Consider the following 56,691-nt stretch of genomic DNA (forward strand, 5'->3'; position numbering starts at 1 on the left):
GTATACCAGTAAAACTATTCATTCGCGGAATCTGTTAATAAAGCTCGAATTGTGATGACGATCACACATGTTAAAACCTATAATTAATTGCTACTAAAATATTAATGAATTGAAATGGTGTCTCTTTATGGCAATTAACAATACAGGCTCGCGACGATTACTCGTCACGCTAACAGCCCTTTTTGCAGCGCTTTGCGGGCTGTATCTACTCATTGGCGGAGGCTGGCTGGTCGCGATTGGCGGCTCCTGGTACTACCCTATCGCTGGTCTTGTGATGCTCGGCGTCGCCTGGATGCTGTGGCGCAGTAAACGTGCCGCGCTTTGGCTGTACGCAGCCCTGCTGCTCGGCACCATGATTTGGGGCGTCTGGGAAGTTGGTTTCGACTTCTGGGCGCTGACTCCGCGCAGCGACATTCTGGTCTTCTTCGGCATCTGGCTGATCCTGCCGTTTGTCTGGCGTCGCCTGGTCATTCCTGCCAGCGGCGCAGTTGCCGCACTGGTGGTGGCACTGCTGATTAGCGGTGGTATCCTGACCTGGGCCGGATTTAACGATCCGCAGGAAATCAACGGCACCTTAAGCGCCAATGCCACACCTGCGGAAGCTATCTCACCCGTTGCCGATCAGGACTGGCCTGCCTATGGTCGCAATCAGGAAGGTCAACGCTTTTCACCTCTGAAACAAATTAACGCCGATAACGTCCATAATCTGAAAGAAGCCTGGGTGTTCCGTACTGGCGATGTGAAGCAGCCGAACGATCCGGGCGAAATCACCAATGAAGTGACGCCGATTAAAGTGGGCGACACCCTTTACCTGTGTACCGCTCACCAGCGCCTGTTTGCGCTCGATGCCGCCAGCGGCAAAGAGAAATGGCATTACGATCCTGAGCTGAAAACTAACGAGTCTTTCCAGCACGTAACCTGCCGTGGCGTCTCTTATCATGAAGCCAAAGCAGAAACGGCTTCGCCGGAAGTGATGGCGGATTGCCCGCGTCGTATCATTCTTCCGGTCAATGATGGTCGACTGATTGCGATTAACGCTGAAAACGGCAAACTGTGCGAAACCTTCGCCAATAAAGGCGTGCTCAATCTGCAAAGCAATATGCCAGACACCAAACCGGGTCTGTATGAACCGACTTCGCCACCGATTATCACCGATAAAACCATCGTGATGGCCGGTTCAGTTACCGATAACTTCTCAACCCGCGAAACGTCTGGCGTGATCCGTGGTTTTGATGTCAACACCGGGGAGCTGCTGTGGGCTTTTGATCCCGGCGCGAAAGATCCGAACGCAATCCCGTCTGACGAACACACCTTTACCTTTAACTCGCCAAACTCCTGGGCACCAGCGGCCTATGACGCGAAGCTGGATCTGGTCTATCTGCCGATGGGCGTGACCACGCCGGATATCTGGGGCGGTAACCGCACACCGGAACAGGAACGTTATGCCAGCTCGATTCTGGCGCTGAATGCCACTACCGGGAAACTGGCGTGGAGCTACCAGACCGTTCACCACGACCTGTGGGACATGGATCTTCCGGCACAGCCGACGCTGGCGGACATCACCGTTAATGGTCAGAAAGTGCCAGTTATTTACGCTCCGGCGAAAACCGGCAACATTTTTGTGCTCGATCGTCGCAATGGCGAACTGGTGGTTCCGGCCCCGGAAAAACCGGTGCCGCAAGGTGCTGCGAAAGGCGATTACGTTACTCCGACCCAGCCGTTCTCTGAACTGAGCTTCCGTCCGAAGAAAGATTTGAGCGGTGCGGATATGTGGGGAGCCACCATGTTTGACCAACTGGTGTGCCGCGTGATGTTCCACCAGTTGCGCTATGAAGGCATTTTCACGCCGCCATCTGAACAGGGCACGCTGGTCTTCCCGGGTAACCTGGGAATGTTTGAATGGGGCGGGATTTCCGTTGATCCAAATCGTGAAGTGGCAATTGCCAACCCAATGGCACTGCCGTTTGTTTCGAAACTGATCCCACGCGGTCCGGGTAACCCGATGGAGCAGCCGAAAGATGCCAAAGGCACGGGTACGGAATCCGGCATTCAGCCACAGTACGGTGTACCGTATGGTGTCACGCTCAACCCGTTCCTCTCACCGTTTGGTCTGCCGTGTAAACAGCCAGCATGGGGTTATATCTCGGCGCTGGACCTGAAAACCAATGAAGTGGTGTGGAAGAAACGTATTGGTACGCCGCAGGACAGTATGCCGTTCCCGATGCCTGTACCGGTGCCGTTCAATATGGGTATGCCGATGCTGGGCGGGCCAATCTCCACGGCGGGTAACGTGCTGTTTATCGCCGCTACGGCAGATAACTACCTGCGCGCTTACAACATGAGCAACGGTGAAAAACTGTGGCAGGGTCGTTTACCAGCGGGTGGTCAGGCTACGCCAATGACCTATGAAGTGAATGGTAAGCAGTATGTGGTGATCTCCGCAGGCGGTCACGGTTCATTTGGTACGAAGATGGGCGACTATATTGTGGCTTATGCGCTGCCGGATGATGTGAAGTAACCATAATGCCCGGAGAAATCCGGGCATATTTCCGAATACGGTCTTTTTATACCGTAAACCCTAACATCATCCCCGTATCTTCATGCTCCAGCAGATGGCAGTGCGCCATATAAGCATGTTCTTTCGGTGCGTCGTGATTAAACTTCACCAGCACTTCACTGACATTGCCTTCTACCTTAACGGTATCTTTCCAGCCCGCGCGATGAGCCGCTGGCGGTTTGCCATTTTCTGACAAGATACGGAACTGGGTGCCGTGAATATGGAACGGATGCAGCATCATGTCGCCCACGCCAGAGATAACCCAACGTTCGTACTGCCCTTTCGCCGCCGCAAACATCGGCTTATTCATATCAAACGCCTGACCGTTGATTTTATTGGCATGGTGGAAATCGAACTTCCCGCCGTGGTTCATATGATTCATATTACCGTGCCCCATATGGCCCATCATCTGGCTGTGATCCATTCCAGCCATCGCCTGATCGCCATATTTCTCCATTAGCATCTGCATACCCATCATATCGAGCATCGGGTCCATAGAAAGTTGCAGCTTGCGTACCGTCAGCCCTTCCAGCGAAGGTAACGCAGGCAGGCTACTTAATGTGTCTGGCAAAGCACCGGAGGCACTAATAGCAATCGGCTGAATCCGCATTACCGGATGCGGCTTGTCAAACGGCGCAATCGCCATCCCCATCTGGCTGACCGGTAGCGTCACCAGGTCAAAGGGTTTGTTGTCGTTAACCTCCACCAGCACTTCAAAACGCTCGCCCATCAGCACCGGCAGCTCGCTCACCTTCACCGGTTCAGGTAGCAGACCACCGTCGCTGGCAATCACATACAGCGGGCGATTGTCGCTGGTGGCGAAATTGAGCGAGCGGGCATTACAGCCATTGAGCAAACGCAGGCGCAGCCAACCACGCGGGGCAGCGTGTTGTGGGTAGATTGCACCGTTGGTCAGCAGCGTATCGCCAAACCAGCCCACGGCGGCGGTCATCACATCCAGTTGATAATCAATCTGCCCATCAGCGTTAAATTTTTTATCCTGAACAATCACCGGAACATCATCGATACCCCACTGTTTTGGCAGCATTAATTTCAGGATCTCGTCATCTTCAATTACCACCAGCCCAGCCAACCCCATCGCCACCTGTCGCCCGGTCTTGCCATGTTGATGTGGATGGAACCAGCAAGTAGCGGCAGGTTGATCAACGTTCAACGTCACCGAGCGCTTGCCACCTGGCAGAATAATTCCCTGCGGGCCGCCGTCGACTTCACCCGGTACTTCCAGCCCGTGCCAGTGCAACGTCGTCTCTTCCGTCAGTTGGTTATAGATATCAACCGTTACCGCTTTGCCGCGCTGTAATTTCACCGCCGGCCCCAGCAGATTGCCGTTATAGCCCCAGGTAGTTGCAGTTTTCTCGCCAAAGGTAGACTGACCTGCGCCAATAGTTAACTGAATGCGATTACGGGCATCGGTCGTGAGCAAATCAGGGATCGGTAACGTTGGGCGTTCCGCCGCAAAGACTGCGCGGCTCCACAGCGGCAAGGCTGAAGCCACACCCAGCGCGACGGAATATTTTAAGAAATCACGACGTTGCATAGTTATTTCCTTATTCTTAAGCAGGCGAAACAAAATCAAACGTTGAGCATAGTCCTTCCCCTTACGGGAAGGTCAAGCCGCAGACACAATTTAATCGACAATAATGGTCGTCGCCTCGCTCGCAGTGTGCTAACGTTTATCTTCTTTAAGCCCCTGGTAGAAGCAATGAAGACGTTTTTCAGAACAGTGTTATTCGGCAGCCTGATGGCCGTTTGCGCAAACAGTTACGCGCTCAGCGAGTCTGAAGCCGAAGATATGGCCGATTTAACGGCAGTTTTTGTCTTTCTGAAGAACGATTGTGGTTACCAGAACTTACCTAACGGGCAAATTCGTCGCGCACTGGTCTTTTTCGCCCAGCAAAACCAGTGGGATCTCAGTAATTACGACACCTTCGACATGAAAGCCCTCGGTGAAGACAGCTACCGCGATCTCAGCGGCATTGGCATTCCCGTCGCTAAAAAGTGCAAAGCCCTGGCCCGCGATTCCTTAAGCCTGCTTGCCTACGTCAAATAATCCCTGATACCTTTTTGTAGAAATATTGACCGTGCATCCGCGGTCAATGTTAGCTATTATGTTGCGCCCTTTTTTTACGGGTGTTAACAAAGGAGGTATCAACCCATGGCCGAAAAAAAACAGTGGCATGAAACGCTACACGACCAGTTTGGGCAGTACTTTGCGGTAGATAACGTTCTGTATCATGAAAAGACCGATCACCAAGATCTGATCATTTTTGAGAACGCTGCATTTGGTCGCGTAATGGCGCTGGATGGCGTAGTACAAACCACCGAGCGCGACGAGTTTATCTATCATGAGATGATGACCCATGTTCCGCTACTGGCCCACGGTCACGCGAAACATGTGCTGATTATCGGCGGCGGCGACGGTGCCATGCTGCGTGAAGTAACCCGACATAAAAACGTTGAGTCAATCACGATGGTGGAAATCGATGCGGGTGTCGTGTCGTTCTGCCGTCAGTATCTGCCCAACCATAACGCCGGTAGCTACGACGATCCGCGCTTTAAGCTGGTGATCGACGATGGCGTCAATTTCGTTAATCAAACCAGCCAGACCTTTGATGTCATTATCTCCGACTGCACCGATCCTATCGGTCCCGGCGAAAGTCTGTTCACCTCAGCATTTTATGAAGGCTGCAAACGTTGCCTGAATCCTGGCGGTATCTTCGTCGCACAAAACGGCGTCTGCTTTTTACAGCAGGAAGAAGCCATCGACAGCCATCGCAAACTCAGCCATTACTTCAGCGACGTTGGCTTTTATCAGGCGGCGATCCCGACCTATTACGGCGGTATCATGACTTTTGCATGGGCGACAGATAACGACGCCTTACGCCATCTCTCAACCGAAATTATTCAGGCGCGTTTTCTCGCTTCTGGCCTGAAATGCCGTTATTACAATCCGGCAATCCATACGGCAGCTTTTGCCTTACCTCAGTATCTGCAAGACGCACTGGCTTCACAGCCGTCCTAAGGAGAAGATAAGAAATTGAAAAAACTGAAACTGCATGGCTTTAATAATCTGACCAAAAGTCTGAGTTTTTGTATTTACGATATCTGCTACGCCAAAACTGCCGAAGAGCGCGACGGTTATATTGCTTATATCGATGAACTCTATAATGCCAACCGTCTGACCGAAATCCTGTCAGAAACCTGTTCCATTATCGGGGCCAATATTCTTAACATCGCCCGCCAGGATTACGAACCACAGGGTGCCAGCGTCACTATTCTGGTGAGTGAAGAACCGGTTGACCCGAAACTCATCGACAAAACAGAACACCCCGGCCCACTGCCAGAAACGGTGGTTGCCCATCTCGATAAAAGTCATATTTGCGTACATACCTACCCGGAAAGTCATCCTGAAGGCGGTTTATGTACCTTCCGCGCCGATATTGAAGTCTCTACCTGCGGCGTGATTTCTCCGCTGAAGGCGCTGAATTACCTGATCCACCAGCTTGAGTCCGATATCGTAACCATTGATTATCGCGTGCGCGGTTTTACTCGCGACATTAACGGTATGAAGCACTTTATCGACCATGAGATTAATTCGATTCAGAACTTTATGTCTGACGATATGAAGGCGCTGTATGACATGGTGGATGTGAACGTCTATCAGGAAAATATCTTCCATACCAAGATGTTGCTTAAAGAGTTCGACCTTAAGCACTACATGTTCCACACCAAACCGGAAGACTTAACCGACAGCGAGCGCCAGGAAATTACCGCTGCGCTGTGGAAAGAGATGCGCGAGATTTATTACGGGCGCAATATGCCAGCTGTTTAACGGCTCTGGCGGAGCTCCCAGGCTCCGCCAGATTTATTTACTTCTGCTGCACGAAATTACGGTAAGCCGCCACGACCTGCAGAAAATCCTCAACGCCGCATAGCGACAGGCTTTCTTCGTCGTAGTAGTTCATCCCCTCTTCCATTTCATCGCCAGCGAATTCCAGTTGATTGGCGCGAACCATCACCTCTTCACCGTCCATCCACAGGGTGTATTCATGCCCTGCCCGTTGCCAGGACCGTTCGCTACCTTTCAGTGCGTGCGCTGCTTGTTCCACTTCATCAAGCAAGGCCAGGTTTTCTTTCACCTCTTCATTAAACCAGTGCCCGACCACTTCATGCCCCATGGACATACGCACCTTTACCACTCCGGTAATATCGCGCAGAAATTCGTAATCCATAGTGTGTTCCTCTGCTCCCGGCAATGCGCCGAAATCGCATTGCGCCATTGATGTAATTATCGCAGCCTTACCGGAGAAAAACAGCGGAACGGCGATGGTTTAGAGATAAAAAAATGCCCGGGAATCTCATTCACCGGGCATTGTGTCGTTTATGCGCAGCGCGTGCGCTTACTTATTAAACCGCAGTCTGGAAAATCACACCATCGGCTTTTTCAGTGTACTGAGAAAGCTGGTTGAAGTTCAGGTAACGGTAAGTATCAACGGCAGTTTTATCCACCTGCGCCACGTAGGTCTGGTACTCTTCCGGCGTCGGTAGTTTGCCAATCAGCGCCGCAACAGCAGCCAGTTCCGCAGAAGCCAGGAAGACATTCGCGCCAGTCCCCAGACGGTTCGGGAAGTTACGGGTCGAGGTGGAAACCACCGTCGCGCCGTCTGCCACACGCGCCTGGTTACCCATACACAGGGAACAGCCAGGGATCTCGATACGCGCACCACTCTTACCGAAGACGCTGTAGTAGCCTTCTTCAGTCAACTGCGCGGCGTCCATACGGGTTGGCGGTGCCACCCACAGGCGGGTCGGCAGTTGGCCTTTGTGCGCATCCAGCAGTTTACCCGCAGCACGGAAGTGACCGATGTTGGTCATGCAGGAACCGATAAATACTTCGTCGATCTTCTCACCCTGTACCGCAGACAGCGGACGCGCGTCATCCGGGTCGTTCGGTGCACAGAGGATTGGCTCTTTAATATCCGCCAGATCGATGTCGATCACTGCCGCGTATTCAGCATCTGCATCGGCTTCCAGCAGCTCAGGATTCGCCAGCCATTTTTCCATGCCCTGAATACGACGTTCCAGGGTGCGACGATCGCCGTAACCTTCCGCGATCATCCACTTCAGCAGGACGATGTTAGAGTTCAGGTATTCGATGATCGGTTCTTTGTTCAGCTTGATGGTACAACCAGCGGCAGAACGCTCGGCGGACGCATCGGTCAGTTCAAATGCCTGCTCAACTTTCAGATCCGGCAGACCTTCAATTTCCAGGATGCGGCCAGAGAAGATGTTTTTCTTGCCTTTCTTCTCAACGGTCAGCAGACCTTGTTTGATCGCATACAGCGGAATGGCATGTACCAGATCGCGCAGGGTGATGCCCGGCTGCATTTTGCCTTTGAAGCGCACCAGAACGGATTCCGGCATATCCAGCGGCATTACGCCTGTTGCGGCTGCAAATGCCACCAGACCAGAACCCGCCGGGAAAGAGATACCGATCGGGAAACGGGTATGGGAATCACCACCGGTACCGACGGTATCCGGCAGCAGCATACGGTTCAGCCAGGAGTGAATGACGCCGTCACCCGGACGCAGCGACACACCGCCACGGTTCATAATGAAGTCAGGCAGCGTGTGGTGCGTGTTCACGTCAACTGGCTTCGGATACGCCGCGGTGTGGCAGAAAGACTGCATCACCAGGTCAGCCGAGAAGCCCAGGCACGCCAGGTCTTTCAGTTCATCACGGGTCATCGGGCCGGTGGTGTCCTGGGAACCTACAGAAGTCATTTTCGGTTCACAGTACGCGCCCGGACGAATGCCTTTCACGCCACAGGCACGGCCTACCATTTTTTGCGCCAGCGAGAAGCCGCGATCGCTCTCAGCGACATCTTTCGCCTGACGGAACACATCACTGTGCGGCAGACCAAGTGCTTCACGCGCTTTGGTGGTCAGGCCACGCCCGATAATCAGCGGAATACGGCCACCAGCACGCACTTCATCAATCAGCACGTCGGTTTTCAGTTCGAAGGTCGCCAGCAGTTCGCCGGTTTCGTGGTTACGCACTTCACCTTTGTACGGGTAAACGTCAATCACGTCGCCCATGTTCAGGTTAGAGACGTCGACTTCGATTGGCAGTGCACCCGCGTCTTCCATCGTGTTAAAGAAGATGGGTGCAATTTTACCGCCGAGGCACAAACCACCGCCGCGTTTGTTCGGCACATGTGGAATATCATCGCCCATAAACCACAGAACGGAGTTAGTGGCGGATTTACGCGAAGAACCCGTACCCACAACGTCACCGACGTACGCCAGCGGGAAACCTTTCTGTTGCAGAGCTTCGATTTGCTTGATCGGACCAACAACACCAGGCTGGTCTGGCTCAATACCTTCACGGGCGTTTTTCAGCATCGCCAGCGCGTGCAGTGGGATATCCGGGCGTGACCACGCATCCGGTGCCGGAGAAAGGTCATCGGTGTTAGTTTCGCCAGTGACTTTGAAGACGGTAACGGTCAGTTTTTCAGCCAGCGCCGGGCGATTCAGGAACCATTCGGCATCCGCCCAGGACTGCATAACCTGCTTCGCATATTCGTTGCCTGCTTTCGCTTTCTCTTCTACGTCATAGAAGTTATCGAACATCAGCAGCGTGTGAGAAAGTGCTTTGGCAGCAATAGGTGCCAGTTTGGCATCATCCAGCGCGTCGATCAGCGGATGAATGTTGTAACCACCCTGCATGGTGCCCAGCAGTTCGATGGCTTTTTCCGGAGTCAGCAGAGGGGATTTGGCTTCGCCTTTCGCGATAGCAGCCAGGAAGCCTGCTTTGACATAGGCGGCTTCATCGACGCCTGGGGGAACACGGTTGGTTAACAGATCTAACAGGAATTCTTCTTCGCCCGCGGGCGGGTTTTTCAGCAGCTCTACAAGTGCGGCCATTTGGTTTGCATCCAGGGGTTTGGGCGCAATCCCCTCAGCGGCACGCTCAGCTACGTGCTTACGGTATTCTTCTAGCACGACGGTTCTCCTCGCTCTCATTGTCATAGTGCGGCAGGCGATTCTCTTCACGCTCCTGTGAGACAGCAGTTTGTAGGGTAAATGCCCAGTACCGCAACGGGCAGAATAGCAGGATTTTGACGATGTGTTAATCTGTTTACAAAAAAGCAACATAAAAAAGTGGCTGAATCGTTAAGGATGGTCTAGAGATTGTTTCCCTCCGTAAAAACTTCGTTAATTCGCATGGTGATAATCACCTTTCTCAACGAATCCCAAGATTAGTCAAAATTTAAACTACCGCCTCTTTATACTCGGATTCACAGCACCTGCGGGTGGCAGTTCGCCGACCATTGCGATTTCCTTGAGATCCGAATTATGAAAATGACTTTGCCGTTTAAACCCCATGTGCTGGCGCTAATTTGCAGTGCCGGGCTTTGTGCCGCCTCTACCGGGCTATATATAAAAAGCCGCACAGTGGAAGCGCCTGTGGAACCGCAATCGACACAACAGACTGCGCCTGACATCACCGCAGTTACGCTTCCTGCAACGGTTTCCGCACCGCCCGTAACGCCCGCCGTCGTCAAATCCGCATTCAGCACTGCACAAATCGATCAATGGGTTGCGCCTGTCGCGCTGTACCCCGATTCTCTGCTTTCACAAGTGTTAATGGCATCAACCTATCCGGCAAACGTTGCTCAAGCAGTGCAATGGTCGCACGATAATCCACTTAAACAAGGCGATGCTGCTATTCAGGCGGTATCTGACCAGCCGTGGGACGCCAGCGTTAAATCACTGGTGGCCTTTCCACAATTGATGGCATTGATGGGCGAAAACCCGCAATGGGTGCAAAACCTGGGCGATGCTTTTCTGGCGCAGCCGCAGGACGTGATGGACTCGGTACAGCGATTGCGGCAACTGGCGCAACAAACCGGTTCGCTGAAGTCATCAACCGAACAAAAAGTTATTACCACAACGAAGAAAGCTGTACCGGTAAAACAGACAGTCACGGCACCCGTCATACCATCCAATACCGTTTTAACTGCCAGCCCCGTCATTACAGAGCCTGCAACAACCGTCATTTCCATTGAGCCCGCCAATCCTGATGTGGTCTATATTCCCAACTACAACCCAACCGTGGTTTACGGGAACTGGGCCAATACTGCGTATCCGCCGGTTTATCTGCCACCACCAGCCGGAGAACCGTTTATTGACAGCTTTGTGCGCGGATTCGGCTATAGCATGGGTGTTGCTACCACGTACGCACTATTCAGCAGCATCGACTGGGATGACGACGATCATGACCATCATCATCATGACGATGATGATTATCATCACCACGATGGCGGTCATCGTGACGGTAATGGCTGGCAACACAACGGCTACAACATCAATATCGACGTCAACAATTTCAACCGTATCACCGGTGAGCATCTTACTGATAAGAATATGGCATGGCGGCACAATCCAAACTACCGTAATGGTGTGCCCTATCATGATCAGGATATGGCAAAGCGGTTTCATCAAACCGATGTCAACGGCGGAATGAGCGCCACGCAGCTACCTGCTCCAACACGCGACAGCCAGCGTCAGGCGGCAGCAAGTCAGTTTCAGCAACGAACACACGCCGCCCCCGTCATTACACGAGATACCCAACGTCAGGCAGCGGCACAGCGGTTTAATGAAGCTGAAAACTATGGGAGCTATGACGACTTCCGCGACTTCAGCCGTCGCCAACCACTGACCCAGCAACAAAAGGACGCCGCTCGTCAGCGTTATCAGTCGGCCTCGCCTGAGCAGCGCCAGGCAGTCCGCGAGAAAATGCAGACTAACCCACAGATCCAGCAGCGAAGAGACGCAGCGCGTGAGCGTATTCAGTCAGCCTCGCCTGAGCAGCGCCAGGTGTTTAAGGAAAAAGTACAGCAGCGCCCACTGAACCAACAGCAACGTGATAACGCCCGCCAGCGTGTTCAATCAGCATCACCTGAACAACGTCAGGTTTTTCGGGAAAAAGTTCAGGAGAGCCGCCCACAACGTCTAAACGACAGTAACCATACTGTCAGGCTGAATAACGAGCAACGGTCAGCAGTACGCGAACGTCTCTCTGAGCGCGGAGCAAGGCGACAGGAAAGGTAAATTGCAGACGTAAAAAAAGCGGCGTGGTTAGCCGCTTTTTTAATTGCCGGATGTTCCGGCAAACGAACAATTACTTCTTCTTCGCTTTCGGGTTCGGCAGGTCGGTAATGCTACCTTCGAACACTTCTGCCGCCAGGCCCACAGACTCGTGCAGAGTCGGGTGCGCGTGGATGGTCAGTGCGATGTCTTCAGCATCACAACCCATTTCGATTGCCAGGCCGATTTCACCCAGCAGCTCGCCGCCGTTGGTACCGACAATCGCACCACCGATCACACGGTGAGATTCTTTGTCGAAAATCAGCTTGGTCATACCGTCTGCGCAGTCGGAAGCGATAGCACGACCAGAAGCAGCCCACGGGAAGGTGGCGGTTTCATAGCTGATGCCTTTCTCTTTCGCTTCTTTCTCAGTCAGACCTACCCATGCAACTTCTGGTTCGGTATAGGCGATGGACGGGATAACTTTCGGATCGAAGTAGTGTTTCTTACCGGCGATAACTTCAGCGGCAACGTGACCTTCGTGAACACCTTTGTGTGCCAGCATCGGCTGACCGACGATATCGCCGATAGCAAAGATGTGCGGTACGTTGGTACGCAGCTGTTTGTCAACGCGGATGAAACCACGGTCGTCCACTTCCACGCCAGCTTTGCCTGCGTCGAGGTTTTTACCGTTCGGCACACGACCAATCGCTACCAGCACGGCGTCGTAACGCTGCGGTTCAGCGGGTGCTTTTTTGCCTTCCATCGTCACATAAATACCGTCTTCTTTCGCTTCAACGGCGGTAACTTTGGTTTCCAGCATCAGGTTGAATTTCTTGCTGATACGCTTGGTGAAGACTTTAACGATGTCTTTGTCAGCTGCCGGGATAACCTGGTCGAACATTTCAACCACGTCAATCTGTGAACCCAGCGCGTGGTATACGGTGCCCATTTCCAGACCGATGATACCGCCACCCATTACCAGCAGGCGTTCTGGTACTTCTTTCAGTTCCAGCGCGTCAGTGGAGTCCCAGATACGCGGATCTTCATGCGGAATAAACGGCAGTTGGATCGGGCGAGAACCCGCTGCAATGATCGCATTGTCGAAGTTGATCACGGTTTTGCCGTTCTCACCTTCAACTTCCAGGGTGTTAGCCCCGGTGAATTTACCCAGACCGTTGACCACTTTGACTTTGCGGCCTTTCGCCATACCAGCCAGACCACCGGTCAGCTGATTGATTACTTTCTCTTTCCAGGTACGAATCTTGTCAATATCGGTTTTCGGTTCGCCGAAGACGATACCGTGTTCAGCCAGCGCTTTGGCTTCTTCGATAACTTTTGCTACGTGCAGCAGTGCTTTAGAAGGGATACAGCCGACGTTCAGGCAAACACCGCCAAGGGTGTTGTAACGTTCTACGATTACGGTTTCCAGACCTAAATCAGCGCAACGGAAGGCAGCGGAGTAACCTGCGGGGCCTGCCCCAAGTACCACGACCTGAGTTTTGATTTCAGTACTCATCATGACCTCTATATATTTATCTCCGGCGGTCATACCCGTCGTCTTTCAGGCCGCAGCGGCGTTAGCTTCACGCCCTCACCCCAGTCACTTACTTATGTAAGCTCCTGGGGATTCTGGCGCTTGCTACCTTGCTGCACCCAGAAATCCATAGGGTATGTGAAGTAATACCCTAACCACCACCGGGTCGTTCTATCCGTCGGTATTTTACAAAATTGTTAACAATTTTTAAACAACAAACGGCAACCGATTTGTCTATTCGCTAATAACCTCAATACATTCATGAGATTACCAGAAAAAAGCCGGCCGTTGGGCCGGCTCTTTTACTTACATCACCAGACGGCGAATGTCAGACAGCGTGTTGTTAATGATGGTAATGAAACGGGCACCATCAGCACCGTCGATCACGCGGTGGTCGAAGGAGAGAGAAATCGGCAGCATCAGACGCGGCACGAACTCTTTACCATTCCACACCGGCTCCATCGCGGACTTGGAAACGCCGAGGATAGCCACTTCCGGCGCGTTCACAATCGGCGCGAAGTGGGTAGTACCCAGGCCGCCGATGCTGGAGATGGTGAAGCAACCGCCCTGCATTTCGCCCGCAGTCAGCTTACCGTCACGCGCTTTCTTAGAAATAGTCATCAGCTCGCGAGACAGCTCGATGATGCCTTTCTTGTTGACGTCTTTGAATACCGGAACAACCAGACCGTTCGGGGTATCCACCGCCACACCGATGTTGATGTATTTCTTCAGGGTCAGACGCTGACCGTCTTCCGACAACGAACTGTTGAAGCGAGGCATCTGCTCAAGAGCTGCAGCAACGGCTTTCATGATGAAGACAACCGGGGTGATCTTCACATCCAGCTTACGTTTCGCCGCTTCTTCGTTCTGCTGTTTACGGAACGCTTCCAGCTCGGTGATATCGGTTTTGTCGAAGTGAGTAACATGCGGGATCATCACCCAGTTACGGCTCAGGTTCGCACCAGAAATTTTCTGGATACGGCCCAGTTCCACTTCTTCGATTTCACCAAACTTGCTGAAGTCCACCTTCGGCCACGGCAGCATGCCTGGGATACCGCCGCCAGTCGCCGCCGGAGCTGCTTCTGCACGTTTGATAGCTTCTTTCACGTAAGCCTGAACGTCTTCGCGCAGGATACGACCTTTACGGCCAGTGCCCTTCACTTTCGCCAGGTTAACGCCAAACTCGCGTGCCAGACGGCGGATCAGCGGAGTCGCGTGAACGTAAGCGTCGTTTTCAGCAAATTCAGATTTGCCTTCGGCTTTCGCAGCCGGAGCTGCTGCCGGAGCTTCAGCTTTTGCTGCCGGAGCCGGCGCTGCCGCTTCCTGTTTCGCCGGAGCCGCCGCAGGCGCTGCGCCTTCAACTTCGAAGATCATAATCAGCGAGCCAGTTTTCACTTTATCGCCAACGTTGACTTTCAGTTCCTTCACGACGCCTGCAAACGGAGCCGGAACTTCCATAGAAGCTTTGTCGCCTTCTACGGTAATCAGTGACTGTTCAGCGGCAACTTTGTCGCCCACTTTCACCATCACTTCGGTCACTTCAACTTCGTCACCGCCGATATCCGGAACGTTAACTTCTTTCACGCCAGCCGCTGGTGCAGGGGCCGCTGCCGGAGCCGCTTCCTGTTTAGCCGCCGGAGCTGCCGCGCCTGCTTCACCCGCGACTTCGAAGACCATAATCAGCGAGCCGGTAGACACTTTGTCACCCACGTTCACTTTGATCTCTTTCACGGTGCCAGCAAACGGAGCCGGAACTTCCATAGAAGCTTTATCGCCTTCTACGGTGATCAGCGACTGTTCAGCTTCAACTTTATCGCCAACTTTCACCAGGATTTCGGTCACTTCAACTTCGTCGCTGCCGATATCCGGAACGTTAACGTCTTTTGCCGCCGCAGCCGCGGGTGCTGCTGCCGGAGCTGCTTCTTTCTTCTCTTCTGCCTGAGCAGGTGCAGCGTCTGCTGCACCGTCGGCGGAATCGAAAATCATAATCAGTGCGCCGGTCTGGGTTTTATCGCCAACAGAGACTTTGATCTCTTTAACGATACCCGCCTGCGGAGACGGAACTTCCATAGAGGCTTTGTCGCCTTCTACGGTGATCAGCGACTGTTCGGCTTCAACTTTGTCGCCCACTTTGACCAGGATCTCGGTGATTTCAACTTCATCAGCCCCGATGTCCGGTACTTTGATTTCGATAGCCATTATTCTTTTACCTCTTACGCCAGACGCGGGTTAACTTTATCTGCATCGATGTTGAATTTGGCGATTGCGTCAGCAACCACTTTCTTATCGATTTCGCCACGTTTAGCCAGTTCGCCCAGCGCCGCAACCACGACATAAGAAGCATCAACTTCGAAGTGGTGACGCAGGTTCTCACGGCTGTCGGAACGACCGAAGCCATCAGTACCCAGTACGCGGTAGTCGTCAGCCGGTACGTAAGTACGGACCTGCTCAGCGAACAGTTTCATATAGTCGGTAGATGCCACTGCCGGAGCGTCGTTCATCACCTGAGCGATATACGGAACGCGCGGAGTTTCCAGCGGATGAAGCATGTTCCAGCGTTCACAATCCTGACCATCACGCGCCAGCTCGGTGAAGGAGGTCACGCTATAAACGTCAGAACCTACGCCGTAATCTTTCGCCAGGATCTCTGCCGCTTCACGGACGTGACGCAGGATAGAACCGGAGCCCAGCAGCTGAACTTTACCTTTGCTACCTTCAATGGTTTCGAGTTTGTAGATACCTTTACGGATACCTTCCTCAGCACCTTCCGGCATTGCCGGCATGTGGTAGTTTTCGTTCAGCGTAGTGATGTAGTAGTAAACGTTCTCTTGTTTTTCACCGTACATACGCTCCAGACCGTCATGCATGATGACAGCAACTTCGTAAGCGTAAGCCGGGTCGTAAGAGATACAGTTCGGGATAGTCAGCGACTGAATGTGGCTGTGACCATCTTCGTGCTGCAGACCTTCACCGTTCAGGGTGGTACGACCGGAAGTACCGCCGATCAGGAAGCCACGCGCTTGCTGGTCGCCAGCCGCCCAGCACAGATCGCCGATACGCTGGAAGCCGAACATCGAGTAATAGATGTAGAACGGGATCATCGGCAGATTGTTGGTGCTGTAAGAGGTCGCCGCTGCCAGCCAGGAACAACCTGCGCCCAGCTCGTTGATCCCTTCCTGCAGAATCTGACCTTTCTCGTCTTCTTTATAGTAAGCAACCTGCTCGCGGTCCTGCGGGGTGTACTGCTGACCGTTCGGGCTGTAAATACCAATCTGACGGAACAGACCTTCCATACCGAAAGTACGCGCTTCGTCGGCGATGATCGGTACCAGACGATCTTTGATCGACTTGTTCTTCAGCATTACGTTCAGGGCACGAACGAAAGCGATAGTGGTAGAGATCTCTTTGCTCTGCTCTTCCAGCAGCGCGCCGAAGTCTTGCAGGCTCGGCAGCTCAAGCTTCTCGGTGAAGTTCGGCTGACGGCTTGGCAGATAACCGTGCAGTTTCTGACGCTGTGCATGCAGATAGGTATGCTCTTCAGAACCTTCCGGGAAGGTGATGTACGGCAGTTTTTCGATATCTGCATCAGACACCGGCACATTGAAACGGTCGCGGATGTGACGCACGCCGTCCATGTTCATTTTCTTAACCTGGTGCGCGATGTTTTTACCTTCAGCCGCGTCGCCCATGCCGTAACCTTTAATGGTATGAGCAAGGATTACTGTCGCTTTGCCTTTGGTTTCCTGCGCTTTCTTGAATGCAGCGTAGATTTTCTTCGGATCGTGACCACCACGGTTCAGTGCCCAGATCTGCTCGTCAGTCCAGTCTGCAACCAGTGCTGCGGTTTCAGGATATTTACCGAAGAAGTGTTCACGAACGTACGCACCATCTTTCGATTTGAAGGTCTGGTAGTCGCCGTCAACGGTTTCGTTCATCAGCTGGATCAGTTTACCGCTGGTATCTTTACGCAGCAGTTCATCCCAACGGCTACCCCACATCACTTTGATCACGTTCCAGCCAGCACCTTCGAAGATGCCTTCCAGTTCGTTGATGATCTTGCCGTTACCGGTGACCGGGCCGTCAAGACGCTGCAGGTTACAGTTGATAACGAAGACCAGGTTATCCAGTTTTTCACGGGTAGCGATGGTGATCGCACCTTTGGATTCCGGTTCGTCCATTTCACCGTCGCCGAGGAACGCGTAAACGGTCTGTTTAGAGGTATCTTTCAGGCCACGGTGTTCCAGATATTTCAGGAATTTAGCCTGGTAAATAGCACCAATCGGCCCCAGACCCATAGATACGGTCGGGAACTGCCAGAATTCCGGCATCAGTTTCGGGTGCGGATAGGAAGAGAGGCCATTGCCGTGAACTTCCTGACGGAAGTTATCCAGCTGCTCCTGAGTCAGACGACCTTCCAGGAAAGCACGAGCGTACACGCCCGGGGAGATGTGGCCCTGGAAGTAAACCAGGTCGCCGCCATCCTGCTCGTTGCGTGCACGGAAGAAGTGGTTAAAGCACACATCATAAATGGTTGCGGAAGACTGGAAGGACGCCATATGGCCGCCCAGTTCGAGGTCTTTTTTCGACGCACGCAGCACCGTCATGATGGCGTTCCAGCGGATAGCTGAACGAATACGGCGTTCCAGTTCCAGATTACCCGGATACTCCGGTTGTTCTTCAACGGGGATGGTGTTGATGTAGTTGCTGATACCTGTGCCTGCGGCTACGTTTACACCGCCTTTGCGGGCTTCAGCAAGCAGTTGGTCGATCAGATACTGAGCACGCTCAACACCTTCTTCACGGATGACCGATTCGATCGCCTGGAGCCAGTCGCGAGTTTCGATCGGATCCACGTCATTTGGGAAACGTTCTGACATGGGTTATTCCTTATCTATCTAATAACGTTGAGTTTTCTGGAACCTGTCCCATTGAACTCTCGCCGGAAAGCTCAATAAGACAGGTTCTACGTTTAGTTGCCGCGCTTTTATATGCGCTTGATTTACAACATCTTCTGGATAATTTTTACCAGAAAAATCACTAATTCTTTCGTTGCTCCAGACGACGCAGAGAACGCTCACGGCGGCTCTCTTCACGACTTCTGTCGAGCAAAATTTCTTCGATAAAGGCCAGATGGCGATGCGATGCTTCGCGCGCTTCTTCCGGCTTACCGGCCATAATCGCTTCAAATATGCGGGTGCGGTGACTACTCACCAGCGGCAGCATCTCGCGACGCGAATAGAGCAATTCGAAGTTCTGGCGGACATTCTGGGCCAACATCGGCTCCATACACCTTAGCAGATGAAGCAGAACCACATTGTGGGCCGCTTCGGTGACGGCAATCTGATACTGGAGTACGGCGTTTGATTCCGCGTCCAGATCGCCAGACTGCTGCGCCAGCTCTATGGCGTGGTGGAGTTCACGGATGCGTTCCTTGTCTTCATCGGTACTACGCAGCGCGGCGTAATAAGCGGCGATACCTTCCAGGGCGTGTCGTGTTTCGAGCAAGTCATACTGTGACTCAGGATGGTCGGAGAGCAGCTCCACCAGCGGATCGCTGAAGCTTTGCCATAGGCTGCTCTGGACAAAAGTGCCGCCACCCTGGCGACGAAGCAACAAGCCCTTCGCTTCGAGACGTTGAATCGCCTCACGCAAGGAGGGACGGGAGACGTCAAACTGTTTTGCCAGTTCGCGTTCCGGTGGGAGTTTTTCGCCCGGGCGGAGAGTGCCTTCGAGGATCAAAAACTCCAGTTGCTGCTCAATCACATCGGAGAGTTTTGGTTGGCGGATTTTGCTGTAGGCCATGAGTTCCTGTCTTAAGCCACTTGCCGAAGTCAATTGGTCTTACCAATTTCATGTCTGTGACGCTAAAGTAACAAAGTATTCACCTTATGTCCATACAGGTTTTGATTGAAATCATGAAACTGTGCACATTTTAACAACTTGACATATATAACGTTTCAAAGTTGTAACTATGCACAAATGTAGACTTTACGTAGGAAAGGAGTTTTTTAACGATTATTAAACTATAAAAATCCGAATTGAACCGATTCACTTACCAATTTTGTGTTTTTTAATTCAATTAAAACGAATTTAAATTCATTCTACATATTGAGAGGGGTTGAGGCTGAGCTTTACAAACGGTTTCTTTTTAAGCAACTCATCTTCAACCATGCATAAAGCGGGTGCATTCGCTGCCGCATACCATTATTCTTGATCTGACGGAAGTCTTTTTGTAACAATTCAAACTTCTTTGATGTAAACAAATTAATACAACAAACGGAATTGCAAACTTACACACGCATCACTGCGTAGATCAAAAAAACAACCACCGCACGAGGTTTCATGATGGAAGGTCAACAGCACGGCGAGCAGCTAAAGCGCGGCCTTAAAAACCGCCATATTCAGCTTATCGCGCTGGGTGGCGCGATAGGGACCGGGTTATTCCTGGGTAGCGCCTCCGTAATACAGTCCGCAGGGCCAGGGATTATCCTGGGTTACGCCATTGCTGGTTTTATCGCCTTTCTGATCATGCGTCAGCTGGGTGAAATGGTGGTCGAAGAACCTGTCGCAGGCTCCTTTAGCCACTTTGCTTATAAATACTGGGGCAGTTTTGCCGGTTTCGCCTCTGGCTGGAACTACTGGGTACTGTACGTTTTAGTTGCCATGGCTGAGCTGACTGCCGTGGGTAAATACATTCAGTTCTGGTATCCGGAAATCCCCACCTGGGTTTCTGCCGCCGTATTCTTTGTGGTGATTAACGCCATCAACCTGACCAACGTTAAAGTGTTTGGCGAGATGGAGTTCTGGTTTGCCATTATCAAAGTTATCGCGGTGGTAGCGATGATCATCTTCGGCGGCTGGCTGCTATTCAGTGGCAACGGCGGCCCGCAGGCGACCGTTAGCAACCTGTGGGATCAGGGTGGTTTCCTGCCGCACGGCTTCACCGGGCTGGTGATGATGATGGCGATTATCATGTTCTCGTTCGGTGGTCTGGAACTGGTGGGGATCACCGCAGCAGAAGCTGATAACCCGGAGCAAAGTATACCGAAAGCAACTAACCAGGTTATCTACCGCATCCTGATTTTCTATATTGGTTCGTTAGCCGTTCTGCTCTCACTGATGCCGTGGACCCGCGTTACCGCCGATACCAGTCCGTTTGTGCTGATCTTCCACGAGTTAGGCGATACCTTTGTGGCGAATGCGCTGAACATCGTGGTACTGACTGCGGCTCTCTCCGTGTACAACAGCTGCGTATATTGCAACAGCCGTATGCTGTTTGGTCTGGCACAACAGGGTAATGCGCCAAAAGCGCTGGCGTCTGTCGATAAACGTGGTGTACCAGTAAATACCATTCTGGTGTCTGCACTGGTAACGGCGTTGTGCGTACTGATTAACTACCTTGCCCCAGAGTCCGCTTTCGGACTGTTAATGGCGCTGGTGGTATCTGCACTGGTAATCAACTGGGCGATGATTAGCCTGGCGCATATGAAATTCCGTCGCGCCAAGCAGGAACAAGGCGTGGTAACTCGCTTCCCTGCTCTGCTTTATCCGCTGGGTAACTGGATCTGCCTGCTGTTTATGGCGGCGGTACTGGTGATTATGCTGATGACCCCAGGAATGGCGATTTCGGTATACCTGATCCCGGTATGGCTGATCGTGTTAGGTATCGGCTATCTGTTTAAAGAGAAAACCGCCAAAGCCGTAAAAGCGCATTAATCTCTCTACGCCCTCACCCGTACAGGGTGAGGGCAATAATCTTTACACCAACGCCCCGTAAATCGTCAGTAGTGCAATCACCACCACGACCACGAACGAGGTTTTCTTCGCCATTGAAACCGCTGCCTTCGGCGTCTCCACCTTATCGACATGCGGTTCACGCGCCAGAGAGAACTGCGCCAGACGCGTTAACACCTGATACTGCGAAGTATGGAAATCACCCAGCGAAGCAAACCAGGCCGGTAACGCTTTCTCACCATGACCGATCAAGGCATATACCACACCCGCAAGACGAACCGGCACCCAATCCAGTACATGAAGCACGGCATCAATGCCGGACTGTAAACGATGATGCGGCGTCTGATATCGCGCCAGCCAGTATTGCCATGCACGCAAAAACGCATACCCCATCAGCGTAACGGGTCCCCAGGTTCCCCCCACAATCAGCCAGAACAGCGGTGCAAGATAAAAACGAAAGTTAATCCACAGCAATGCATTTTGCAGCTCACGCAAATACTCACGTTCGTCGCAGCCTGCCGGGACGCCGTGAATCATGGTGAGTTCGCCAGCCATCGTGGCACGGGCATGGCTATCATTACGTGAAGCAGCTGTCAGATAAGCATGATAATGAAGACGAACTTTACCTGCGCCAATACACAGCAAACCAATCAGCAGCCACACCAGTAGCGTGGGAACGTTGAACAATACTCCCTGCAATGCGCGTAACAGTAAAAAAGTCACGCCCATCGCAATAATGGTCATGCCTAACGTGCGCCCGAGAGAAAAATGTTTCACCCGCCGAAAGAACGCTTCAAGACGATGATCAAGCTGCCAGTGCTCGCCCAACTTAAACAGGCGCTCGAAAATTAACACCAGTAAGGTTGTAAATAGCGTCATGTTGTCTCCTTGCTGACCAGCACACGAAACCGTGCCCAATCAAATGCAGGACCGGGATCGGTTTTCCGATCCGGCGCAATATCACAATGGCCCGTCATGTTTTTAGCGATATCCGGATAGCAATCAATCAGTGCCCGCGTAACCGCCGCAAGCTGTTGATACTGCGCATCGGTATACGCCAGCGTATCGGTGCCTTCAAGCTCAATCCCAATAGAAAAATCATTGCAGCGTTCGCGCCCCTGATACTGAGAGACTCCCGCATGCCATGCACGTTTATCGAAAGGAACATACTGGACTATTTCACCATCACGGCGAATCAAACAGTGAGCGGAGACGCGCAAATGGGCGATCTCAGCAAAGAAAGGATGTGCCTGCGGATCAATAGTTCCAGTGAATAATGCGTCGATCCACGGACCGCCAAACTCGCCTGGCGGCAGGCTAATATTGTGCACCACCAGCAGGGTGGGTGTTTCGTCATCCGGGCGGCAATCGTAATGTGGTGAGGGAACGCGGCGCGCGCCAACCAGCCACCCCTGTTCTAACAACATGCAGGATCTCCTTATATGTGGTGCTAATACCCGGTTCAGAGTAGCATGTTTCTACCTTATGATTCGTTAGCTATCTGGAGTTTTAACATGCCGCCTCGCCGCTATAACCCTGACACCCGACGTGACGAGCTGCTGGAACGCATTAATCTCGATATCCCCGGCGCGGTAGCCCAGGCGCTGCGGGAAGATTTAGGCGGAACAGTCGATGCCAACAATGATATTACGGCAAAACTTTTACCGGAAAATTCTCGCTCTCATGCCACGGTGATCACCCGCGAGAATGGCGTCTTTTGCGGCAAACGCTGGGTTGAAGAGGTGTTTATTCAACTGGCAGGCGACGATGTCACCATAATCTGGCATGTGGATGACGGCGATGTCATCAATGCCAATCAATCCTTGTTCGAACTTGAAGGCCCATCCCGCGTGCTGTTAACGGGCGAACGCACTGCGCTTAATTTTGTGCAAACCCTTTCAGGAGTTGCCAGTAAGGTACGCCACTATGTCGAATTGCTGGAAGGCACCAACACGCAGTTGTTGGATACGCGCAAAACCTTACCCGGCCTGCGTTCAGCTCTGAAATACGCGGTACTTTGCGGCGGCGGAGCGAATCACCGTCTGGGGCTTTCTGATGCCTTCCTGATCAAAGAAAACCATATTATTGCCTCCGGCTCAGTGCGCCAGGCGGTCGAAAAAGCGTCCTGGCTGCACCCGGATGCGCCAGTAGAAGTCGAAGTAGAGAATCTGGAAGAACTTGATGAAGCCCTGAAAGCAGGAGCCGATATCATCATGCTGGATAACTTCGAAACAGAACAGATGCGCGAAGCCGTCAAACGCACCAACGGCAAGGCGCTACTGGAAGTGTCTGGCAACGTCACTGACAAAACACTGCGTGAATTTGCCGAAACGGGCGTGGACTTTATCTCCGTCGGTGCGCTAACTAAACACGTACAAGCACTCGACCTTTCAATGCGTTTTCGCTAATAGTTGACAGATTTATCCGCTCCATCGCGGGCGGATAATCTCCCCTTCCCCAACTTTCTTCGTAACGCCTCGCAAATTTCTTGTCTTTCGCTGCAACGAAATAAAAAACCTCGGAATCTGCTTTCCCGTTTCGTTTTTTGCCCCTCGCCTGTGCTGATGGCGTTTGCCAAAGTAGCGCCAACCAAATCAAGGAGCGAAACAGATGGACAAGCAACGCGGTTTTACACTTATCGAACTGATGGTGGTTATTGGCATCATTGCCATTTTAAGCGCCATTGGTATTCCCGCTTATCAAAACTACCTGCGCAAAGCCGCACTCACCGACATGCTACAAACCTTTGTGCCTTACCGTACCGCCGTAGAGTTGTGCGCGCTGGAACATGGTGGATTAGATACCTGCGACGGTGGCAGCAATGGCATTCCCTCGCCTACCACCACCCACTATGTTTCAGCCATGAGTGTGGCAAAAGGCGTGGTGTCGCTGACCGGGCAAGAAAGTCTCAATGGACTAAGCGTCGTCATGACACCGGGTTGGGATAACGCAAACGGCGTCACCGGCTGGACGCGCAACTGCAATATTCAAAGTGACAGCGCATTGCAGCAAGCCTGCGAAGATGTCTTCCGCTTTGATGACGCCAACTAAGGAGCGGCAATGAATATTCCACAGCTCACGGCCCTGTGTCTGCGTTATCAGGGAGTCTTGCTGGATGCCAGCGAAGAAGTGGTTCATGTTGCGGTGGTCGATGCCCCCTCACATGAGTTGCTGGACGCATTGCATTTCGCTACCACCAAACGTATTGAGATCACCTGCTGGACGCGCCAACAAATGGAAGGTCACGCCAGTCGCACACAACAGACATTGCCCGTAGCTGTTCAGGAGAAGCATCAGCCCAAAGCAGAGTTGCTAGCTCGAACGTTACAATCTGCGCTGGAACAACGCGCGTCTGATATTCATATCGAACCAGCGGACAATGCCTACCGCATCCGCTTGCGTATCGACGGCGTATTGCATCCTTTACCGGATGTTTCACCGGATGCCGGAGTCGCATTAACCGCCAGATTAAAAGTGCTGGGAAACCTGGATATTGCGGAACATCGCCTGCCGCAGGACGGGCAATTCACTGTCGAACTGGCAGGAAACGCCGTCTCATTTCGTATTGCGACCTTACCATGTCGGGGTGGTGAAAAGGTGGTATTAAGGTTGTTACAGCAGGTGGGTCAGGCACTGGATGTCAACACGCTTGGAATGCAGCCGTTACAACTGGCGGACTTTGCTCATGCCTTGCAACAACCACAGGGACTGGTGCTGGTAACTGGCCCTACCGGCAGCGGCAAAACGGTCACGCTTTATAGTGCCCTGCAAACGCTGAATACCGCTGACATTAATATTTGTAGCGTCGAAGATCCGGTTGAGATCCCCATAGCCGGACTAAACCAGACGCAAATCCATCCGCGTGCCGGGCTCACCTTTCAGGGCGTTTTGCGTGCGTTATTGCGCCAGGATCCTGACGTCATCATGATCGGAGAGATCCGCGATGGCGAAACAGCAGAGATCGCTATTAAAGCGGCGCAAACTGGTCACCTGGTGTTGTCTACCCTACACACTAATTCCACCTGCGAAACGCTGGTACGTTTACAGCAAATGGGGGTCGCCCGCTGGATGCTATCATCGGCGCTTACGCTGGTAATAGCCCAGCGTCTGGTACGCAAACTTTGCCCACATTGTCGCCGGCAGCAAGGGGAGCCCATCCATATTCCAGTCAATGTATGGCCGTCGCCGCTGCCCCACTGGCAGGCACCCGGTTGTGTACATTGCTACCACGGTTTTTATGGTCGTACGGCCTTATTTGAAGTTCTGCCCATAACGCCGGTCATTCGTCAGCTTATTTCCGCTAATACCGACGTTGAATCGCTGGAAACGCACGCACGACAGGCGGGTATGTGTACGCTTTTTGAAAACGGCTGCCTGGCCGTGGAGCAAGGCTTAACCACCTTTGAAGAGTTAATCCGCGTACTGGGGATGCCGCATGGCGAGTAAGCAACTCTGGCGCTGGCATGGCATAACCGGCGACGGCAATGCGCAAGATGGGATGCTATGGGCAGAGAGCCGTGCTTTGCTGCTCATGGCACTACAGCAACAGATGGTTACCCCACTTAGCCTGAAGCGAATCGCCATCAATTCTGCGCAGTGGCGAGGAGATAAAAGCGCGGAAGTCATTCATCAACTGGCGACGCTACTCAAAGCCGGGTTAACGCTTTCTGAAGGGCTGGCACTGCTGGCGGAACAGCATCCCAGTAAGCAATGGCAAGCGTTGCTGCAATCGCTGGCGCACGATCTCGAACAGGGCATTGCTTTTTCCAATGCCTTATTACCCTGGTCAGAGGTATTTCCGCCACTCTATCAGGCGATGATCCGCACGGGTGAACTGACCGGTAAGCTGGATGAATGCTGCTTTGAACTGGCGCGTCAGCAAAAAGCCCAGCGTCAGTTGACCGAAAAAGTGAAATCAGCGTTGCGCTATCCCATCATCATTTTAGCGATGGCAATCATGGTGGTTGTGGCAATGCTGCATTTTGTTCTGCCGGAGTTTGCCGCTATCTATAAGACCTTCAACACCCCACTACCGGCACTAACGCAGGGGATCATGACGCTGGCAGACTTTAGTGGCGAATGGGGCTGGCTGCTGGTGTTGTTCGGCTTTCTGCTGGCGATAGCCAATAAGTTGCTGATGCGCCGCCCTACCTGGCTTATCGCGCGGCAGAAATTGTTGTTACGAATCCCGATTATGGGTTCACTGATGAGGGGACAAAAACTCACGCAGATCTTTACGATTCTGGCGCTGACACAAAGTGCAGGCATTACTTTTTTACAGGGCGTAGAGAGCGTCAGAGAAACAATGCGCTGCCCGTACTGGGTGCAACTTCTGACACAAATCCAGCACGATATCAGTAACGGTCATCCCATCTGGCTGGCGCTAAAAAATGCCGGTGAGTTTAGCCCGCTCTGTTTGCAATTAGTGAGAACGGGAGAGGCATCCGGCTCGCTGGATCTCATGTTAGACAACCTCGCCCATCATCATCGGGATAACACAATGGCGCTGGCGGATAACCTCGCAGCCTTACTGGAACCGGCGTTGCTGATCATAACGGGAGGAATTATCGGTACGCTGGTGGTGGCGATGTATCTGCCAATTTTCCATTTAGGCGATGCGATGAGTGGGATGGGATAACGCTGGCGTGTTGCTCCACGCCAGCGTTGGGAGATTACAGGTTGTTGAAGATGCGGTTTTCTTGTTCCTGCACCCGAATAAACGTGGTGCGCTTGGTCAGTTCTTTCAGGCGTGAAGCCCCAACGTATGTACAAGCTGAACGCAAGCCGCCCAAAATATCACGCGCGGTATTTTCAACCGGGCCTCGCAGCGGCAGCTTAACGGTTTTACCTTCTGCTGCGCGATATTCCGCAACGCCGCCAACGTGACGTTTCATCGCAGACTCGGAGCTCATGCCGTAGAACAGCATAAATTTCTCGCCGTTCTCCTCAACGATGCGACCGCCGCTCTCTTCGTGGCCCGCCAGCATGCCGCCAAGCATGACGAAATCGGCACCGCCGCCAAAGGCTTTTGCGACATCGCCCGGCGTGGTGCAGCCACCGTCGCTGACGATCATTCCGCCCAGACCGTGCGCCGCATCGGCACATTCGATTACCGCAGAAAGCTGCGGATAACCGACGCCTGTTTTGACGCGAGTTGTACAAACAGAACCTGGGCCAATGCCAACTTTAACGATATCAGCACCGGAGAGGATAAGCTCCTCACACATTTCACCAGTCACTACGTTGCCAGCACAAATGGTTTTGGTCGGCCACGCTTCACGCGCTTTCGCAACGAACTGCACGAAGTGTTCGGAATAACCATTCGCCACATCAATACAAACGAAGTTTAATGCCGGGTTCAGGTCGAGAATCTGTTTAGTTTTTTCGAAATCCGCATCAGACGTACCGGTAGAAACCATCACATGTTTCAGCACATCAGCGGAAGAATTGTTGATAAACGCTTGCCACTCTTCGACAGAATAGTGTTTATGCACAGCAGTCAAAATATCAAAAGAAGCCAGCGCAGAGGCCATAGAAAATGTACCTACGGTGTCCATATTTGCGGCGATAATTGGCACGCCGGACCAGCTCTGACCTGAATGTTTGAAGGTGAATTGACGTTCCAGTTCAACATCGGAACGGCTTTTAAGAGTGGAGCGTTTAGGGCGGATGAGAACGTCTTTAAAACCTAACTTCAGATCTTCTTCAATACGCATGTGCGGATTCCTGGGGTTAATGGCTATAAGGGTAAGAGCGCAACTCCAGTGACGCTATCATACGCACTAATCAATGCGGCGCAAGACTGCGAAATTGTCTTTTTTTACGCTACAATCCCATAAATTTACCTGGTAAATAGTGAGCGAACGTTTCATCAATTTCGCTTTCGTGCACTCATTTTTAACGTTTTGATAATCATGATGAATTCCCGGGAATATAAATTATGAGGTATATAGTTGCCTTAACGGGAGGCATTGGCAGTGGCAAGAGTACCGTTGCCAATGCGTTTGCTGATCTCGGAATTAACGTCATTGATGCCGATATTATTGCGCGTCAGGTGGTTGAACCAGGTGCACCTGCGCTACATGCCATTGCTGATCACTTTGGCGCTAACATGATTGCTGCTGATGGAACATTGCAGCGCCGGGCCTTGCGCGAGCGGATCTTCGCCAACCCGGAAGAGAAAAACTGGCTTAACGCCCTGCTGCATCCGCTGATTCAGCAAGAGACGCAACACCAGATCCAGCAAGCTACTTCCCCCTATGTACTGTGGGTTGTGCCATTGCTGGTAGAAAACTCACTGTATAAAAAAGCGAATCGAGTGCTGGTGGTGGATGTCAGCCCAGAAACGCAACTTAAGCGCACCATGCAGCGCGATGATGTAACTCGCGAGCATGTCGAACAAATCCTTGCTGCTCAGGCAACGCGCGAAGCCCGCCTTGCCGTGGCAGATGACGTCATTGATAATAACGGCGCACCGGATGCTATCGCATCGGATGTTGCCCGCCTGCACGCACACTATTTGCAGCTTGCGTCGCAGTTTGTCTCACAGGAAAAACCGTAATGCAGACCCAGGTCCTTTTTGAACATCCACTAAATGAAAAAATGCGTACATGGCTGCGCATTGAGTTTTTGATTCAGCAACTCACCGTTAATTTACCCATCGTTGACCACGCTGGCGCGCTGCATTTCTTCCGTAATGTCAGTGAATTACTGGATGTTTTCGAGCGCGGCGAAGTCCGCACTGAGCTGTTGAAAGAACTTGACCGGCAGCAACGTAAACTCCAGACCTGGATTGGCGTGCCTGGCGTGGACCAGAGCCGTATTGAAGCATTAATTCAGCAGTTAAAAGCGGCGGGGAGCGTATTAATTTCCGCGCCGCGTATCGGGCAATTTCTGCGTGAAGATCGTTTGATTGCTCTGGTGCGTCAGCGACTGAGCATCCCAGGCGGCTGTTGCAGCTTTGATTTACCTACATTGCACATTTGGCTGCATCTACCCCAGGCGCAGCGCGACAGCCAGGTAGAAACCTGGATTGCCAGCCTGAACCCGCTCACCCAGGCACTTACCATGGTGCTGGATTTAATTCGCCAGTCGGCTCCCTTCCGTAAACAAACCAGCCTGAATGGTTTTTATCAGGATAACGGTGGCGATGCCGACTTGCTGCGCCTGAATCTGTCGCTCGATTCACAGCTTTATCCGCAAATTTCCGGACATAAGAGCCGTTTTGCCATTCGTTTTATGCCGCTGGACACTGAAAACGGACAGGTACCGGAACGTCTGGATTTCGAACTGGCCTGTTGCTAAGGAGTGAAAATGTCAGAAACTATTACGGTGAATTGCCCAACCTGCGGGAAAACGGTGGTGTGGGGTGAAATCAGCCCGTTTCGGCCATTTTGCTCCAAACGTTGTCAGCTGATCGACCTCGGAGAATGGGCTGCTGAAGAAAAACGAATCCCCAGCAGTGGCGATCTTTCCGAAAGCGATGACTGGAGCGAAGAGCCAAAGCAGTGACATTTGTCTGATGCCGCACGTAGGCCTGATAAGACGCGGACAGCGTCGCATCAGGCATCTTGTGCAAATGTCGGATGCGGCGTGAACGCCTTATCCGACCTACAGACGCTTAAGCTTCGCAATTACCGGTTCATTGGCTGGCGGAAAATCATCGGCATTAAGACCGACTAGCGACATCCACTCACCGGGTTGCCCTTCTTTACCCCACGGCTCCCCTTCCCAGCTTTCGACCAGCCAGAACCACAGAGTTATATGCCTGTCCGGGAATTCATATTCCAGTTTTTCAAATAGCGAAAAATGTTGTGGGGTAATCCCGACTTCTTCCTGAAGTTCACGCACCACCGCCTGTTCCGGCGTTTCGCCCATTTCAATTTTACCGCCGGGAAACTCCAGTTTATTCGCCATGTGCGCATCTGCTGCGCGACGCGTTATAAAGATTTCATTGTTCTCGTTGCGAATAATACCTACCGCAATTTGCAGCTTTTTCATTGTCTTAAACCTATAAAAAAGGCGCAGAATCCTGCGCCTTTTACTTCAACTGTTAGCTTTTATTGCAGGCGACCATGGCACTGCTTGTATTTTTTACCAGAACCGCACGGGCAAGGATCGTTACGTCCTACTTTGCGCTCACCGGTTTGCGCCGCCAGTGCAGCTGCGGCTGCAGAGTCGTCATCCTGATGGCTAAGCTGCTGCATTTGCGCTAAACGCTCGGCTTCCATACGACGCTGTTGTTCCAGCTCCTCAACCTCTTCAGGCATACGTACCTGGACTTTGCTCAGCGTGCTGATAACTTCATATTTTAACGACTCCAGCATCGCTGCAAACATGGAGAACGATTCACGTTTGTATTCCTGCTTCGGATCTTTCTGTGCATAGCCACGCAGGTGGATACCCTGACGCAGATAGTCCATCGCTGCCAGGTGCTCTTTCCACAGGGAGTCAAGCGTTTGCAGCATGACGCCTTTCTCGAAGTGACGCATCATCTCAGCACCAACCACTTCTTCTTTACGCTGATACACTTCGATGGACTGCGCCAGAATGCGCTCACGCAGCGTCTCTTCATGCAGTTCTGGTTCTTTATCCAGCCACTCGGCAATTGGTAAATCGAGGTCGAAATCGTTCTTCAGACGTTCCTGCAGCCCCGGAATATCCCACATTTCTTCCAGCGACTGTGGCGGAATGTAGGCATCAATGGTGGCTTTGAACACATCTTCACGAATGCTGTTGATGGTTTCGCTCACATCGCTGACATCCAGCAGTTCGTTACGCTGGGAGTAAATGGCGCGACGCTGATCGTTAGCCACGTCATCATATTCCAGCAGTTGCTTACGAATGTCGAAGTTACGACTTTCAACTTTACGCTGGGCGTTGGCAATCGCTTTAGTCACCCACGGGTGTTCAATGGCTTCGCCTGGCTTCATACCCAGTTTACGCATCATGCCGGATACTCGGTCGGAAGCAAAAATACGCATCAGCGCATCTTCCATCGACAGGTAGAAACGGGAAGAACCAGCATCCCCCTGACGACCAGAACGACCGCGCAACTGGTTATCGATACGACGGGATTCGTGACGCTCGGTACCGATGATATGCAGGCCACCTGCTTCCAGTACCGCATCGTGACGTACCTGCCAGTCGGCTTTAATTTTTTCAATTTGCTCTACGGTCGGATTTTCCAGCGTGGCAACTTCTGCCTGCCAGCTACCACCGAGCACAATATCTGTACCACGACCCGCCATATTGGTCGCGATAGTCACCGCAGCCGGATAACCTGCCTGAGCAACAATCGCCGCTTCGTTGGCGTGGAATTTGGCGTTCAGGACGTTGTGCTTAATACCGGCTTTGGTCAGTTCGTTTGACACCAGCTCCGATTTTTCGATGGAGATAGTACCCACCAGCACCGGCTGGCCTTTCGCAGTACGTTCTTTGATATCTTCAATGATCGCCTGAATTTTTTCCGCTTCAGTCATGTAGACCAGGTCCGGCAGATCTTTACGAATCATTGGACGGTTGGTCGGAACAACGACGGTATCCAGCTTGTAGATGGAGCTAAATTCGAAAGCTTCGGTATCAGCAGTACCGGTCATCCCCGCCAGTTTTTCATACAGACGGAAGTAGTTCTGGAAGGTGATCGAAGCCAGCGTTTGGTTTTCGTTCTGGATCTGCACACCTTCTTTCGCTTCCACAGCCTGGTGCAGACCATCGGACCAGCGACGGCCCTGCATGGTACGACCGGTGTGTTCGTCAACGATGATAACTTCACCATCTTTAACGATGTAGTCGACGTCGCGGGTAAACAGCGCATGAGCGCGCAGCGCCGCCGTTACGTGGTGCATCAGCATGATGTTGGCCGGAGAGTACAGAGACTCCCCTTCATCCATGATGCCCTCTTTCACCAGCAGTTCTTCAATCAGCACCAGACCACGTTCGGTCAGGTTCACCTGGCGAGATTTTTCGTCCACCGAGAAGTGGCCTTCGCCCTGGAAGGTTTCGGAGTCTTCTTTTTCCTGACGGATCAGGTGCGGAATAATTTTATTCACGCGTTTATACATTTCCGAGCTGTCTTCTGCCGGGCCGGAAATGATCAGCGGTGTACGCGCTTCATCGATCAGGATGGAGTCCACTTCGTCCACCAGCGCATAGTGCAGTTTACGCTGTACACGTTCTTCAGGGCTGAACGCCATATTGTCGCGCAGGTAGTCAAAGCCGTATTCGTTGTTCGTACCGTAAGTGATGTCAGCTGCGTAAGCTTCGCGCTTTGCCGGTGCTGGCATGCCCGGCAGGTTGATACCGACAGTCAGGCCAAGGAATTCAAACAGCGGACGGTTGTTTTCGGCGTCACGTTGCGCCAGGTAGTCGTTGACGGTAACTACGTGCACGCCTTTACCGGTTAGTGCGTTCAGGTAAGCAGGCAGCGTTGCGGTCAGGGTTTTACCTTCACCGGTACGCATTTCGGCGATGCAGCGTTCGTTAAGAACCATACCGCCGAGTAACTGAACGTCGAAGTGACGCATACCAAAGACGCGCTTACTTGCCTCACGTACCACGGCGAAAGCTTCCGGGATCAGATTTTCCAGCACTTCGCCTTTTTCCAGACGTGCACGAAACTCTGCGGTTTTCCCTTTCAGTTCTTCGTCGGAGAGTTTTTCCATCTCCGGTTCCATGGCATTGATGATGTTGACCACTTTGCGCATCCGGCGCAGGGTGCGATCGTTACGACTACCGAAAACTTTAGTTAACAATTTGATTAGCATAATAAAATCTCAAACGCCCCGCGTTGCGGAGTTAATAAAATGAAGTAAAGGTTTATTGTTGTTAGGTGAGGCGTTGAGGGCCAGCACGGATGCCTTGCGCCTGGCTTATCCAGACGGGCGTGCTGAATTTTGCTTGTGGGGTAAAATGCGCATAATCAATGCGATAACCCTTTTCAGACGGCGTGCCTTCCTGGGTCAGCAGCGCGCTGAGCGTATCCAGTAATGCAAGATGTTGCGCCTGAAGAGGCAAAGATTCTTCAGCAACGGGCAGTGTTTGCGGTGCCATTGCGAAAGAAAGATGACGGATTACCGTGCGAATGGCATGTTGATGCCAGTAATCAACGGAATAGTTCGAATTCGGGCGGCGTGTGTTCGCTTCCAGCAAGGCCAATTGACCAAAGTTAACTTTGGCTGAAGGCTCGTGGTTGCGGGTTGTCGCTTTTGCGGGCGCGTTTGGTTCGGCGGCGTTGCTGAGCGCAGGCAAACCTAAACTCGCCGCAACCATCCCTAATAAGAGATGCGGCCAGAAGTAGCGTTTACCAAACTGTCGCCAGCGCGTCAGTATTCCACTCACGTTATTGCCATCCCGATCGTATTCAAACGTATTTAGCGCACAAATCTTATCATTAAAGCCTGCAGTCCACAGCACGAATGAAGATAAGTTGTGCGGAAAAGTGCTTAAGAAAACAGCGTTCGCACCGTTTTTTATAGCTCTTATAAAATTTAAAAAAAAACGACTGGTTCACCTGGCCGGAGAGAGTGCCAGATTTGCCAGTCGAATTTTATACGACAGTATAAATGTCGTTATGCCAGTACAGCTGAAGGCGCTTTGAAGGCCAACGGCAGTTCTGCGTCGTCCTGGAAGGTCACATATTCCCAGGCTTCCTGTTTCGCCAGGACAGCCTGCAGCAGTTTGTTATTCAGTGCATGACCGGATTTATAAGCGGTAAATGCACCAATAATATTGTGACCACACATGAACAAGTCACCGATCGCATCGAGCATTTTGTGACGCACAAATTCGTCTTCAAAACGCAGGCCGTCTTCGTTCAGTACGCGATAATCGTCAACAACGATGGCACAATCGAAGCTGCCGCCCAGGCACAAACCACGGGACTGCAGATATTCGATATCACGCATGAAACCGAACGTACGCGCACGGCTGATCTGGCGCATAAACGCATCAGCGGAGAAGTTCATCGCATAGCGCTGGTTGCTGGAATCAATAGCCGGATGGTTAAAATCGATGGTGAAATCCAGCGAAAAACCATTGTACGGCTTAAATTCAGCCCACTTATCGCCATCTTCGACACGAACAGTCTCTTTGATGCGAACAAATTTTTTGGCGCAGTTCAACTCGTCGATACCGGCGTCAAGCAGCAGGTATACAAACGGAGCGGCGCTGCCGTCCATGATCGGGATTTCCGGCGCGTTAACTTCGATAACAATGTTATCGATGCCCAAGCCCGCGAGAGCAGCATTGAGGTGCTCTACGGTTGAAATCCGTACATCATGCTCGTTGACCAGACACGTACAGAGCATGGTATCACGCACAGATTTGGCATCGGCCGGGAAATCTACCGGTGGATTCAAGTCGGTGCGACGATAGATGACCCCGGTGTTGGCCGGCGCAGGGCGTAACGTCAGGGTGACTTTCTTGCCGGTATGTAAACCGACACCCGTCGCCTGAACGATACGTTTAAGTGTCCTTTGTTTGATCATCGTATTATCTCGCCAAATTACCTATCCAACCGAAGTGTACTATACATTCGGCGGGCCAGTTTAGCACAAAGAGCCTCGAAACCCAAATTCCAGTCAATTCTTAATCAGCTTGCTTACGCAGGAATGCTGGGATATCCAGATAATCCGGCTCTTTCGCAGTTTGCGGCGCATTGTCATTCACGACTTTAGCAACCGGCTTCTGCTCCTGGGTCAGCGGAGCCATCCCATGCTGCTGGTAGCGATCCATCACTGGCTGCTGAACCTGCTTATTGGTCACCAGAGTGATTTCAGGACGTTTGTCCATGCCGATACCTGTCGCAACAACGGTTACGCGCAGCTCGTCATTCATATCCGGGTCAAGAGAAGTACCGATAACCACAGTCGCGTTGTCGGAAGCAAATGCACGGATGGTGTTACCTACCGTTTCGAACTCATCCAGACGCAGGTCGAAGCCCGCCGTGATGTTAACCAGCACGCCGCGCGCGCCAGACAGGTCGATATCTTCCAGCAGCGGAGAAGAGATAGCCATTTCAGCAGCTTCTTCCGCACGGTCTTCACCGCTCGCCACGCCAGAACCCATCATTGCGTAGCCCATCTCAGACATTACGGTGCGTACGTCTGCAAAGTCCACGTTCATCAAACCCGGACGAGTAATCAGTTCAGCGATACCTTGCACAGCGCCTTTCAGTACATCGTTCGCTGCGCCAAACGCATCCAGCAGGGAGATACCGCGGCCCAGAACTTTCAGCAGTTTGTCGTTCGGGATAGTGATCAGAGAGTCCACATGCTTGGACAGTTCAGTGATCCCCTGCTCCGCGAATGCCATACGCTTCTTGCCTTCAAAGTTGAAAGGCTTAGTGACGACAGCAACGGTCAGGATACCCAAATCTTTTGCCACTTCAGCGACGACTGGTGCTGCACCTGTACCGGTACCACCACCCATACCCGCAGCAATAAAGACCATGTCTGCACCTTCCAGCGCCGCACGCAATGCATCGCGATCCTCATCAGCCGCATTGCGGCCAACTTCTGGATTAGCGCCAGCGCCCAGTCCTTTGGTGATACCGCTACCGATTTGAATCGTCTGTCCAACCGCTGTTTTACGCAGCGCTTGTGCATCGGTATTTACCGCGAAGAATTCAACACCTTCAATGCGCTCGCGCACCATGTGTTCAACAGCATTACCGCCGCCGCCGCCGACGCCGATGACTTTAATCACCGCGTCATTGGTAAGTTCCATTGGTTCAAACATAGTTTCTCTCCGATTTGTGCCTGTCGCCTGAGGCCGTAATCATCGTCGGCCTCATAAAAATTAAAACTCTTTTCGCAGCCAACTATTGAGTCGCTTGATCCACGAGCCAACTGATGCTGTAACACGTTTTTCTACTTCAGCTTCACCGTTAAGATGTGACTCTTTCCCATAGTGAAGCAATCCCACCGCCGTCGAATAATACGGCTCCTGAGCATAATCCGTTAAACCGGTAATGTTCAGCGGCGCGCCGATACGCACTTGCGTATGAAACACGCGCTGAGCACAGGCTGCAAGACCTTCGATCTGCGCTGCGCCACCGGTTAATACAATGCCTGCCGCCAGGTGATGTTTAACCCCTTGTTGGCGAAGCTTTTCCTGCAACTGCAATATCTCTTCGTTGACCAGGTTGAGCAGCTCGGTATAGCGCGGCTCGATCACCTCTGCCAGGGTCTGACGTTGCAGACTCCGCGGCGGACGACCACCTACGCTCGGCACTTCCACGCTCTCATCTTTTCCAACGATGGAACCCAGCGCACAACCGTGGCGAACTTTAATCGCTTCGGCGTCGCTTGGCGGCGTGCCAAAGGCGTAAGCGATATCACTGGTCACGACATTGCCAGCATAAGGAATTACCTTAGTGTGGCGCAATGCCCCACCGGTATAAACGGCGATATCCATTGTACCACCACCGATATCGACGACGCAGACACCCAGTTCACGTTCATCTTCCGTCAATACCGAATAACTTGATGCCAGTCCGGCAAATATCAGTTGGTCAACTTTCAGCCCACAACGTTCAACCGCTTTGACGATGTTTTTCGCCATATCGTTGTGACATGTGATCAGGTGCACTTTTGCCTGCATCCGCACGCCCGAAAGTCCTACCGGATTCTTGATCCCTTCCTGATAGTCAATCGCATACTCTTGCGGGATCACATGCAGCACACGATGCTCATCGCGCACACGCACCGATTTCGCGGTATGGACGACGTTTTCCACATCTTCTTGCGTCACTTCTTCTTCAGAAATAGGCACCATACCAATTTCATTCTGGCAGCTGATGTGCTTACCAGAAAGCGCCAGATATACCGAAGAGATCTGACAATCTGCCATCAATTCTGCCTGGTCAATGGCGCGTTGTACGCACTTGACCACGGATTCGAGGTCGTTCACCCCGCCTTTATCCATACCACGTGACGGGCAGCTGCCCACGCCAATGATATTGACCATACCGTCGGGCAGAACTTCCCCTACTAAAGCGGCAACCTTCGCGGTACCAATCTCCAGTCCTACTACCAGTTTTCTGTCCGTCGCCTTGATCATTGTTGTTCTGCCTGTGCCTGATTTTGTTGCTGAGTAGATTCCTCTGGCGGCAAGGGCGCCCAGCCTACTGCCGCTCCAGAGTCATAACGCAAATCAACGTAGCTAATCCGTTTGCCATCGGTTTGCGCCTGCTGCTGTAAAACCGGATAAAGTTCTACAAAGCGAGCCAAACGTTTCATCGTATCGCCCCGGCCAAGATTGAGCTTAATATCGTTATTCAGCGTCAACTGCCAGGAACGCCGCGCGGTCATCGCCGCTTCCTTCAGAGTAAATCTGTCCTTTGCCAGCATCTGCCCCATTTCGCGATAGCCCTGCAACACTTCATTGGCGCTGCCTTCCGGGCCATACAGCATTGGAAGCACCTGCTTGCTGGTGCGATCTGGCGGCACGCTGAAGGTGTTTCCTTCCGCGTCTACCATATGTTGATCATTCCACCGCGCAATCGGCACATATTCAACCAGATGAATCTTCAATTCATCAGGCCACTGCTTTCTGACGCTCACCTGCTTAATCCACGGTAGGCGTTGTTCTATTTGCGTCTGGATGATGTTGACATCTTGGGTCATAAAGGTACCCGGCTCACCCAATGCCAGGATCGACTGCCGGATATCGTCATTACGCGTGTAATGGCGTTCACCGGTCAACACCAGCTTTGAGAGCGGCAGGCGTTGCGCATCTTCCATCCAGCCCAACACGACCCAGCCGCTCACCAACACTGTCGTTAAAACGGTCAGCAGGAAAAGGATCCCCGCCAGACGCGTTCCATTATTGCGGCGAGAAGAAACCTCTTCTTCGCTATTTCGCGTGTTCAGAGCAGCCTGCGACATATTAGTCCGCCAGTTCCAGAATTCGTACTACCAACTGCGAGAAGCTCATACCTGCCTGACGTGCCGCCATCGGCACCAGGCTGTGGCTGGTCATACCCGGTGAGGTATTGGCTTCCAGCAGATAAAACTGTCCATCGCTGTCCAGCATAACGTCAATACGTCCCCATCCTTTGCAACCTAACGTCGTCCATGCTTTCAGCACTAATGCCTGCAAATTGGCCTCTTGTGACGCTTCCAGACCTGCGGGGCAGAAATACTGTGTCTCATCAGAGAGATACTTCGCCTCATAATCATAGAAGGTTCCGGACGGTTGAATACGTATTGACGGTAAAATTTCTTCACCGAGTATCGCAACCGTGAACTCCGGCCCACTTAGCCATTTTTCAATCAATACTTCTTCATCGTGCTGAAATGCCAATCTTAATGCATCTTGTAGAGCATTTTCTGCTACTACTTTTGACATTCCCACACTGGAACCTTCGCGGCTCGGCTTAACGATAACCGGCAAACCCAGAGCAGAAATTTCTGCTAACTGCTTATCGCTCAGGCCTTTTTCAAACTCTGCGCGGGTTAACGCTACCCACGGCGCGACCGGTAAACCGGCACCTTGCCACAGCAGTTTGCTGCGTAGTTTATCCATTGAAAGCGCAGATGCCATCACTCCGCTGCCGGTATAAGGCAAGCCCATCAGCTCGAGCATGCCCTGCAGCGTACCATCTTCACCGCCGCGACCGTGTAGCGCGATAAACACTTTCTGAAAACCCATCGACTTCAGTTGCGTCACGTCGACTTCTTTCGGGTCGACAGGATACGCATCAATACCGCCTTCACGCAGCCCGGCTAACACCGCTGCGCCAGAATTCAGAGAAACTTCCCGCTCAGCGGAAGTCCCGCCCAACAGGACCGCGATTTTATCAGTCATGTTGTTCTTCCTCCGGAGTTTGCGGCTTCAGTTTGATTTCAGCTAAAGAACGGGCAATTTTTCCGATATTACCAGCCCCCTGAACGAGAATCAGGTCGTTACCGGTTAATACCGGTGCCAGCATCTCGGCTACCTGCGCAGGGTCCGGCACCAGAATGGGATCAATTTTCCCACGTCCACGAATTGTGCGACACAGCGAACGGCTGTCCGCTCCCGGAATTGGCGCTTCGCCAGCCGGATACACTTCCAGCATCAACAGGGTATCAACCTGCGTCAGCACATTGGCGAAATCATCATACAGGTCGCGCGTACGGGTAAAACGGTGCGGCTGAAACAGCATTACCAGGTTTTTATCCGGCCAGCCTGCGCGCGCCGCTTTAATGGTGGCGTCAACTTCCGTCGGGTGGTGGCCGTAGTCATCGACCAGCATTGCCGTACCGCTTTTACCATTCACTGGCTCCAGCGGGAATTCACCGAGGAAATCAAAACGGCGCCCAGTCCCCTGGAAGCTCTCCAGCGCACGTAAAATAGCCTCGTCATCAATTCCCTCTTCCGTAGCAACCGCAACCGCAGCTGCGGCGTTCAGCGCGTTATGACGACCTGGCGCATTCAGGGTGACGCGCATCGGCTCTTTGTCCTGGCGCAGCAGCGTAAAGTGCCCCTGCGGGCCAATCTGCTGATAATCTTCTACACGCACGTCGGCATCTTCGCTGAAGCCGTAAGTCGTGGTCTGACGTCCCACTCGCGGTAACAATTCGCGGATCACCGGATCATCAACACACATCACCGCACGACCGTAAAACGGCAGGTTGTGCAGAAAATTAATAAAAGTCTGTTTTAAATTCTCAAAGTCGCCCTGGTAGGTATCCATGTGGTCGGCTTCGATATTGGTGACAATCGCCACCATCGGTTGCAGATGCAGGAACGATGCATCACTCTCATCTGCTTCGGCAATCAGGTACCGACCATGCCCCAAACGCGCATGAACCCCCGCCGCTTTTAGCAGCCCGCCGTTAACGAAGGTTGGGTCGAGCCCCGCTTCTGCGTAGATGCTGGAAACCATCGCGGTGGTTGTCGTTTTGCCGTGCGTTCCTGCAATGGCGATGCCATGACGAAAACGCATTAACTCAGCCAGCATTTCGGCACGACGGATCACCGGAATACGCGCTTCATGAGCTGCGACAATTTCCGGGTTATCGGCAGAAATGGCGCTGGAAACAACGACCACGCTGGCATCACGTACGTTTTCCGGGCGATGGTTGAAATAAATCGTCGCTCCCAGATTCATTAACTGCTGCGTGACCGGATTTGGCGCTAAATCGGAACCACTGATCTGATAACCTTCATTGGCCAGAACTTCGGCAATACCGCCCATACCGGCACCACCGATGCCGACAAAATGTATGTGCCGAACGCGACGCATTTCGGGCACGATGGAACGCAGTTTTGCCAATTGTTGTGTATTCATTCTTTACGCCATTAACTTCTTAAATTCATACGATGCAAAAGGCATCGCTACAATTACGCCCGGGCAGCCCGGCTCACTTCATTTGCCACTCGCTCGGTGGCATCCGGAATGGATGCAGCGCGGGCGCGTTCTGCCATGGTTAATAAGGTTTCTCGCGACCACCCGGCCAGGGTGTTGGCGACAGCATCCACGCTAAGCTGTGGCTGCTCGATAATTTTGGCTGCGCCCGCTTTTTCCAGCGGTAGCGCATTCCAGTATTGCTGGCGGTCTTTATGTTGAAACGGCACAAACAACGCCGGTAGTCCTGCCGCGGCGATTTCACTCACCGTTAAAGCACCGGAGCGGCAAACGACGACATCCGCCCACGCATACGCCGCCGCCATATCATCAATAAATTCCGTCACTTTATGCTGCGGTTGCCCCGCTTCGGCATACGCCTGTTCAACGGATTGTTGCGAACCTTTACCGCTCTGATGCCAGATAGTGACTGAATCACCCAGTTTCGCAGCAACCTGCGGCATTGTCTGGTTAAGAATGCGTGCGCCCTGGGAACCACCCACTACCAGCACACGAACCGGACCTTCACGTCCAGCCAAACGTTGCTGCGGCAACGGCAGCGCCAGTACATCGGTACGCACCGGGTTACCCACCACTTCCGCATTAGGGAAAGCGCCTGGAAACGCCTGCATCACTTTGGTGGCAATCTTCGCCAGCCATTTATTGGTTAAGCCCGCAATACCGTTTTGTTCATGAAGTACAACCGGAATGCCTAACGACCACGCGGCCAGACCACCTGGACCTGATACATAGCCGCCCATACCGAGTACCACGTCAGGTTTGTACGCTTTCATAATCGCCCGCGCCTGACGCCAGGCGTTGAAGATACGCAGCGGCGCAGCTATCAGTGCTTTTATACCTTTTCCACGCAGACCAGAGATACGAATGAAATCAATTTCGATGCCATGTTTTGGCACTAAGTCCGCTTCCATACGGTCGGCAGTCCCCAGCCAGCGAACTTGCCAACCCTGAGCCATTAGATGGTGCGCAACCGCCAGTCCCGGGAATACATGTCCACCGGTTCCGCCTGCCATCACCATTAATCGCTTTCCTTGACCACTCATCGTGAACCTCGTACAAACGCCTGCGCTTTCTCCAGACGCGTTTCATAATCAATACGCAACAGCATCATGATGGCTGTCGACATAATCAGTAAGCTCGAACCACCGTAACTGATCAGCGGCAATGTCAGACCTTTGGTCGGTAACATCCCCGCCGCCGCGCCTACGTTAACCAGCGCCTGGAAGCTAAACCAGATGCCAATAGAACAGGCGAGAAAACCGGAAAAACGGTGGTCAATTTCTAACGCTTTGCGGCCAATCGACATCGCGCGAAAAGCGACGAAGAATACCATTAAAAGTGCCAGCACCACACCGACATACCCCAGTTCTTCGCCGATAATGGCGAAAATAAAGTCAGTGTGCGCTTCCGGCAGATACTCCAGTTTTTGTACCGAGTTACCTAAACCTTGTCCCCAAAGTTCGCCGCGACCAAACGCCATCAGCGATTGCGTTAACTGATAGCCGCTGCCAAAGGGATCTTCCCACGGGTTCCAGAATGCGGTAACACGGCGGATACGGTACGGTTCGGCGAGTATCAGCAACACAACCGCTGAAATGCCCATACCGATAATGGCAATGAACTGCCACAATTTCGCTCCCGCCAGGAACAACATCGCCAGCGTAGTCACAAACAACACCACCACCGTACCAAGGTCTGGCTGTGCCAGCAGTAACACTGCCAACACCAGAATCACGCCCATCGGTTTCAGGAAGCCGCGCAGGTTATTACGTACTTCGTCGCCTTTACGCACCAGATAGTTGGCGATATAACAAAACAGCGACAGTTTTGTCAGCTCCGCAGGCTGGATACGCAGCAAACCGAGATCGATCCAACGCGATGCCCCTTTAACCGAGCTACCCACTACCAGCACGATCATCAGCAGGATGATAGATCCGAGCAGCATCGTGGCACTGTAGCGTTGCCAGAACTCCATCGGCAGACGCAGCGTAATGATCGCCAGAATGAATGCCAGGATCAGATAGACGCCATCACGCTTCGCGAAGAAGAACGGATCGTTGGTTAAGCGTTGCCCTATGGGCATTGACGCCGAGGTCACCATGATAAAGCCAATCGCCGCAAGGCCGAAGGTCAGCCACAGTAAGGTGCGATCGTACATGATCAGGCTGTCGGTATCTTTTTCCCGCGAGCCCATCACCCAGCCTTTTAGCGCCGTGGAGATCCAGACCAGGATACTGAATCCTGGCAGGCGCGGCATTTTCAGGCGAGGGAGAGATAAACGCATCAACCTAACTCCTTCGCCAGACGGGCAAACTCATTGCCTCGTTGTTCAAAGTTCTTGAACTGATCAAGGCTGGCACAGGCCGGGGAGAGCAGAACCATATCGCCCGGCTGAACACGCGGAGCCAGCAAGCGCATCGCCTGTTCCATAGTTTCGGTTTGTTCTGCCACTTCCGGGCGTAGCGCCGCCAGCTGCGCACCGTCACGACCAAAACAGTACAAACGCACGTTGTCGCCATTCAGATAGCGCGCCAGTGGACTGAAGTCCGCCGATTTACCATCGCCGCCCAGCAACAAATGCAGCGTGCCGTCTACCTGCAAGCCATTCAACGCCGCTTCCGTACTGCCGACGTTAGTGGCTTTCGAATCGTTAATCCAGCGTACGCCATTGTGCTCCAGCACCACTTCAAAGCGATGCGGCAGACCGGCGAAGGTGGTTAACGCTTTCAGGCTGCTGGCGCGCGGCAAACCAGCTGCGTCTGCCAGTGCCAGTGCTGCCAGCGCATTGGTGTAGTTATGCTGCCCGGAAAGTTTCATCTCTTTCACGTTCAGCACTTTCTCGCCTTTCACTCGCAGCCAGGTTTCTCCCTGCTGATGATTCAGGTGATAGTCACCCATGTTGACGCCAAAGCTGACGCAGCGTTCATCAGCACCGCGAATCGGCATTGTTAAGGCATCATCAGCATTGACGACACAAACTTTCGCATTTTCGTAAATACGCAATTTTGCCGCACGGTATTGCTGCAAACCAAACGGATAGCGGTCCATATGATCTTCAGTCACGTTCAGAATGGTCGCCGCCACCGCCTGTAAGCTGGAAGTGGTTTCCAGCTGGAAGCTCGACAGTTCCAGCACGTACAGTTCGCACTCAGCATCAAGCAGCATCAACGCTGGCAGGCCAATATTGCCACCCACACCAACGTTAACCCCCGCCGCTTTCGCCATTTCACCCACTAGCGTGGTGACCGTGCTTTTGCCGTTAGAACCGGTAATCGCCACAATCGGTGCTTGTGCTTCGCGACAGAACAGCTCGATATCGCCAACGATTTCGATTCCGGCATCAGCGGCAGCGCTTAAGGATGGATGCGCCAGTGCAATACCGGGACTGGCGACAATCAGATCTGCCGCCATCAGCCATTCATCATTCAGACTGCCCGTGTGGCGTTCTACGGCTTCGGGTAATTTATCCAGGCCAGGCGGTGTCATACGCGTATCCATAACGCGCGGCGTCACACCGCGAGCGAGGAAAAAGTCCACGCAGGAAAGCCCGGTGAGGCCCAGGCCGATAATGACGACATTTTTACCCTGATAATCAGCCATGATTAACGTACCTTCAGCGTTGCCAGACCAATCAGAACCAGCATCAGCGAAATAATCCAGAAACGCACAATGACGCGCGGTTCCGGCCAGCCTTTCAGTTCATAGTGGTGATGAATCGGTGCCATGCGGAAAATACGTTGTCCGCGCAGTTTAAAGGAGCCGACCTGCAGGATGACAGAAAGCGTTTCTACCACGAACACGCCCCCCATAATCACCAGCAGGAATTCCTGACGTAGCAGTACGGCGATAATGCCTAACGCACCACCTAACGCCAGCGAACCTACATCGCCCATAAAGACCTGCGCCGGATAGGTGTTAAACCACAGGAAGCCCAGTCCTGCCCCGACTATCGCCGTGCAGACAATGACCAGTTCCCCGGCGTGTCGCAGATACGGTATGTGTAAATAGCTGGCAAAGTTCATGTTGCCGGTCGCCCACGCCACCAGCGCAAAACCACCGGCGACAAATACGGTCGGCATAATTGCCAGGCCGTCGAGACCATCGGTCAGGTTTACCGCGTTGCCAGTACCCACAATGACGAAGTAAGCCAGCAGAATGTAGAACAGCCCCAGCTGCGGCATCACATCTTTAAAGAATGGGACCACCAGCTGCGTTGCGGGCGTGTCTTTGCCGGCAAGGTACAGGGCGAAGGCGACACCCAGCGCAATGACCGACATCCAGAAATACTTCCAACGAGCGATCAACCCTTTGGTGTCTTTACGCACCACTTTGCGATAATCATCAACAAAGCCAATAACACCGTAACCTACCAGCACCACCAACACGCACCAGACGTACGGATTGGACGGGTAAGCCCACAGCAGTACGGAGATCACAATCGCCGTCAGGATCATAATCCCGCCCATGGTCGGCGTACCGCGCTTGCTGAAGTGTGATTCAGGACCGTCGTTACGCACCACCTGACCAAAGGAAAGTTTTTGCAAATGAGCAATCATACGCGGGCCCATCCACAATGAGATGAACAGCGCGGTCAGCAGGCTGACGATGGCGCGAAACGTCAGATAGGAAAAGACGTTAAAGCCGGAATAATATTTGACCAAATGTTCGGCCAGCCAAACTAACATGTCCCATTCTCCTGTAAAGCGCGTACTACCTCTTCCATGGCGGCACTACGTGAACCCTTAACTAAAATCGTAATTACCTGTTGCTCAGCAATCAGTGATTTAAGACGCGTAATTAACGCAGTTTTATCAGCAAAATGTTCGCCAACGCCGCTGGCGGTGCTGATAGCATGGCTTTGTTTACCCACGCTTAACACGCGGTCAATACCAGCAGCTTTTGCCGCCTCGCCCACCTGTACATGGCAGGCTTCGCTTTCAGCGCCCAGTTCCGCCATATCGCCCACCACCAGCACGCGGTAGCCCGGCATTTCAGCCAGTACCTGAACAGCGGCGGTCATTGAACCGACATTGGCGTTGTAGGAGTCGTCGAGCAGCAACTGGTTTTCTGCCAGTTGGATGGGGAACAGACGGCCTGGAACAGCTTTCAGATTTGCCAGCCCCGCTTTGATAGCATCAAGCGTTGCGCCCACGGACATGGAGAGCGCAGCGGCTGCCAGCGCATTCGCAATATTGTGACGCCCCGGCAACGGCAGCAGAACATCGACGCTACCGGTTGGGGTTTGTAGGGTAAATTCCGTACCGTGCGAGGTCACATGGATATTGGTGGCGGTGAAATCGCTGTTGGCGGCATTGGGTGAGAAACGCCACACTTTGCGTGAGCCAATTACGCTCTGCCAGTTCAGCCAGTCGTTGTTGTCGGCGTTCATAATGGCGATACCGTTTTCCGGCAGGCCGCTAAAGATTTCACCTTTCGCTTTCGCGACACCCGCAAGCGAGCCAAAACCTTCCAGATGCGCCGCTGCCAGGTTGTTGACCAGCGCAGCTTCCGGGCGAGTCAGACTCACAGTCCAGGCTATTTCGCCCTGATGGTTCGCGCCAAGTTCAATAACTGCGTAATCGTATTCCGGCGTTAAGCGCAACAGCGTCATCGGTACACCGATGTCGTTGTTGAGATTGCCTGCCGTATAAAGCGTGTTGCCGCACTGGCTTAAAATCGCCGCCGTCATCTCTTTAACGGAGGTTTTGCCGGAGGACCCCGTCAGAGCAACCACGCGCGCCGGAACTTGCTGGCGAACCCATGCAGCCAGTTCACCAAACGCCAGACGCGTATCCTTGACGATTAACTGCGGCAGGTCGATGTCCAGCGGACGGCTAACCAGTAGTGCGCCTGCGCCGCCAGCTTTCGCCTGGTCGGCAAAATCGTGGGCATCAAAACGTTCGCCTTTCAGGGCAACAAACAGGCAGCCCGGCGTCAGTTTTCGGGTATCAGTGGTTACAGCATCAAGGGTGATATCTGCACCTTGCAGTTCACCGTTGAGAATGTCGGTAAGTTGGCTAAGGGTTACGCTAATCATGCAATCACCCCCAGCAGACGCGCCACCGTGACGCGATCGGAGTAGTCCAGACGCTGATTGCCAACAATCTGGTAATCTTCATGGCCTTTGCCCGCGACCAGTACCACATCATTCTCTTTAGCCTGCATAACGGCGCAAGTCACCGCTTCAGCACGGCCTTCCATCACTTTGGCATGTCCGGCATCTAACATTCCCGCCAGAATATCGTTGATGATGGCACGCGGTTCTTCGGTACGCGGGTTATCGTCCGTCACCACCGCCACGTCAGCAAACTCTTCGGCAATTGCGCCCATCAGTGGACGCTTACCTTTATCGCGATCGCCACCACAGCCAAAGACGCACCACAGCTTGCCCGCACAGTGCAGGCGCGCCGCCTGTAAGGCTTTTTCCAGTGCATCCGGCGTATGCGCGTAATCCACCACCACCGTCGGTTTGCCTGGCGCAGTGAACACTTCCATACGTCCGCAAACCGGTTGCAGACGCGCGGCGGTTTTCAGCAGATCAGCCAGTGGATAGCCGAGTGCCAGCAGTGTCGCCAGCGCGAGCAGCAGGTTGCTGACGTTAAAAGCGCCCATCAGATGGCTTTCAATTTCGCCATCGCCCCAACTTGAGCTAAAGCGAATCGTCGCACCGCTGTCGTGATAGTTCACGTCGATCGCTTTTAACCAGCGTCCGTGACAGTTCGGATTGATATGATCTTCCATTGATACCGCAACCGCGTCCGGCAGTTTTGCCAGCCAGCGGCGGCCCACTTCATCGTCGGCGTTAATAATCGCCTGACCGCAATGATGTTCAGAATAAAGCAGCCATTTCGCAGCTTCGTAGTGTTCCATATCACCATGATAATCAAGGTGATCGCGGCTTAAGTTGGTAAAGACCGACGCCGCAAATTTCAATGCCGCCACACGGTGCTGTACCAGCCCGTGGGAGGAAACTTCCATTGCGCAAAACGTCGCGCCCTGCTCCACCAGCCCCGCCAGCTCATGCTGAACATCGACTGCGGAACCGGTAGTATTTTCTGTCGGGATCACTTTCCCAAGCAGACCGTTACCAACGGTGCCCATTACCGCGCTGGTTTCGCCAAGCAGTTGGCTCCACTGCGCCAGCAGCTGGGTAGTCGTGGTTTTGCCGTTGGTGCCCGTTACGCCTACGAGACGTAAATTGTCAGAGGGTTCATGGTAAAAGCGGCCCGCCAGTGCAGATAAACGCTCGTTGAGCTGGCAGAGATAGATGACCGGTACGCCGTGCATTTCACGGATTTCACCATCGGTCGCCTCATCTTTCGCCTCTGCAATAATGGCAGCCACACCTTGCGCTATCGCCTGCGGGATATATCGACGCCCGTCCGCCTGATGACCTACTACAGCTACAAAGAGATCGCCCGCCGCAGCCACACGGCTGTCGAGTGTCATCTCTCGCAGTGCTCGCGAAGGTGCGTCTGGCACCCACGGAGCAAGAAGGTCGCGCAAATTACGATCTGCCACCTGTCCCCTCGCCTTGATTAATCACAAATTCATTTTTATCGCCCGTTGTCAGCGCATCCGGCTCGATGTTCATGGTACGCAATACGCCGCCCATGATGGCACCAAAGACCGGCGCGGAAACGGCGCCGCCGTAGTATTTACCCGCCTGCGGATCGTTGATAACAACAACCAGCGCGAAGCGCGGCTGACTCGCAGGCGCAACGCCTGCGGTATAAGCAATATATTTATTGATGTAGCGACCGTCCGGCCCGACCTTTTTCGCGGTACCGGTTTTAATGGCGATACGATAGCCTTTAATCGCCGCTTTCACGCCGCCGCCGCCTGGTAGCGCCACGCTTTCCATCATATGCACCACGGTGCGAACAATGGATTCCGGGAAGACACGTTCACCGGGAACCGGGGGGTCAACTTTGGTAATCGACAGTGGGCGATAAATGCCGTAGCTGCCGATAGTTGCGTAGACTCGCGCTAACTGTAACGGTGTTACCATTAGCCCGTAGCCGAAAGAGAAGGTGGCCCTCTCTATGTCAGACCACCGTTGTTTTTGAGGATATAAGCCACTGCGTTCTCCGACCAACCCCAAATTGGTCGCTTTTCCCAGTCCAAAACGTGAGTAAGTATCTACTAACGCTGAGGACGGCATCGCTAACGCCAGCTTGGAAACACCGACGTTACTCGACTTCTGTAATACCCCGGTCAGGGTTAATTCGCTGTAGCGTGCCACGTCTTTGATTTCGTGGCCGTTAATTCGATAAGGAATGGTATTGAGTACCGAGTTTTCCCGCACCACGCCACGTTGCAACGCGGTCATTACCACCATCGGTTTAACCGTTGAGCCCGGTTCAAACACGTCGGTGATGGTACGGTTACGCATCGCCTCTTTCGGCGTGCCGCTCAGATTGTTAGGGTTGTATGACGGGCTGTTAGCCATCGCCAGCACTTCACCGGTGTTGACATCCACCAGCACGGCGCTACCAGATTCAGCCTTGTTAAAGGCCACCGCGTTGTTCAGTTCGCGATAAACCAGCGCCTGCAGGCGTTCATCAATACTCAGCGCCAGGTTGTGCGCTGCCTGGCTGTCAGTAGAAGAAATATCTTCAATTACGCGACCATAGCGGTCTTTACGCACAATGCGCTCACCCGGCTGCCCGGTAAGCCATTTATCGAAACTCTTCTCAACGCCCTCAATCCCCTGACTATCGACGTTAGTAAAGCCGATGAGGTGAGCAGTCACTTCGCCGGACGGATAGTAACGGCGAGACTCTTCACGCAGATGAATCCCCGGCAGTTTCAGTTTTTTGATGTAGTCCGCCATGTCAGGGTTCACCTGACGCGCCAGATAAATAAAGCGCCCTTTCGGGTTGGCGTTAATGCGGGCTGAAAGCTGATCCAGCGGAATATTGAGCGCGTTAGCCAGCGCCTTCCAGCGGTCACCGACGCTGATACCGCCAGCGTCATGCACTTCTTTCGGGTCAGCCCAAATCGCTTTTACCGGCACGCTCACCGCTAACGGGCGACCAGAACGGTCAGTAATCATGCCGCGGGAGGTGGAAACTTGCTGAACGCGAAGAGAACGCATGTCGCCCTCTTTCACCAGCATATCCGGGGAGATAACTTGTAACCACGCTACGCGTCCGAGCAGAAAAGCCAGCGCCAGGAGAATACAGCCGCATAACAACGCAAAACGCCAACTGATAAAGTTGGCATGTTCTTCCTGACGTTTTGGTTTCTGCGTTTTCGCCGCTGCTTTCATGCGTCGCGTTTATCCTTATTTTTGCACTACGATATTTTCTTTTGACGGATCAACATGCTGCATTTGCAGCTTTTCCGTGGCGATCCTTTCCACCCGGCTATGGTCGCCGAGCGCATTCTCTTCAAGGATCAGGTTGCGCCATTCAATGTCTAAAGCATCTCGCTCCAGCACCAGTTGTTCGCGCTGAGCGGTCAGTAAACGGGTATGGTGCGCCGTGGTTACCACGGTCACCGCCGTCAAAATAATGCAAATGAACAGGCAGAGTGGCAGCTTCCCAAATCGCAAAAGATCGTCACCGATAACACCAGGCAATGCATGGCGCTCGTGGCTTCCCATCGATCCTTTAACTTTGCTTAGAGCTTCTGTCACTCTGCTGATCATGCGTTCGTCCTCTCTGCGATACGCAGAACTGAACTACGGGCACGAGGATTCTCAGCCACCTCTTCTTCGCCCGGCATTAACTTGCCTAATGCTCGCAGCTGACGGCCACCCAGTTTTTTGAGCTGCTCTTCAGTCATCGGTAACCCTGCCGGAACTTGCGGACCGCGGCTGTTTTCACGCATAAAACGTTTCACAATACGGTCTTCCAGCGAGTGGAAGCTGATGATCGAAAGCCGCCCACCCGGGGCCAGCACGTTGAGCGAGCTTTTTAGCGCCTGCTCTATCTCCTCCAGTTCACTGTTTACCCAAATGCGCACCGCCTGGAAGGTACGAGTCGCGGGATGTTTAAACTTATCTTTCACCGGCGTTGCAGCAGCCACGACTTCCGCCAGTTCTTTGGTGCGGGTCATCGGCTGTTCGCGGTTACGCTCGACAATGGCGCGGGCAATGCGTTTGGCAAAACGCTCTTCACCATAGGTTTTCAATACCCAGGCGATATCGGCTTCTTCTGCGGTTTGTAGCCATTCAGCGGCTGACTGCCCACGGGTTGGGTCCATACGCATGTCCAGCGGACCATCGCGCATAAAGGAAAAGCCGCGCTCAGCATCATCAAGTTGCGGTGAAGAGACGCCAAGATCGAGGAGAATGCCGTCGATCTTGCCGATAAGATCGCGCTCGGCAACGTATTCGCCCAGCGCGGAGAAAGGTCCGTGGATGATGGAGAAGCGCGGATCATCAATAGTCTTCGCAACGGCGATAGCCTGCGGGTCGCGATCGATCGCCAGCAAACGCCCCTCTTCGCCAAGCTGCGAGAGGATCAGACGTGAGTGACCACCGCGACCAAAAGTCCCATCAATGTAGATGCCATCAGGACGGATATTGAGGCCATTAACGGCTTCATCCAGCAGCACCGTAGTATGTTTATAGTTTTCCATCATTTTATAGAGACAAGTCCTGCAGTCGCTCCGATAAGTCTCCGGTAGCCAACTGCTCTGCGTCGATATCTTCCTTGACCTGTTGATGCCAGGTTGTTTCATCCCACAGCTCAAACTTGTTGAACTGTCCAACCAGCATCACTTCTTTTGTCAGCCCGGCATGTTGCCGCAGTACTGGCGCGATTAACAATCGACCTGCGCCATCCATCTGACATTCGCTGGCATGACCTAACAGTAGGCGCTGCACACGGCGCTCAACCGGGTTCATGCTCGACAGACGCGATAATTTTTGCTCGATAATTTCCCATTCAGGCAGGGGGTAAAGCAGCAGGCACGGGTGATGAATGTCAATGGTGCAAACCATTTGACCGGCAGCGTTCTCAAGCAGCTGTTCCCGGTAACGGGTAGGCACTGATAAGCGCCCTTTGCTGTCGAGATTGACTAACGTTGCTCCCCGGAACATGCCAGCCTCACCCCTTATTCCCACTTTGCCCCACAATTTCCCACTGAAAGGAGTTTACGGAGCGGAGGAAAAGCTTGTCAAGCCAGTCACAAGGCATACCGAGGTAAAAAACCCGATGTTTACGGCTAATATCAGCGTTGTTTATTTTACGTCCAACGTGCGCAGCAAATTAACGTTATGAATAGCTGTAAGAAAAAATCCCTCATCGTCATCACCGTTTTAAAATGACTCACTATTTTCCACAGCAAATATAAAGTGTCAGTTTGCGACGCGAGCGGCATTTTAGGACATATCTTCCCCGGTTAACAGTCCCTGTTGCGTCTGTGTGGCGCTTGATGCCAGCGGGTTTGCGCAAAAGCAAAGAAAAGTGCTTGTTAAATCGGCAATTCATCTCTGCATGTAACAAAATAATGCAAAAACGCGCTGTCGATATCACTTAATTATTGTGAATTTCAGCTGGTGAGTTAATTAACGGGCGGGTTTAAAAGAACTTATCAATAATAGTCAGGAATAGTCTTATTTACTTTAAGGATATTGATGTCCATTCCCGTACTCTACGCGCCAGAGGGAAATTCACCTGGCGCGTATTTTTGTTCGCGGCTTAGCTACGGCTGAGCACACCGCGGCGATAGAGATTACGTTTAATGCGCGTTAAACCAGGTTTTGGCTTACGCGGTTCGTCCAGGCTTGCCAGGACAATCTCCAGCACACGCTCTGCGACATCGCGGTGACGTTGAGCCACTGCCAGCACCGGGCACTGTAAGAAGTCGAGCAGTTCGTTATCGCCAAAGGTGGCAATTGCCAGGTCAGAAGGCAGTTTACCATCGCGACGTAGCGTGACATCCATCACCCCTTGCAACAACGCAAACGACGTTGTGAACAGCGCCTGCGGCATCGGATGCGTTTCCAGCCATTTTTCGAATAACTGGGCAGCCGCCTCCCGCTCATAGCTGTTGGCATACAGGAAATGCACTTCGCGCGGATCATCTTTCCAGGCAGTACGGAAACCTTGTTCACGCAGGAAGCTGACAGAAAGCTCCGGCAGCGCGCCAAGATAAAGCACCGTCTCGGCGGGAAACTTACGTAACTCTTCCGCCAGCATTTCGGCATCATCCTGATCGGCACCAACCACGCTGGTGAAGTGTTCACGATCGAGGGCGCGGTCCAGCGCGACAATCGGGAACGGGTCGTTAGCCCAGCGTTGATAAAAAGGATGCTCAGGAGGCAACGACGTCGAAACAATAATGGCATCGACCTGACGCTGTAAAAGGTGCTCAATACAGCGCATTTCGTTGTCTGGCTGATCTTCTGAGCAGGCAATTAGCAGTTGATAACCCCGTTGCCGCGCCTGGCGTTCAAGATAGTTAGCGATGCGGGTATAGCTGGTGTTCTCCAGATCGGGGATCACAAGACCAATAGAACGTGTGCGTCCAGCACGAAGCCCAGCTGCCACGGCGTTCGGGTGGTAATTGTGCTCACGCACCACAGCCATGACTTTTTCAACGGTTTTGTCGCTCACACGGTATTGCTTCGCTTTGCCGTTAATAACATAGCTTGCAGTGGTCCGCGACACTCCCGCCAGCCGAGCGATTTCATCCAGTTTCACAATTGCCCCTTGCGTAAAATGTAAAAACCATAGCCATTGTACTGGTATGGGTTAAATTCATTAACATCTAAGCGCAGAAAATTAACTGCGGCAACTGCTTTTATTCCAGGTTCCCACTGATTTCGCAAAAAAAGCCCAACGTGACATGTTGGGCTGCAAATTGCGCACTGAGATCATTCTCAACGCATTATTTTATCGCCGCGCGAAAGTCCGACCACACCAGAGCGAGCAACTTCCACAATTTTCGCCACATCGCGAATCGATGCTAAAAATGCATCAAGCTTATCGCTGGTGCCTGCTAATTGAACGGTATAAAGCGAGGGGGTGACATCGATAATTTGCCCACGGAATATTTCCGTATTACGTTTCACTTCGTCACGCCCGTAACCGCTGGCCTGAATTTTCACCAGCATGATTTCCCGCTCAACATGCGCGCCCTGCCCCAACTCACTCACGCGCAAGACATCGACCAGCTTGTGTAATTGCTTTTCGATCTGCTCAAGCACTTTTTCATCGCCCACGGTCTGGATGGTCATACGCGATAATGTCGGATCGTCGGTTGGCGCAACGGTCAGGCTTTCAATGTTGTAGCCACGCTGGGAAAAAAGGCCAATCACGCGGGATAACGCGCCTGATTCATTTTCGAGTAAGACTGATAATATCCGGCGCATAATCAGGTTCTCTCCGTTTTGCTTAACCACATTTCATCCATTCCGCCCCCGCGAATCTGCATCGGGTAGACGTGCTCACTGCCATCGACGGTAACATCAACAAACACCAGGCGATTATTGCGCACCTGTTCCAGCGCCTCGCTAAGTTTGCTTTCCAGCTCATGCGGATGAGAGATCTGGATCCCGACGTGACCATAGGCTTCCGCCAGACGGACGAAATCGGGTAGTGATTGCATATAAGATTGTGAATGACGGCCGGAATAGATCATGTCCTGCCACTGTTTCACCATCCCCAGACAGCGGTTATTGAGATTCACCACCAGTACCGGCAACTCGTATTGCAACGCGGTAGACAGTTCCTGGATGTTCATCTGAATACTGCCGTCGCCAGTGACGCAAACCACGGTTTCTTCTGGCAACGCCATTTTGACGCCCAGTGCCGCAGGTAAACCAAAACCCATCGTGCCGAGGCCACCGGAATTGATCCAGCGACGCGGTTTGTCGAATGGATAATAAAGTGCAGCAAACATCTGGTGCTGCCCGACATCGGACGTCACGTAAGCGTCTCCCTTCGTCAACCGCCAAAGAGTCTCGATCACCGCCTGCGGTTTAATCTTTTCACTGTGAGTGTCATATTTCAGGCACTGACGAGCGCGCCACTGTTCAATTTGCTGCCACCAGTCGCGGATCTCATCCAGTGGTTGATGGGCGGATTCTTGCGACAAGAGTTCAAGCATTTGTTCGAGGACCTGGCGAGCATCCCCCACAATCGGGATATCCGCAGTCACGGTTTTAGAAATGGAAGTAGGATCAATATCGATATGCAGAACAGTGGCATTTGGGCAGTACTTTGCCAGATTGTTCGTCGTTCGGTCATCAAATCGTACCCCGACGGCGAAAATCACATCCGCGTTATGCATCGTCATATTGGCTTCGTAGGTACCGTGCATTCCCAGCATGCCCAGTGCCTGACGATGCGTTGCCGGAAACGCCCCCAGCCCCATCAATGAGGATACAACGGGCAGATTCAACGCCTCCACCGTTTCTTTCAACTGCTGATGGCAGCCCGCCATGATTGCCCCACCGCCTACGTAGACAACCGGTTTTTTTGCCGCTACCAGCGTTTGCAGAGCGCGCTTAATTTGCCCTTTATGTCCGGTAGTAGTGGGATTGTAAGAACGCATACTGACCGACTCAGGCCAGACATAGGGTAATTTGTTCGCCGGATTAAGAATATCTTTCGGTAAATCAACGACCACTGGTCCTGGGCGACCACTTGCCGCCAGCCAGAAAGCCTTTTTCAGCACCTGCGGAATGTCTTCCGTTTGCTTAACCAGAAAACTGTGTTTAACCACCGGTCGCGAAATCCCCACCATGTCGCACTCCTGAAAGGCATCGTAACCTATCAACGAGGTCGCTACCTGCCCGGAAAGGACAACTAATGGAATGGAATCCATATAAGCGGTGGCGATGCCGGTAATCGCATTGGTCGCCCCTGGACCCGACGTTACCAGCACGACGCCGACTTCCCCGGTCGCGCGCGCCAGACCATCGGCCATATGCACTGCCGCCTGCTCATGACGAACTAAAACATGATCGATACCACCCACGGTATGCAATGCATCGTAAATATCAAGGACTGCGCCTCCGGGATAACCGAATACTTGTTTAACGCCCTGATCGATAAGCGATCGGACGACCATCTCGGCTCCAGACAACATCTCCATGGCCTGCCTCACTGTTTGACGGAAAAAATGTGTAAAACACATTAACCGTCCGATCTTGCTTAAGCAATTGGCAGCCAGAGACATAAACGCAGGGTAATAAGAATAAACAGGAGGAAAGGTGAAAAGAAACGATAAAATCCTCCATTACGAAGGATTAAATTGATAATAAATCGGCTGAATCCCACAACTTACAGCAATTTCTCTATTTTTTTAATTAATCCTAAAATAGAGAGCCCACACATTCAGAATAAAATTCTACATTCAATAAAAAATACAGAATAAACCAGACATTCATGTCTGACCTATTCTGCATTCAGTTAGCGTTTGCAAATTGAGACTAATTGCTCTTCCATCCACTGATGGCCTTTATCGCGCCCGGCAGCTTCATGCCAGGAGAGATAACAGGTTCTGCTATTTTGTTTTAACGGCAGCGGTAATACCTGTAATTCTAAGGATTCAGCGAACTCTTCAGCCAGCCAACGCGGCGCAATAGCGATCAAATGCGTTTGCGACACCACGCTAAGTACGCTCATCATTGCCATGCCCTGATACGCGATACTGGCTTGCTTATCTACCGTGTCATACCAAGGTTGACTAAATGACGCGAAACGATCGAGCGAAACCGCCGCATGTTGTTCGTTATAAACATCATGTTTCAGTAACGGGCCCTTAATTGTTGGATGATTTTTGCTGGCTACCAGCACCATTTCATCTTTAAATAATGGCACGCTGGTAAATTCAGGACGATGGAAGTCTTCATAACTAATCACAAACTCCGTTTCCTGATAACGCAGCTGATGTTCAGTGTTCTGATTTAATGAAGACTTGAACATAACATGTATATTTGGCGCAATCTGCTCAATGTGATTATAAATCTGCGAGGTCAGAATGCTGTCTAACGGGCTGCAAACACAAAGATGAAATACACGTTCACTGCTCGCGGGTTCAAAACCTGAACCAGGCAATTCATTTTGTACTAGTTGCAATGCCTGACGAACTGAGCCAAAAAGTTGAAATGCGCGAGCAGTCGGTTGAATACCACGGCCATAACGAACAAAAAGCTCGTCATTAAACATCACCTTCAGGCGTGCAACAGCGTTACTGACCGCAGGTTGCGACATACCCAGAACATGAGCGGCACGGGTAATGTTTTGCTCCTGCATCACGGCATCGAAAACGGTTAATAAGTTGAGATCGACCATGCGTAGCTGTGGCTTGCTTAACTCCGCCGTCTCTGAATGATCTGTTTGTACCTCTGGCATACTTAACTCCACTGTCACACTTAACTCCCTTTCCCTTATTGGAATGCAGAGAAATAATCCTGAAGAATATGAT

At 52.5% G+C, this 56,691-nt stretch carries 49 protein-coding genes; 14 read left to right on the forward strand and 35 right to left on the reverse strand.

Going from position 1 to position 56,691, the window contains the following annotated elements; translation table 11 throughout:
• Nucleotides 1–127: 127 nt before the first annotated feature.
• On the forward strand, nt 128–2,518 hold the full coding sequence (gcd, locus tag E0D98_RS02430; protein WP_001307572.1) for a quinoprotein glucose dehydrogenase: 2,391 nt from the start codon (nt 128–130) through the stop codon (nt 2,516–2,518).
• 46 nt (nt 2,519–2,564) lie between these two features.
• Here the strand turns inward: gcd and cueO are convergent, their stop codons facing one another.
• A complete protein-coding gene (cueO, locus tag E0D98_RS02435) occupies nt 2,565–4,115 on the reverse strand; it encodes a multicopper oxidase CueO (RefSeq protein ID WP_001189600.1) in 1,551 nt (516 codons plus the stop codon).
• Between the two features lie 165 nt (nt 4,116–4,280).
• Here cueO and E0D98_RS02440 point away from each other — a divergent pair, with 165 nt between their 5' ends.
• The 3 genes from E0D98_RS02440 to speD all read left to right on the forward strand — a co-directional run bounded on the left by E0D98_RS02440 (nt 4,281) and on the right by speD (nt 6,410).
• Entirely contained in the window at nt 4,281–4,628 is a 348-nt protein-coding gene (locus E0D98_RS02440) for a YacC family pilotin-like protein (RefSeq protein ID WP_001295568.1), read from the forward strand.
• 105 nt (nt 4,629–4,733) lie between these two features.
• Complete coding sequence (gene speE / locus E0D98_RS02445; RefSeq protein ID WP_000818411.1) at nt 4,734–5,600, forward strand: polyamine aminopropyltransferase; 867 nt, start codon at nt 4,734–4,736, stop codon at nt 5,598–5,600.
• A 15-nt stretch (nt 5,601–5,615) separates the two neighbouring features.
• Nucleotides 5,616–6,410 carry an adenosylmethionine decarboxylase gene (gene speD / locus E0D98_RS02450; protein WP_000734287.1) on the forward strand — a complete coding sequence of 265 codons (795 nt, stop codon included), beginning with the start codon at nt 5,616–5,618 and terminating at the stop codon, nt 6,408–6,410.
• 37 nt (nt 6,411–6,447) lie between these two features.
• On the opposite strand, the gene yacL is transcribed toward speD, so the two are convergent.
• Together yacL and acnB are read right to left on the reverse strand one after the other, a co-directional pair.
• A complete protein-coding gene (gene yacL / locus E0D98_RS02455; protein ID WP_000384306.1) occupies nt 6,448–6,810 on the reverse strand; it encodes a protein YacL in 363 nt (120 codons plus the stop codon).
• 175 nt (nt 6,811–6,985) lie between these two features.
• Complete coding sequence (gene acnB, locus E0D98_RS02460) at nt 6,986–9,583, reverse strand: bifunctional aconitate hydratase 2/2-methylisocitrate dehydratase (RefSeq protein WP_001307570.1); 2,598 nt, start codon at nt 9,581–9,583, stop codon at nt 6,986–6,988.
• A gap of 354 nt (nt 9,584–9,937) precedes the next feature.
• On the opposite strand from acnB, the gene E0D98_RS02465 reads away from it, so the two are divergent.
• Nucleotides 9,938–11,695: a DUF3300 domain-containing protein gene (locus E0D98_RS02465; RefSeq protein ID WP_050877043.1), complete on the forward strand. Its 1,758-nt coding sequence runs from the start codon at nt 9,938–9,940 to the stop codon at nt 11,693–11,695.
• A gap of 70 nt (nt 11,696–11,765) precedes the next feature.
• On the opposite strand, the gene lpdA is transcribed toward E0D98_RS02465, so the two are convergent.
• The 4 genes from lpdA to pdhR all read right to left on the reverse strand — a co-directional run bounded on the left by lpdA (nt 11,766) and on the right by pdhR (nt 19,010).
• Nucleotides 11,766–13,190: a dihydrolipoyl dehydrogenase gene (lpdA, locus tag E0D98_RS02470; RefSeq protein ID WP_000102485.1), complete on the reverse strand. Its 1,425-nt coding sequence runs from the start codon at nt 13,188–13,190 to the stop codon at nt 11,766–11,768.
• Nucleotides 13,191–13,514: 324 nt separating this feature from the next.
• Nucleotides 13,515–15,407 (reverse strand): pyruvate dehydrogenase complex dihydrolipoyllysine-residue acetyltransferase, encoded by a 1,893-nt coding sequence (gene aceF / locus E0D98_RS02475; protein WP_000963518.1) that lies wholly within the window; start codon nt 15,405–15,407, stop codon nt 13,515–13,517.
• 14 nt (nt 15,408–15,421) lie between these two features.
• Nucleotides 15,422–18,085, reverse strand: coding sequence for a pyruvate dehydrogenase (acetyl-transferring), homodimeric type (gene aceE / locus E0D98_RS02480; protein WP_000003820.1), 2,664 nt, complete (start codon nt 18,083–18,085; stop codon nt 15,422–15,424).
• Nucleotides 18,086–18,245: 160 nt separating this feature from the next.
• Complete coding sequence (gene pdhR / locus E0D98_RS02485) at nt 18,246–19,010, reverse strand: pyruvate dehydrogenase complex transcriptional repressor PdhR (protein ID WP_000331776.1); 765 nt, start codon at nt 19,008–19,010, stop codon at nt 18,246–18,248.
• A gap of 540 nt (nt 19,011–19,550) precedes the next feature.
• On the opposite strand from pdhR, the gene aroP reads away from it, so the two are divergent.
• Nucleotides 19,551–20,924: an aromatic amino acid transporter AroP gene (gene aroP, locus E0D98_RS02490; RefSeq protein ID WP_000969915.1), complete on the forward strand. Its 1,374-nt coding sequence runs from the start codon at nt 19,551–19,553 to the stop codon at nt 20,922–20,924.
• Between the two features lie 42 nt (nt 20,925–20,966).
• Here aroP and ampE read toward each other — a convergent pair whose 3' ends face one another.
• Nucleotides 20,967–21,821: a beta-lactamase regulator AmpE gene (ampE, locus tag E0D98_RS02495; protein ID WP_000172005.1), complete on the reverse strand. Its 855-nt coding sequence runs from the start codon at nt 21,819–21,821 to the stop codon at nt 20,967–20,969.
• Nucleotides 21,818–22,369, reverse strand: coding sequence for a 1,6-anhydro-N-acetylmuramyl-L-alanine amidase AmpD (gene ampD / locus E0D98_RS02500; RefSeq protein WP_000923721.1), 552 nt, complete (start codon nt 22,367–22,369; stop codon nt 21,818–21,820). The genes ampE and ampD overlap by 4 nt, the downstream gene beginning before the upstream one ends.
• 87 nt (nt 22,370–22,456) lie before the next feature.
• On the opposite strand from ampD, the gene nadC reads away from it, so the two are divergent.
• The 4 genes from nadC (at nt 22,457) to hofC (ending at nt 26,580) form a co-directional block, all read left to right on the forward strand.
• The gene (nadC, locus tag E0D98_RS02505; RefSeq protein ID WP_001135174.1) at nt 22,457–23,350 is read left to right on the forward strand and encodes a carboxylating nicotinate-nucleotide diphosphorylase; all 894 of its coding nucleotides are present in this window, start codon (nt 22,457–22,459) and stop codon (nt 23,348–23,350) included.
• Nucleotides 23,351–23,552: 202 nt separating this feature from the next.
• A complete protein-coding gene (gene ppdD / locus E0D98_RS02510) occupies nt 23,553–23,993 on the forward strand; it encodes a prepilin peptidase-dependent pilin (protein ID WP_000360895.1) in 441 nt (146 codons plus the stop codon).
• Nucleotides 23,994–24,002: 9 nt separating this feature from the next.
• Nucleotides 24,003–25,388, forward strand: a complete 1,386-nt coding sequence (gene gspE / locus E0D98_RS02515) for a type II secretion system protein GspE (RefSeq protein WP_001025174.1) — start codon at nt 24,003–24,005, stop codon at nt 25,386–25,388.
• On the forward strand, nt 25,378–26,580 hold the full coding sequence (gene hofC, locus E0D98_RS02520) for a protein transport protein HofC (RefSeq protein ID WP_000157236.1): 1,203 nt from the start codon (nt 25,378–25,380) through the stop codon (nt 26,578–26,580). Before gspE ends, hofC begins: the two co-directional genes overlap by 11 nt.
• A 34-nt stretch (nt 26,581–26,614) precedes the next feature.
• On the opposite strand, the gene guaC is transcribed toward hofC, so the two are convergent.
• Both guaC and E0D98_RS27500 read right to left on the reverse strand, forming a co-directional pair.
• Nucleotides 26,615–27,658, reverse strand: coding sequence for a GMP reductase (guaC, locus tag E0D98_RS02525; RefSeq protein WP_001217338.1), 1,044 nt, complete (start codon nt 27,656–27,658; stop codon nt 26,615–26,617).
• A 155-nt stretch (nt 27,659–27,813) separates the two neighbouring features.
• Entirely contained in the window at nt 27,814–27,858 is a 45-nt protein-coding gene (locus E0D98_RS27500) for a protein YacM (protein ID WP_120795372.1), read from the reverse strand.
• A gap of 24 nt (nt 27,859–27,882) precedes the next feature.
• Here E0D98_RS27500 and coaE point away from each other — a divergent pair, with 24 nt between their 5' ends.
• From coaE to yacG, 3 genes are read left to right on the forward strand one after another with little or no spacing between them, the layout of a single operon-like run.
• Nucleotides 27,883–28,503 carry a dephospho-CoA kinase gene (coaE, locus tag E0D98_RS02530; protein WP_001269520.1) on the forward strand — a complete coding sequence of 207 codons (621 nt, stop codon included), beginning with the start codon at nt 27,883–27,885 and terminating at the stop codon, nt 28,501–28,503.
• Entirely contained in the window at nt 28,503–29,246 is a 744-nt protein-coding gene (zapD, locus tag E0D98_RS02535; RefSeq protein WP_001194734.1) for a cell division protein ZapD, read from the forward strand. Before coaE ends, zapD begins: the two co-directional genes overlap by 1 nt.
• Nucleotides 29,247–29,255: 9 nt before the next feature.
• Nucleotides 29,256–29,453 (forward strand): DNA gyrase inhibitor YacG, encoded by a 198-nt coding sequence (gene yacG, locus E0D98_RS02540; protein ID WP_000005042.1) that lies wholly within the window; start codon nt 29,256–29,258, stop codon nt 29,451–29,453.
• A 99-nt stretch (nt 29,454–29,552) separates the two neighbouring features.
• Here the strand turns inward: yacG and mutT are convergent, their stop codons facing one another.
• From mutT to ilvI, 23 genes are all read right to left on the reverse strand, one after another.
• A complete protein-coding gene (gene mutT, locus E0D98_RS02545; RefSeq protein ID WP_000736013.1) occupies nt 29,553–29,942 on the reverse strand; it encodes an 8-oxo-dGTP diphosphatase MutT in 390 nt (129 codons plus the stop codon).
• Between the two features lie 59 nt (nt 29,943–30,001).
• The gene (gene secA, locus E0D98_RS02550) at nt 30,002–32,707 is read right to left on the reverse strand and encodes a preprotein translocase subunit SecA (protein WP_024227730.1); all 2,706 of its coding nucleotides are present in this window, start codon (nt 32,705–32,707) and stop codon (nt 30,002–30,004) included.
• 61 nt (nt 32,708–32,768) lie between these two features.
• A complete protein-coding gene (secM, locus tag E0D98_RS02555; protein ID WP_000014321.1) occupies nt 32,769–33,281 on the reverse strand; it encodes a secA translation cis-regulator SecM in 513 nt (170 codons plus the stop codon).
• 230 nt (nt 33,282–33,511) lie between these two features.
• A complete protein-coding gene (gene lpxC / locus E0D98_RS02560; RefSeq protein ID WP_000595482.1) occupies nt 33,512–34,429 on the reverse strand; it encodes a UDP-3-O-acyl-N-acetylglucosamine deacetylase in 918 nt (305 codons plus the stop codon).
• Nucleotides 34,430–34,529: 100 nt separating this feature from the next.
• Entirely contained in the window at nt 34,530–35,681 is a 1,152-nt protein-coding gene (gene ftsZ / locus E0D98_RS02565; RefSeq protein WP_000462776.1) for a cell division protein FtsZ, read from the reverse strand.
• A gap of 60 nt (nt 35,682–35,741) precedes the next feature.
• On the reverse strand, nt 35,742–37,004 hold the full coding sequence (gene ftsA / locus E0D98_RS02570; RefSeq protein WP_000588474.1) for a cell division protein FtsA: 1,263 nt from the start codon (nt 37,002–37,004) through the stop codon (nt 35,742–35,744).
• On the reverse strand, nt 37,001–37,831 hold the full coding sequence (ftsQ, locus tag E0D98_RS02575; protein ID WP_000075744.1) for a cell division protein FtsQ: 831 nt from the start codon (nt 37,829–37,831) through the stop codon (nt 37,001–37,003). Before ftsQ ends, ftsA begins: the two co-directional genes overlap by 4 nt.
• Before the next feature lies 1 nt (nt 37,832).
• Complete coding sequence (ddlB, locus tag E0D98_RS02580; protein ID WP_000130056.1) at nt 37,833–38,753, reverse strand: D-alanine--D-alanine ligase; 921 nt, start codon at nt 38,751–38,753, stop codon at nt 37,833–37,835.
• Nucleotides 38,746–40,221: a UDP-N-acetylmuramate--L-alanine ligase gene (gene murC / locus E0D98_RS02585; RefSeq protein WP_050877042.1), complete on the reverse strand. Its 1,476-nt coding sequence runs from the start codon at nt 40,219–40,221 to the stop codon at nt 38,746–38,748. Before murC ends, ddlB begins: the two co-directional genes overlap by 8 nt.
• A 53-nt stretch (nt 40,222–40,274) precedes the next feature.
• Nucleotides 40,275–41,342: an undecaprenyldiphospho-muramoylpentapeptide beta-N-acetylglucosaminyltransferase gene (gene murG / locus E0D98_RS02590; protein WP_000016559.1), complete on the reverse strand. Its 1,068-nt coding sequence runs from the start codon at nt 41,340–41,342 to the stop codon at nt 40,275–40,277.
• Entirely contained in the window at nt 41,339–42,583 is a 1,245-nt protein-coding gene (ftsW, locus tag E0D98_RS02595; protein ID WP_001295532.1) for a cell division protein FtsW, read from the reverse strand. Before ftsW ends, murG begins: the two co-directional genes overlap by 4 nt.
• Entirely contained in the window at nt 42,583–43,899 is a 1,317-nt protein-coding gene (gene murD, locus E0D98_RS02600; protein WP_000796467.1) for a UDP-N-acetylmuramoyl-L-alanine--D-glutamate ligase, read from the reverse strand. Before murD ends, ftsW begins: the two co-directional genes overlap by 1 nt.
• A gap of 2 nt (nt 43,900–43,901) precedes the next feature.
• The gene (gene mraY, locus E0D98_RS02605; protein ID WP_000964131.1) at nt 43,902–44,984 is read right to left on the reverse strand and encodes a phospho-N-acetylmuramoyl-pentapeptide-transferase; all 1,083 of its coding nucleotides are present in this window, start codon (nt 44,982–44,984) and stop codon (nt 43,902–43,904) included.
• Nucleotides 44,978–46,336 carry a UDP-N-acetylmuramoyl-tripeptide--D-alanyl-D-alanine ligase gene (gene murF / locus E0D98_RS02610; RefSeq protein WP_000626688.1) on the reverse strand — a complete coding sequence of 453 codons (1,359 nt, stop codon included), beginning with the start codon at nt 46,334–46,336 and terminating at the stop codon, nt 44,978–44,980. The genes mraY and murF overlap by 7 nt, the downstream gene beginning before the upstream one ends.
• Nucleotides 46,333–47,820 (reverse strand): UDP-N-acetylmuramoyl-L-alanyl-D-glutamate--2,6-diaminopimelate ligase, encoded by a 1,488-nt coding sequence (gene murE, locus E0D98_RS02615; protein WP_050877041.1) that lies wholly within the window; start codon nt 47,818–47,820, stop codon nt 46,333–46,335. The genes murF and murE overlap by 4 nt, the downstream gene beginning before the upstream one ends.
• The gene (gene ftsI / locus E0D98_RS02620) at nt 47,807–49,573 is read right to left on the reverse strand and encodes a peptidoglycan glycosyltransferase FtsI (RefSeq protein ID WP_000642196.1); all 1,767 of its coding nucleotides are present in this window, start codon (nt 49,571–49,573) and stop codon (nt 47,807–47,809) included. Before ftsI ends, murE begins: the two co-directional genes overlap by 14 nt.
• Before the next feature lie 15 nt (nt 49,574–49,588).
• On the reverse strand, nt 49,589–49,954 hold the full coding sequence (gene ftsL / locus E0D98_RS02625; RefSeq protein ID WP_000625657.1) for a cell division protein FtsL: 366 nt from the start codon (nt 49,952–49,954) through the stop codon (nt 49,589–49,591).
• Entirely contained in the window at nt 49,951–50,892 is a 942-nt protein-coding gene (gene rsmH / locus E0D98_RS02630) for a 16S rRNA (cytosine(1402)-N(4))-methyltransferase RsmH (protein WP_000970479.1), read from the reverse strand. The genes ftsL and rsmH overlap by 4 nt, the downstream gene beginning before the upstream one ends.
• Before the next feature lies 1 nt (nt 50,893).
• Entirely contained in the window at nt 50,894–51,352 is a 459-nt protein-coding gene (mraZ, locus tag E0D98_RS02635) for a division/cell wall cluster transcriptional repressor MraZ (protein ID WP_001295770.1), read from the reverse strand.
• Nucleotides 51,353–51,953: 601 nt separating this feature from the next.
• A complete protein-coding gene (cra, locus tag E0D98_RS02640) occupies nt 51,954–52,958 on the reverse strand; it encodes a catabolite repressor/activator (protein WP_000762401.1) in 1,005 nt (334 codons plus the stop codon).
• Between the two features lie 81 nt (nt 52,959–53,039).
• Nucleotides 53,040–53,126 carry a fruR/shl operon leader peptide gene (locus E0D98_RS02645; protein ID WP_001303787.1) on the reverse strand — a complete coding sequence of 29 codons (87 nt, stop codon included), beginning with the start codon at nt 53,124–53,126 and terminating at the stop codon, nt 53,040–53,042.
• An 11-nt stretch (nt 53,127–53,137) separates the two neighbouring features.
• Nucleotides 53,138–53,629, reverse strand: a complete 492-nt coding sequence (gene ilvN, locus E0D98_RS02650) for an acetolactate synthase small subunit (protein WP_001252744.1) — start codon at nt 53,627–53,629, stop codon at nt 53,138–53,140.
• A 2-nt stretch (nt 53,630–53,631) separates the two neighbouring features.
• A complete protein-coding gene (gene ilvI / locus E0D98_RS02655; RefSeq protein WP_047086743.1) occupies nt 53,632–55,356 on the reverse strand; it encodes an acetolactate synthase 3 large subunit in 1,725 nt (574 codons plus the stop codon).
• A gap of 118 nt (nt 55,357–55,474) precedes the next feature.
• Here ilvI and E0D98_RS27505 point away from each other — a divergent pair, with 118 nt between their 5' ends.
• Nucleotides 55,475–55,519 (forward strand): hypothetical protein, encoded by a 45-nt coding sequence (locus E0D98_RS27505; RefSeq protein WP_128566915.1) that lies wholly within the window; start codon nt 55,475–55,477, stop codon nt 55,517–55,519.
• Between the two features lie 154 nt (nt 55,520–55,673).
• Here the strand turns inward: E0D98_RS27505 and leuO are convergent, their stop codons facing one another.
• Entirely contained in the window at nt 55,674–56,618 is a 945-nt protein-coding gene (leuO, locus tag E0D98_RS02660) for a transcriptional regulator LeuO (RefSeq protein WP_001377791.1), read from the reverse strand.
• Nucleotides 56,619–56,691: the final 73 nt, after the last annotated feature.

The sequence above is a fragment of the Escherichia sp. KCJ4928 genome (genome assembly GCF_004352695.1).
Taxonomy (GTDB): Bacteria; Pseudomonadota; Gammaproteobacteria; order Enterobacterales; family Enterobacteriaceae; genus ECMA0423.

Coding starts and splice junctions, on each gene's coding strand:
- mraZ (WP_001295770.1), bottom strand. CDS start 51,352: ATGTTCCGGGGAGCAACGTTAGTCAATCTCGACAGCAAAGGGCGCTTA.
- murG (WP_000016559.1), bottom strand. CDS start 41,342: ATGAGTGGTCAAGGAAAGCGATTAATGGTGATGGCAGGCGGAACCGGT.
- murF (WP_000626688.1), bottom strand. CDS start 46,336: ATGATTAGCGTAACCCTTAGCCAACTTACCGACATTCTCAACGGTGAA.
- ftsL (WP_000625657.1), bottom strand. CDS start 49,954: ATGATCAGCAGAGTGACAGAAGCTCTAAGCAAAGTTAAAGGATCGATG.
- ftsI (WP_000642196.1), bottom strand. CDS start 49,573: ATGAAAGCAGCGGCGAAAACGCAGAAACCAAAACGTCAGGAAGAACAT.
- hofC (WP_000157236.1), top strand. CDS start 25,378: ATGGCGAGTAAGCAACTCTGGCGCTGGCATGGCATAACCGGCGACGGC.
- secA (WP_024227730.1), bottom strand. CDS start 32,707: ATGCTAATCAAATTGTTAACTAAAGTTTTCGGTAGTCGTAACGATCGC.
- ilvI (WP_047086743.1), bottom strand. CDS start 55,356: ATGGAGATGTTGTCTGGAGCCGAGATGGTCGTCCGATCGCTTATCGAT.
- yacL (WP_000384306.1), bottom strand. CDS start 6,810: ATGGATTACGAATTTCTGCGCGATATTACCGGAGTGGTAAAGGTGCGT.
- mraY (WP_000964131.1), bottom strand. CDS start 44,984: ATGTTAGTTTGGCTGGCCGAACATTTGGTCAAATATTATTCCGGCTTT.
- yacG (WP_000005042.1), top strand. CDS start 29,256: ATGTCAGAAACTATTACGGTGAATTGCCCAACCTGCGGGAAAACGGTG.
- lpxC (WP_000595482.1), bottom strand. CDS start 34,429: ATGATCAAACAAAGGACACTTAAACGTATCGTTCAGGCGACGGGTGTC.
- ftsA (WP_000588474.1), bottom strand. CDS start 37,004: ATGATCAAGGCGACGGACAGAAAACTGGTAGTAGGACTGGAGATTGGT.
- guaC (WP_001217338.1), bottom strand. CDS start 27,658: ATGCGTATTGAAGAAGATCTGAAGTTAGGTTTTAAAGACGTTCTCATC.
- murD (WP_000796467.1), bottom strand. CDS start 43,899: ATGGCTGATTATCAGGGTAAAAATGTCGTCATTATCGGCCTGGGCCTC.
- aceF (WP_000963518.1), bottom strand. CDS start 15,407: ATGGCTATCGAAATCAAAGTACCGGACATCGGGGCTGATGAAGTTGAA.
- ilvN (WP_001252744.1), bottom strand. CDS start 53,629: ATGCGCCGGATATTATCAGTCTTACTCGAAAATGAATCAGGCGCGTTA.
- aceE (WP_000003820.1), bottom strand. CDS start 18,085: ATGTCAGAACGTTTCCCAAATGACGTGGATCCGATCGAAACTCGCGAC.
- gspE (WP_001025174.1), top strand. CDS start 24,003: ATGAATATTCCACAGCTCACGGCCCTGTGTCTGCGTTATCAGGGAGTC.
- aroP (WP_000969915.1), top strand. CDS start 19,551: ATGATGGAAGGTCAACAGCACGGCGAGCAGCTAAAGCGCGGCCTTAAA.
- zapD (WP_001194734.1), top strand. CDS start 28,503: ATGCAGACCCAGGTCCTTTTTGAACATCCACTAAATGAAAAAATGCGT.
- cueO (WP_001189600.1), bottom strand. CDS start 4,115: ATGCAACGTCGTGATTTCTTAAAATATTCCGTCGCGCTGGGTGTGGCT.
- ftsZ (WP_000462776.1), bottom strand. CDS start 35,681: ATGTTTGAACCAATGGAACTTACCAATGACGCGGTGATTAAAGTCATC.
- leuO (WP_001377791.1), bottom strand. CDS start 56,618: ATGCCAGAGGTACAAACAGATCATTCAGAGACGGCGGAGTTAAGCAAG.
- speE (WP_000818411.1), top strand. CDS start 4,734: ATGGCCGAAAAAAAACAGTGGCATGAAACGCTACACGACCAGTTTGGG.
- ftsW (WP_001295532.1), bottom strand. CDS start 42,583: ATGCGTTTATCTCTCCCTCGCCTGAAAATGCCGCGCCTGCCAGGATTC.
- gcd (WP_001307572.1), top strand. CDS start 128: ATGGCAATTAACAATACAGGCTCGCGACGATTACTCGTCACGCTAACA.
- E0D98_RS02465 (WP_050877043.1), top strand. CDS start 9,938: ATGAAAATGACTTTGCCGTTTAAACCCCATGTGCTGGCGCTAATTTGC.
- ftsQ (WP_000075744.1), bottom strand. CDS start 37,831: ATGTCGCAGGCTGCTCTGAACACGCGAAATAGCGAAGAAGAGGTTTCT.
- pdhR (WP_000331776.1), bottom strand. CDS start 19,010: ATGGCCTACAGCAAAATCCGCCAACCAAAACTCTCCGATGTGATTGAG.
- nadC (WP_001135174.1), top strand. CDS start 22,457: ATGCCGCCTCGCCGCTATAACCCTGACACCCGACGTGACGAGCTGCTG.
- ampE (WP_000172005.1), bottom strand. CDS start 21,821: ATGACGCTATTTACAACCTTACTGGTGTTAATTTTCGAGCGCCTGTTT.
- murC (WP_050877042.1), bottom strand. CDS start 40,221: ATGAATACACAACAATTGGCAAAACTGCGTTCCATCGTGCCCGAAATG.
- coaE (WP_001269520.1), top strand. CDS start 27,883: ATGAGGTATATAGTTGCCTTAACGGGAGGCATTGGCAGTGGCAAGAGT.
- lpdA (WP_000102485.1), bottom strand. CDS start 13,190: ATGAGTACTGAAATCAAAACTCAGGTCGTGGTACTTGGGGCAGGCCCC.
- ddlB (WP_000130056.1), bottom strand. CDS start 38,753: ATGACTGATAAAATCGCGGTCCTGTTGGGCGGGACTTCCGCTGAGCGG.
- ppdD (WP_000360895.1), top strand. CDS start 23,553: ATGGACAAGCAACGCGGTTTTACACTTATCGAACTGATGGTGGTTATT.
- rsmH (WP_000970479.1), bottom strand. CDS start 50,892: ATGATGGAAAACTATAAACATACTACGGTGCTGCTGGATGAAGCCGTT.
- ampD (WP_000923721.1), bottom strand. CDS start 22,369: ATGTTGTTAGAACAGGGGTGGCTGGTTGGCGCGCGCCGCGTTCCCTCA.
- mutT (WP_000736013.1), bottom strand. CDS start 29,942: ATGAAAAAGCTGCAAATTGCGGTAGGTATTATTCGCAACGAGAACAAT.
- E0D98_RS02440 (WP_001295568.1), top strand. CDS start 4,281: ATGAAGACGTTTTTCAGAACAGTGTTATTCGGCAGCCTGATGGCCGTT.